We start from the raw sequence: 56,108 nt of genomic DNA on the forward strand, positions 1-56,108 counted from the left end.
CGCCGCACCTGCTGGTTCGACAACGCGAGCAGCAGCACGCCGCACACGACACCGAGGATCGCCTCGATACGGAACAACTGGGCGGCGACCGAACCGGCCGTCATCCGCTCCAGCGTCTTGAACAGCACGGGCGCGACCGCATACCCGATCGTCAGCAGGCTGCCGACCCACACGGCCGACAGCAGACGGAACACGCGATGCGGCATCACGTCGCCCCGCTTCAGATGTAGCTGACCGAGATGATTTCGTATTCGCGCACGCCGCTCGGCGCCTGCACGGCCGCGACGTCGCCTTCGGACTTGCCGATCAGCGCGCGCGCGATCGGCGAGCTGACCGAGATCAGGCCGTGATCGATATCGGCTTCGTCGTCACCGACGATCTGGTATTTGACGGTGTCGCCCGACTCGAGATCCTCGAGTTCGACCGTCGCGGCAAACACCACGCGGCCATCGGCATCGAGCACCGTGGGATCGATGATTTGCGCGGCGGACAGCTTCGATTCGAGTTCTGCGATGCGACCCTCGATGAAGCCCTGCTTTTCCTTCGCGGCATCGTATTCGGCGTTTTCGGACAGATCGCCCTGTGCGCGGGCCTCCGCGATCGCGTTGATCACGGCCGGCCGCTCGACGGACTTGAGGCGCTGCAATTCATCGCGCAGTTGCCCCGCGCCACGCTTTGTCAACGGAATGGTGCTCATAAACGGCTCAATCGCTAAAAACGGCTTTAAAAAAAATCACCGCGATTAAGCGCGTTTCCGATGAACCGGAAACACCGCTTAACCGCGGCACGTATTGCTTCGACAGGAAACTGACTGCTTAGTTTAGGCGAGCGTGAAGACCTTGTAAATCATAGACTTCCAGATCCTTCAGGTAGCGCAAGCCTTCGACGGCCGCGCGCGCGCCCGACATCGTCGTGTAGTACGTGACCTTGTGCGCCTGCGCGCTCATGCGGATCGAACGCGAATCGGCGATCGCCTGGCGCGTCTCGTCGACCGTCGTGAACACGAGTGCGATCTCGCCGTTCTTGATCATGTCGACGATGTGCGGACGGCCGTCCTTCACCTTGTTCACGACCTTCACCGGCACGCCGGCCGCTTCGATCGCGGCAGCCGTGCCCTTGGTCGCGACGATCGGGTAGCCGAGGTCGTGCAGCATGCGCGCGACTTCGACCGCCTTCGGCTTGTCGGCGTCCATCACGGTCAGCAGCACCGTGCCCGACTCCGGCAGGCGCGAACCGGCTGCGAGCTGCGACTTGAACAGCGCTTCGCCGAACGTCTGGCCGACGCCCATCACTTCGCCGGTCGAACGCATTTCAGGCCCGAGGACCGGATCGACGGTCGGGAACTTCACGAACGGGAACACCGCTTCCTTCACGCTGAAGTACGGCGGCTCGACTTCCTTCGTCACGCCCTGCTGCGCGAGCTTCTGGCCGACCATCGCGCGCGCCGCGATCTTCGCGAGCGGCAGGCTGGTCGCCTTCGACACGTACGGCACCGTGCGCGATGCGCGCGGATTCACTTCCAGCACGTAGATGATGTCCTGCTTCGAACCGTCCGCCTGCGGCACCTGCTGGATCGCGAACTGCACGTTCATCAGGCCGACCACGTTCAGCGCCTTCGCCATCGCGCCCGTCTGGCGCTTCAGCTCGGCCACGGTTTCCTTCGACAGCGAGTACGGCGGCAGCGAGCATGCCGAGTCGCCCGAGTGGACGCCTGCCTGCTCGATGTGCTCCATCACGCCGCCGATGAACACGGCTTCGCCGTCGCAGATGCAGTCGACGTCGCACTCGATCGCATCGTTCAGGAAGCGGTCGAGCAGCACCGGCGAATCGTTCGACACCTTCACGGCCTCGCGCATGTAGCGCTCGAGGTCGCGCGGCTCGTGGACGATTTCCATCGCGCGGCCGCCCAACACGTACGATGGGCGCACGACCAGCGGATAGCCGATTTCCTCGGCAAGCTTGAGCGCCTCGTCTTCGGCGCGCGCGGTGCGGTTCGGCGGCTGGCGCAGGCCGAGGTCCTGCAGCAGCTTCTGGAAGCGTTCGCGGTCTTCGGCGGCGTCGATCATGTCCGGCGACGTGCCGACGATCGGCACGCCGTGCGCCTCGAGGTCGAGCGCAAGCTTCAACGGCGTCTGGCCACCGTACTGGACGATCACGCCGACCGGTTTTTCCTTGTCGACGATCTCGAGCACGTCTTCGAGCGTCAGCGGCTCGAAGTACAGGCGGTCGGACGTGTCATAGTCGGTCGACACCGTTTCCGGGTTGCAGTTGACCATGATCGTTTCGTAGCCGTCCTCACGCATCGCGAGCGCCGCGTGCACGCAGCAGTAGTCGAACTCGATGCCCTGGCCGATCCGGTTCGGGCCGCCGCCCAGCACCATGATCTTCTTGTTGGTGGTCGGCTGCGCCTCGCACTCTTCCTCGTAGGTCGAGTACATGTAGGCCGTCTTGGTCGCGAACTCGGCCGCGCAGGTGTCGACGCGCTTGTAGACCGGGCGCACGTTCAGCTCGACGCGACGCTTGCGAACGTCTTCCGGCGTCGCGCCGAGCAGCTTCGCGAGGCGGCGGTCGGAGAAGCCGCTCTGCTTCACGTAGCGCAGTTCGTCGAACGTCAGCGACGCGAGCGTGCGGCCCGTAAGCGCCTTTTCCTTCAGGATGATCTGCTCGATCTGCTCGAGGAACCACGGGTCGATCGCGGTTTCGGCGAAAATTTCCTGGGCCGTCATGCCGATGCGGAATGCATCGCCGACATACCAGATGCGGTCCGGGCCCGGCTCGTGGATCTCGATCGCGATCTCGTCGCGATTGGTCGACTTCTCGTCGAGACCGTCGACGCCGACTTCGAGGCCGCGCAGCGCCTTCTGGAACGATTCCTGGAACGTGCGGCCGATCGCCATCACTTCGCCGACCGACTTCATCTGCGTCGTCAGGCGCGAATCGGCTTCACGGAACTTCTCGAACGCGAAGCGCGGGATCTTCGTGACGACGTAGTCGATCGTCGGCTCGAACGATGCCGGGGTCTGGCCGCCGGTGATTTCGTTCTTCAGCTCGTCGAGCGTGTAGCCGACCGCCAGCTTGGCGGCGACCTTCGCGATCGGGAAGCCGGTCGCCTTCGATGCGAGCGCCGACGAACGCGACACGCGCGGGTTCATTTCGATGACGACCATGCGGCCGTCCTTCGGGTTGATCGAGAACTGCACGTTCGAGCCGCCCGTGTCGACGCCGATCTCGCGCAGCACCGCGAGCGATGCGTTACGCAGGATCTGGTATTCCTTGTCGGTGAGCGTCTGCGCCGGCGCGACCGTGATCGAGTCGCCGGTGTGCACGCCCATCGGGTCGAGGTTTTCGATCGAGCAGACGATGATGCAGTTGTCGGCGCGGTCGCGCACGACTTCCATCTCGTATTCCTTCCAGCCGAGCAGCGATTCCTCGATCAGCAGTTCGCGCGTGGGCGACAGGTCGAGACCGCGCCTGCAGATTTCCTCGAACTCTTCGCGGTTGTACGCGATGCCGCCGCCCGAGCCGCCGAGCGTGAACGACGGACGGATCACGACCGGGTAGCCGCTGCCGCCGGTGCCCGCCATGATCTCGGCGTGCACCTTGGTCGCTTCTTCCATCGAATGCGCGATGCCCGACTTCGCGGAGCCGAGACCGATCTTGGTCATCGCTTCCTTGAACTTCTGGCGGTCTTCCGCCTTGTCGATCGCTTCCGGCGACGCGCCGATCAGCTCGACGCCGAACTTCTCGAGCACGCCGTGGTGATGCAGGTCGAGCGCGCAGTTCAGCGCGGTCTGGCCGCCCATCGTCGGCAGGATCGCGTCCGGGCGCTCCTTCTCGATGATGCGCGCGACGACTTCCCACGTGATCGGCTCGATGTAGGTCACGTCGGCCGTGTTGGGGTCGGTCATGATCGTCGCCGGGTTGCTGTTGACGAGAACGACCTTGTAGCCCTCCTCACGCAACGCCTTGCAAGCCTGCGCGCCCGAATAGTCGAACTCGCACGCCTGGCCGATGATGATCGGGCCGGCGCCGATGATGAGGATGCTCTTGATGTCTGTGCGTTTTGGCATGGCTTGTGAATTCAATAAGTAATCGTTGTCGTGGGTCGGCCGGCAGCGCTCAGCTCATGGTCGCGAGCGCGAGCTTCACCGAGAATCCGATGAACAGGCCGCCCACGCTGCTCGCCGCGCCTGCCGCGAGCTTGCGGCGACGGCGGAAGTGCTCGGCGAGCCGCGCCCCCGCGAAGATCAGCGTGCTCAGGTACAGGAAGCTCGCGCTTTGCGCGATCGCCCCGAGCACGACGAACGACAGCGCGGGATGCGGAAATGCCGGGTCGACGAACTGGATGAAGAACGAGATGAAGAACAGGATCGCCTTCGGATTCAGCAGGCTCACGATCAGCGCCTTGCGGAACGGCTGCTCACCGTCGACCGCCTGCGGCGCCTCGGCGGGCCCGCCCGCCGGCGTGCGCAGCTTGCGCCACGCGCTGCGCAGCATGCCGGTGCCGATGTAGAGCAGATACGCGGCGCCGCCGTACTTGACGACGGAAAACAGCAGCGGATTCGCCTTCAGCAGCGACGCGACGCCCGCGGCCGACAGCACCATCAGCACCGTGTCGCCGACGAACACGCCGCAGGCCGCCCGATAGCCGGCCTTCACGCCGCGCTGCGCCGCGAGCGACAGCACGTACATCGAGTTCGGCCCCGGCAGCAGGATGATGAAGATCACGCCGAACACGTAGGTCCAGATATCCGTGATGCCGAGTGCGTGGCCGAACATGATGCGAATCTCCCGTCCTTCGGTTGCGTCGGTTGCGTTAGGCGTTGCGCTGCTTCGCCGCGTCCATCAGCGCGGTGAAACGGTCGAACAGATAGCCGATGTCGTGCGGGCCCGGCGATGCTTCCGGGTGGCCCTGGAAGCAGAACGCCGGCTTGTCGGTCAGCTCGAAGCCCTGCAGCGTGCCGTCGAACAGCGACACGTGCGTCACGCGCGCGTTGGCCGGCAGCGAATCCGCGTCGACCGCGAAGCCGTGGTTCTGCGACGTGATCACGACACGGCCGTCGCCGAGATCCTTCACCGGATGGTTCGCGCCATGGTGGCCCGTCTTCATCTTCAGCGTCTTCGCGCCGACCGCGAGGCCCATGATCTGGTGACCGAGGCAGATGCCGAAGGTCGGCACGCCGCGCTCGATGAATTCCTTCGTGGCCGCGATCGCGTAATCGCACGGCTCAGGATCGCCGGGGCCGTTCGACAGGAAGATGCCGTCCGGATTGAGCGCGAGCGCATCGGCCGCGCTCGCCTGCGCGGGCAGCACCGTCACCTGGCAGCCGCGCTCCGCGAGCATGCGCAGGATGTTGTACTTGACGCCGAAATCGTAGGCGACGACGCGGTACTTCGGCGCTTCCTGCATGCCGTAGCCGCTGCCGAGGCGCCATTCCGTCTGCTTCCACTCGAACGGCTTGGTGGTCGACACGACCTTCGCGAGATCCATGCCCGCGAGGCCCGGGAACGAGCGCGCGAGCTCGATCGCCTTCGCCTCGTCATCCGAACCGGCCAGGATGCAGCCGTTCTGCGCGCCCTTGTCGCGCAGGATGCGGGTCAGCTTGCGGGTGTCGATGCCGGCGATCGCGACGACGCCTTCGTCGCGCAGGTAATCGCCGAGCGTGCGGTCCATGCGGAAGTTCGATGCGAGCGTGGGCAGATCGCGGATGATCAGGCCGGCGGCATGGACTTTCGTGGCTTCGACGTCTTCGGCGTTGACGCCGACGTTGCCGATATGCGGATAGGTGAGCGTAACGATCTGGCGCGCGTAGCTCGGATCAGTCAGGATTTCCTGATAGCCGGTGATCGCGGTATTGAACACGACTTCGCCGATCGTATGGCCTGCGGCCCCGATCGAATAACCACGAAAGACCGTGCCGTCGGCGAGTGCAAACAAGGCGGGAGAAAAAGACGGCAACACGGGAGGCTCCTTGGGGAACACCCTGCTGCCGACCTGTTTACCCTGCCGCGCGAGCGCCGCGCTGCGTGGGCGCGCGTAGTCGCTAGCTGGACGCGGCCTGCGTTGTCGAGACGCGAACCCGGCGCGTGGCGCACGAGGCTTCGCGGCATCGCCCGGCAGGCGGCGTGCGGCGGATGAACGGGATGAATGAGGTAGGCGCTAGGGTGCGAGGTTGATCAGCACAAACTTTCAAATTATAGCCCGAAAATGGCCCTATCTTCAATCGATATGGCCGTCCGATCATGCGCGCGCCGCCACCGGCAGCGCGGTACGGCACACGCGCCACGACGCACGCTCGACGTGCTGCGGCCCCGTTTCCGCAGCCGCCCACCCATCAGCGTACCGCCGGATCAGTGCGCTTGGCCAGCGCCGCGCGCGGGCCACACGTACCAGACCGCGCTCGCGAGCTGCAGCGCAAGCAGCACGCCCCATGCGGTGAAGTGCGCGGCCGCCGGATAACGGCCGTCGAGCGCGGGCCAGCGCGACAGCACCGCGCCGACACCGATCTGGAACGCAAAGATCAGCAGGAAGATCACCAGCGTGAGCGTCGTGTTCGCGCGGCCGATCAGGTGGACGGGAAAGTGCCCGGCCATCACCGCGTAGGTCAGGATGCCGACGCCGCCGAACATCCCGTATGCAGCCCACAGCACGGCCGGCGGCAACGGCATGCGCGCGACGATCGCGACCTGCGTCGCGACGAACAGCGCCATGCCGACGCCGCAGAATGCGTAGACGGACACGCCGCGCCGCTCGAGCACGCGCGCCGCGGCGCCGAAGCCGACGCAGCCGGCCATCATCGCGAAGCCGAGCACCGACACGAGGCGCGCGGCATGCGGCGCATCGAACCCCGCGACGTCGCGCAGGTACGGCCCGACCCACAGCGACTGCATCGCGTAGAACACGCCCTGCGTGACGACCGAGAACGACGAGATCTTCCAGAACGCGCGGCTGCTCAGGATGTGCCACGTGCCCTTGAACTGGCTGACGAGCCCGCCCTGGTGGCGCACCTGCTTCGCTTCGGGCGCGCCGAAGCCGATCGAGGCCGCGACGATCACCGTCAGCACCGCGAGGCCGAAACAGATCGCGCGCCAGTTCGTCCAGCCGAGCAGCCAGGTCAACGGCGAACCGACCGCGACGCCGCCGAAGCCGCCAACGGCCATCACGAGGCCGTTGACGAGCGGCAGCCGGCCGACCGGGAAATGCTGCGCGAGCGCCTTGAACGCCGCGCCGAGACACACCGACACGCCGACGCCGATCAGCAGCCGGCCGATCATCATCGTGCCGAGGCCGTGCGCGGTGCCGAACACGGCGGCACCGGCCGCCGCGAACAGCAGCATGCCGGCCGTCACTCGGCGCGGGCCGAAGTGGTCGAGCATCACGCCGGCCGGGATCTGCGCGCCCGCGAAGCCGAGGAAATAAAGACTGGTGAGCAGGCCGAGATCGGCGGCCGACAACCCGAGCTCATGCGTGACGAACGGCGCAAAGCCCAGATTGACGCCGCGAAACACATACGACACGAAATACCCGATCGAAAACAGCGCGAGCACCCTCACCTGCACCGACGACATCGCTTCCCCTCGTTATATGAAGACTGTCGAAGCGGCACCCCCGCGCCGCGCACAAACGAAAACGCCGTCACCTCGGTGACGGCGTTTCGTCGCAATTCGTCGGATGATAGCGCAATCGCGCGACCCGGACCGGCCACCCGCCGCGCAGCCGTGCTACTTCTTCTTGCCCTTGGCTGGCGCGGCCTTCGCGGATGCAGCTTTCGTCGATTTGGCGGATTTGGCCGCCGGCTTTGCCGCGCCGCGCTTCGCGCCGTGCGACTTGCCGCCCACCGCCAGGCTCGCGCGCTCGATATGCGCACCGCCGGCCGAAGTCGCGATGCGCTCCGGACCGGGTTCCGCCGGCACCGAGCGGCCGACCGGCACGTGCAGCACCAGCGCCTGACCCGGCATCGCGAGATCGCGGTGCGTGCGGTTCCACGCCTTGAGCTGGCCGACCGACACGCCGTAGCGGCCGGCGATCGCCGCCATCGACTGCTTGCGGCGCACGCGGATCAGCATCTTGCGCGTGTCGGGTACGTCCGGCTCCATCGCGAGCGCGCCGTTTTCGGCGACGTCGGCGCTGATGTCCTCGTCGTCGTCATCGCCGCGCGGCACGACGATCGTCGAGCCCGGCTTCAGGCGCATGCCGGCGGGAATCTTGTTGACCGACATCAGCGTATCGGCGTCGACGCCGATCTTCTCGGCGATCGCGGCCGGCCGCGCACGTTCGCTGACCGTATAGGTGGTCCACGTCGAAAGCTGGCCGTTGTATGCCTTCAGGTTCTTCTCGAACGCGGACGCGTTGTCGAACGGCAGCAGGATCTGCGGTTCGGTCGCGCCGAGGATCACCGGCTTCGAGAACGACGGGTTCAGCGAGCGGAATTCGTCGAGCGACAGGTTCGCGAGCTTCGCGGCGACTGCGACGTCGATGTCGCGCGACGTCGTGACCGTCACGAAATACGGGTGGTTCGGGATGTCCGGCAGCGTCAGGCCGTACTGCTTCGGGCTCGCGATGATGTTCTTCACCGCCTGCAGCTTCGGCACGTAGTTGCGCGTCTCGTTCGGCATCCGCAGGCTCTGGTAGTCGGTCGGCAGGCCGGCCGCCTGGTTGCGCGCGATCGCGCGCTGCACGTTGCCCTCGCCCCAGTTGTACGCGGCCAGCGCCAGATACCAGTCGCCGAACATGTCATGCAGGCGCGACAGGTAGTCGAGCGCGGCGCTCGTCGACGCGAGCACGTCGCGCCGCTCGTCCTGCCACATGTTGCGCTTCAGGTTGTACGTGCGGCCCGTACCGGGCATGAACTGCCACATGCCGGCCGCCTTCGCGACCGACAGCGCCTGCGGGTTGAATGCGGATTCGATGAACGGCAGCAGCGCGAGCTCGGTCGGCATGTGACGCGCCTCGAGTTCCTCGACGATGTGATACAGGTATTTCTGCGAGCGCTCGGTCATGCGCTGCACGTAATCGGGACGCTGCGTGTACCAGGTCGTCTGCATGTCGACGAGGTCGCTCTGCAGGTCGGGCATCTGGAAGCCGCGACGGATGCGCCCCCAGAGATCGGAGTCCGCACTGGTCAGGTCGCCGACGGATTGCTTGTCGACGTCGACAGTTTCTTTGGCGGTGGCTGATTTACGGAGGTAGTTGGACGTCGCCTGCGAATCGGCGGCGTTGTCGGCGACAGGAGCCTGGCTCGCACAAGCGGCGAGCAGCAGGACCACCATCGCACTCAATATAAGTCGCATGAAAATCTCGGCTTCCGACGGCTGGAAATTGCTGGCGATACTACGGAAGTGCGTGCTTCACGTCAATAAAAACACCGAAAACTCAGCGAAATCCTACATTTGGAGCAATTTTTACAGACACCGCTTGAGCTTTGGAGTCCTCCGGAAATCATCATTTGAACCGGTTTTTCCACTCCCGCATCAGCGTAAACGCCGCCAGACGATCCGGCACCGTTTCGTGAAGCTCGGCCTCGAGCGTCGCATGGATGGCGGCGCTGTCCGCGCGCATGAACGGGTTCACCGCGCGCTCGTGCGCGATCGTCGTCGGCAGCGTCGGCACGCCGCGCGCGCGCAGCACCTGCGCGTCGTCGCGCCACGCGGCAAGCGCCGCGTTGCCGGGCTCGCACGCGAGCGCAAAGCGGATGTTCGACAGCGTGTATTCGTGTGCGCAATGCACGCGCGTGTCGCCCGGCAGCGCCGCGAGCGCATCGAGCGATGCGAGCATCTGCGCGGGCGTGCCTTCGAACAGGCGGCCGCAGCCGCACGAGAACAGCGTGTCGCCGCAGAACACGTGCGGCACCGCGGCGCCCTGCCCGGCTGCCTGGAAATAGGCGATGTGACCGCGCGTATGACCGGGCACGTCGAGCACGTCGAACCCGACGGCCGGCGCGTCGAGCGTCACGCGATCGCCGCCCGAAAGCGGCCGCGTGACCACGCCGATCGCCTCGGCCGCTGGGCCGTAAACGGTGAGCGGCACATCGGCCGGTTGGCTATTGCGCAGCGCCTCGACACCGCCGACATGGTCGGCGTGATGGTGCGTGAGTAAAATAGCGGTCAACCGCCAGCCTCGTTCGGCAAGAACCCGGCGCACGGGCGCGGCTTCACCCGGATCGACGGCGATCGCATCGCGGCCGTCCGAGACGAGCCAGATATAGTTGTCTTCGAATGCCGGTACCGGCACGTACTCCAGCTCGTTCATGGGCGCGCAATCACCGTTATGCCTGATCGTCAAATTATAGACTGGCCCGCCTGGACCGACTCGCCTCCCGGCCGCTACGTGCTGGACTGGGAGCAGGCGCAGCTCGACCGGATCGTGTCCGACGTCTTCGGGTTCCACGCGCTGCAGCTCGGCCTGCCGCAGCTCGACGCGCTGCGCGAGAACCGCATGCCGTATCGCGGCCTCGTGCTCGATCCGGCGAGCGGCGCGAGCGCGCCGTACCAGTATCCGTGGGCGCGCGAAGCGCACGCGCCGGAGCACGCGCCCGCCGATCGCAGCACGACGTGGTGCGACCTGCTCGACCTGCCGTTCGAGTCGCAGAGCGTGGACCTGATCGTGATGCCGCACACGCTCGAATTCACATCCGACCCGCACCGCCTGCTGCGCGAGGCCGAGCGCGTGCTGATGCCGGAAGGCCAGCTCGTGATCACCGGCTTCAATTCGCTCAGCCTGTGGGGCATGCGGCAATCGTTCGGGCGCATGGCGAACCACCCGTTCGTGCCGGCCACGCGCGACCAGATCGCGTTCATCCGGCTCAAGGACTGGATCAAGCTGCTCGGTTTCGACCTCGAACGCGGCCGCTTCGGCTGCTACCGGCCGCCGCTCGTCACCGACAAGTGGCTGGCCCGCTACGGCTTCATGGAAGCCGCGGGCGACCGCTGGTGGCCGATCTTCGGCGCCGTCTACATGGTGACGGCCGTCAAGCGCGTGCGCGGCATGCGCCTGGTCGGCCAGATCAAGATGAAAAAACCCGTGCTCGCGCCAGGCCTGACGCCCGCGGCCTCCCCGACCACCCATCAAGAACATTCATGACAATCGATACCATCGACATCTATACCGACGGCGCCTGCAAGGGCAACCCCGGCCCCGGCGGCTGGGGCGCACTGATGCGCTACGGCGACCGCGAAAAGGAGCTGTTCGGCGGCGAGCCCAACACGACCAACAACCGCATGGAGCTGATGGGCGTGATCGCCGCGCTCGAGGCGCTGAAGCGGCCGTGCCAGGTGATCGTGCACACCGACTCGCAATACGTGCAGAAAGGCATCAGCGAGTGGATCCACGGCTGGAAGAAGAAAGGCTGGGTCACCGCGGCAAAGACGCCCGTGAAGAACGCCGACCTGTGGAAGCGGCTCGACGCGCTCGTCGCGCAGCACGAGGTCGAGTGGCGCTGGGTCAAGGGTCACGCGGGCCATCCCGAGAACGAGCGCGCGGACGCGCTCGCGAATCGCGGCGTCGAATCGCTCACGGCCTGAATGCCGGCCACTCCCCTGTTTCTTTTGCTTTTCCCGACATGCGCCAGATCATCCTCGATACCGAAACCACCGGCCTGAACGCCCGCACGGGCGACCGCCTCATCGAAATCGGCTGCGTCGAGCTGCTGAACCGGCGGCTCACCGGCAACAACCTGCACTTCTACGTGAACCCCGAGCGCGACAGCGATCCGGGCGCACTGGCCGTGCACGGCCTCACGACCGAATTCCTCAGCGACAAGCCGAAGTTCGCGGAAGTCGCCAGCCAGATCCTCGACTTCGTGAAGGACGCCGAGCTGATCATCCACAACGCACCGTTCGACCTTGGCTTCCTCGACGCCGAATTCGCGCGGCTCGACCTGCCGCCGTTCACCGAACATTGCGGCGGCGTGATCGATACGCTCGTGCAGGCCAAGCAGATGTTCCCCGGCAAGCGCAACTCGCTCGACGCGCTGTGCGACCGCTTCGGCATCAGCAACGCGCACCGGACGCTGCACGGCGCACTGCTCGACTCGGAGCTGCTCGCCGAGGTGTATCTCGCGATGACGCGCGGCCAGGACAGCCTCGTGATCGACATGCTCGACGACGCGGGCGCCGACGGCGGCGCGGCGAACGGCCAGCGCGTGTCGCTCGCCGCGCTCGACCTGGCCGTGGTGGCCGCGAGCGACGACGAGCTCGCCGCGCACCAGGCGCAGCTCGACGAGCTCGACAAATCGGTCAAGGGCGCATGCGTGTGGCGCAAGTCCGCGGACGCCGGCGCCGCCGAGACGGCCTGACGCACGCGGCACGCATTGCGGCCGCGCCTACGTGCGCGGCTACAGCGCGATGACCGCCATCCCGCCGAGCGCAAGCACCGCGCCGGCCACGTCCCAGCGGGTCAGCGCGACACCGTCGACCACCCGCAGCCAGACCAGCGCAACCGCGATATACACGCCGCCATACGCGGCATAGGTGCGCCCCGCAGCGCTCGGGTGCAGCGTCAGCAGCCACGCGAACAGCGCGAGCGACAGCGCGGCCGGCACCAGCAGCCAGGCCGGCCGGCTGCCCTTCAGTACGAGCCACGGCAGGTAACAGCCGACGATTTCGGCCAGCGCGGTGGCGGCGAACAGCGCCGCGATCCTCAGCAGTTCGGTCATCCGGTTCCTCGTGAATTCGCTCCCCGTCTCCGGGGGCTGCACGGCCCTGCCGCGCGCCGCCGATCATACCCGAGCAGGCCGCGCCGGACGCCCCGCCAGACGGGCGTCTCCCGGCAATTTGCACGATCATCCGTCATCGTGCTATCATGTCGCCTGTTTCAACATTCAATCTCTGTCTATTCGATTTCGCGAGAAGTCCGTCCGCGCGTTGCGGGCCGGCGCTTCAACCGAAATTGCACCCACAGGAAAGCCCGCCCGACAGGCCCGCTTTTCTCGTTTCGTTGCCCCATTTCGGGGCGCTTGCCGGAACGCCGGACCTCCGTCCGCACCGGCATCTGCCGCCAGCATCATGCGGCCCATTCTTCATGAGCGCACTGTCGCGACGGCCCATCGGGCCCGCGTCGAAGCAGCCCCTTACTGCCCTTTACCGCCCATTGTGCAGTAAGCGCTTAAAGGTCTGCCCCGACGCGCCGCACGCGACACCGCGCTTGCAGGCAAACCGTGTCGGACGGCCCGCCCGTTCCGGCGCAGTCAAAGGAGTGCATGACCTTGACCGCAACACACGTCAGCCCGACCGCTGCTTCTTCCTCCACTTCGTCCGGCGACGCCCCGCTCGCCGCGGACGACATAACCGTCGTCGACCAGAGCCTGCTCAAGCGCGCCGTCAGCGCGATGGCCATCGGCAATGCGATGGAATGGTTCGACTTCGGCGTGTACAGCTATATCGCCGTCACGCTCGGCAAGGTGTTCTTCCCGTCCAGCAGCCCGTCCGCGCAGCTGCTCGCGACCTTCGGCACGTTCGCGGCCGCGTTCCTCGTGCGTCCGCTCGGCGGCATGGTGTTCGGCCCGCTCGGCGACCGCATTGGCCGCCAGCGCGTGCTCGCCGCGACGATGATCATGATGGCCGTCGGCACCTTCGCGATCGGCCTGATCCCGAGCTACGCGTCGATCGGCATCATGGCGCCCGTGCTGCTGCTCGTCGCGCGCCTCGTGCAGGGTTTCTCGACCGGCGGCGAATACGGCGGCGCGGCCACCTTCATCGCCGAATTCTCGACCGACAAGCGCCGCGGCTTCATGGGCAGCTTCCTCGAGTTCGGCACGCTGATCGGTTATGTGATGGGTGCGGGCGTCGTCGCGCTGCTGACCGCATCGCTGTCGCAGGAAGCGCTGCTGTCGTGGGGCTGGCGCGTACCGTTCCTGATCGCCGGCCCGCTCGGCCTGATCGGCCTCTACATCCGGATGAAGCTCGAGGAAACGCCCGCGTTCAAGCGCCAGGCCGAAGAGCGCGAAGCGCAGGACAAGGCCGTGCCGAAGGCGCGCTTCCGCGAAACGCTGATGCGCAACTGGCGCGCGCTGCTGCTGTGCGTCGGCCTCGTGCTGATCTTCAACGTGACCGACTACATGGTGCTGTCGTACCTGCCGAGCTTCATGTCGTCGACGCTGCACTTCGACGAATCGCACAGCCTCGTGCTGGTGCTGCTCGTGATGGTGCTGATGATGCCGATGACGCTCTATGCCGGCCGCCTGTCCGACCGGATCGGCCGCAAGCCGGTGATGCTCGCCGGCTGTGTCGGGCTGCTCGTGCTGTCGATCCCGTCGATGATGCTGATCCACACGGGCACCACGGCGTCGGTGTTCGGCGGCCTGCTGATCCTCGGCGTGCTGCTGTCCTGCTTCACCGGCGTGATGCCGTCGGCGCTGCCGGCGCTGTTCCCGACCGAGATCCGCTACGGCGCGCTCGCGATCGGCTTCAACGTGTCGGTATCGCTGTTCGGCGGCACGACGCCGCTGATGACCGCGTGGCTCGTCGACGTGACGCACAACCTGATGATGCCCGCGTACTACATGATGGGCGCCGCCGTGATCGGCATCGTGTCGGTCGTCGCGCTCGCGGAAACCGCGCGCCAGCCGCTCAAGGGCTCGCCGCCGGCCGTCGCGACGCGCCGCGAAGCGCACCAGCTCGCGCGCCAGCTGCGCGAGGAGGACGACTCGGAGATGTACAGCGTCGTGTCGCCCGCACGCGCCTGAGCGTCGCCCATGAAAAAGCCCCGGCCGAAGCCGGGGCCCGATCGAATCCGATCCGCCCGACCGGCTTGCGCCGGCCGGGCTTTTTTTCATCCCTTGGCCGCGAGCGCCCTCATGCGTGCGCTTCGCCGTGACGGCAGAAGATCAGCGCACGCGAGCGAGACACCGCCGCCTGCGCGCCGCGTGCCGCGACGATCAGCCCGACCTGGCCGAGATTGAAATCGCGCTCGACCATCAACTGCGTCAGCGCGGCAAGCGGCAACACGACGGACGGGTGGTACAGGCTTGATTCGATCAGGGCTTTCATCATCGGCTCCATCTGGCAATGCGTGATTCGATGGAGTGGATTCTAGGGACCGGCCGCTTCCGGATAAACGGCGCGAATGCGAAGTCACTTGTCGGCCACCGAGAACAATCGGCGGCGGCTTGCCTGGCGGCGCCAGGCGGCCGGCCGGCAACGGCGTGGGGCGGCCTCGCGCCCCGCCGCCAAGGGCCGCCACGCCTAGACGAGCGGCGTTTCGACGAACGCCGGCAGCGCTTCCGCGCGCGCCGAATGCGCGGCGAGCGCCGGATAGCGGGCCGGATCGATCCGCGCGAGCACCGGGTAATCGGCCGCCATGAACTGCGTGAAGCGCCACGCCACCGCGACCGTCACGTCGGACTGCAGCAGGCGCGCGCCGCCGAACCAGCCGTTCGCGGCCACGACGAGCGGCTCCAGTTCGCCGTACGCGCCCTCGAGCTGGCTCAGCACGCGCTCGATCCACGGCGCGTGCTGCTTGTCGGACGGGCGCAGCGCCTGTTCGTAGACGATCTGCACGGTCTTCTCGGCCGCCGCCAGCGCGAAACCGACCGGCACGAGCGCGCGCAGCCGCGCGTCGGCGGCGTCGGGCAGCAGGCGCCGCTCCGGCGCGACCAGGTGATCGAGATAGTCGACGATCAGCGACGAATCGATCAGCGTCGCGCCATCGTCGGTTATGAGCGTCGGCGCCTTGACGACCGGGTTGACCGCCCTGAACTGCTCGAAATGACGGAACACCGAGATCGACTCGTGTTCGAACGGCAGGTCGAGCAGCTTCGCCGAAATGGCGACACGGCGCACGAACGGGGAATCCAGCATGCCGATCAGCTTCATCGCAAACGCTCCGCTTGAGGGGAATGGGACCGATGACTGTAGCAGCGTCGCGAGCCGCCGCCTAGCGTGCTCGCGCGCGCTTGCGCTTGATACGCATCCGCCGGCAGCGCACCAAGCCCCCGCTACCGGGCCACAGTGGCCATAATGCAGATTCACGCCTCTTCCGCCCCAAGGTCCGCCATGTGGTATGCCCTCGTCGAGCAGCAGCGGGAATGGATGCGCGCCTGGCGCGCGGCGACGCGGCACGCGTTCGATGCGTGGCCCGCGGCGACGCTGCCGCACGCCGCGTCGTCGTGTTATGACGACCTGTTCGAGCCGCTGATCGGGCAGCCGGCCCGGCCGCCGAGCTTCGACATCGAGCGCCCCGCCATCGGCGAGCGGATCGCCGCGCGCACGCCGTTCTGCGACCTGCGGCGCTTCACGCGTGCCGACGCGCAGCGCACGGTGCTGCTGTGCGCGCCGCTCGCCGGGCACGCGGCCGTGATCATGCGGGAAACCGTCGAGACGCTGCTCGCCGACGGCGACGTGTGCGTGACCGACTGGCGCAATGCGCGCGACGTGCCGCTCGCGGCGGGCCGCTTCGGGCTCGACGAGTATGTCGCGACGCTCGACGGCTTCGTCGACGGGCTCGCGCTCGACGATCGGCCGCTGCACGTCGTCGCCGTGTGCCAGGCGACCGTGCCCGCGCTCGGCGCGCTCGCGCTGCGCGCGGCCCGCGGCCTCGCGCCGCCCGCGAGCATCACGCTGATCGGCGGCCCGCTCGACGCGCGCCTGAATCCGAGCGCGCTCGGCACCGCGGCAGCCACCCGCTCGCTCGGCTGGTGCCGCCGCCACCTGATCGACATCGTGCCGCCCGGCTTCGCGGGGCACGGCCGCCAGGTGTTCCCGACCTATCTCCAGCAGGGCGAGATCGCGCTGATGTACCCGCAGCGTTTCATGTCGCTGGTCGAGGCGTACGCGCTGGCCGCGTCGCGCTTCGACATGACCGCGCTCGCCGGTGCGCGGCGCGCGCTGCTCGAGTACACGGCGCTGCTCGACATGCCGGCCGAGTATTTCCTCGACACGGTCGACATCGTGTTCCAGCGCATGTGCCTCGCGAACGGCACGTGGGATGTGGGCGGCCGGCGCGTCGAGCCGGCCGCGCTGCGCGGCGTCACGCTGCTGACCGTCGAAGGCCGCTGCGACGCGGTCACGGGCGCCGGCCAGACGCACGCGGCACTCGACATGTGCAGCGGCCTCACGGCCGACGAGCGCTATCGCATCGATATCGACGATTGCGATCACTACGGGCTGTTTACCGGCGTGCGCTGGCGCGGCAATGTCCATCCGATGCTGCAGCGCGTGTTCGCGCTGGCCGAGGCCGGCCGCCCTCGCCCGCGCTCGCGCCGGATCAGGCGGGCGTGATGCCGCGTTGCGTGCGGGCCGCGTCGAGCAACGTCCGCACCTCGTCGTCGCTCGTCTGCTCGAAGCGTGCGTAGAACTGGCTGATCCCGAAGAACGACAGCGGCTGCGATACCGTGACGAACGCGTCGGCCAGGTCGTCGAACGCATGCTGCGCGCCCGCCGGCGCGACCGGCGCAGCCGCCACGACGCGCGCCGGGTGCCGCTCGCGCAGCGCCTGCAGCGCGACACGCATCGACGCGCCGGTCGCAACGCCGTCGTCGACGACGATCGCGATGCGCCCGTCGACCGGCAGCGGCGGCGCGGCGCCGCGATACAGCGCTTCGCGGCGATGCAGTTCGGCCGTCTCGCGCACGATCACGTCGGCGAGCTGCGCGTCGGTCACGCCCATCGAACGGATCACGGAACGCTGCAGATGCATCGCGCCACCCGTTGCGATCGCGCCCATCGCGAGCTCGGGCTCGCACGGCACACCGAGCTTGCGCACGACCAGCACGTCGAGCGGCGCGCGCAGCGCGCAGGCGACCGGATACGCGACGGGCACGCCGCCGCGCGGCAACGCGAGCACGACGACGTCGCTACGCCCCGCGTAGTCGCTCAGCGCGCCGGCCAATTGGCGGCCCGCATCGGCGCGATCTGCAAAATACTCGGTCACGATCGGCTCCCTGCCGCTGCGCCGGATACGCGAAACCCGCGCCGACGCCTGTCAACGAGCATGGTTCATCGGCGGCGCCGATGCAAGGGGGGTCACACCGGCGTGCGCGGCGCCGAAGGAAAGGGTCAGAGGCCGCTGGCCTGCCGGTACAGCCGCCAGAACGACTGCGCGTAGGATTGCGCAAGCTCGGGCGCGCGCTGGAACACGTTCATTGTCTCGGCATGCGCGGCAGCGCCGTCGGACAGCGTCGTCAGCGCGACGCTGTCGTCGACGATCACGAAGCGCGGCGCGGGATCGCCGTGCCGCGAATCGATCGCCACGTCGATGCCCGCGGATTTCAGATAACCTGCGCCGCTGGTCTTGCCCGCGCGCGGCGAGCGCACCAGCACGACGCGCACCTCGATCCCTCGCGCACGGGCCGCGCGCAGCGCGCTCGCGACGGCGGGCGGCACATGCGTGTAGCCGGCCAGCAGCACGCGGCGCTGCGCCTGCTCGATCAGGTCGACGGTCGCGTCGGCTGCCGCGTTGTCATACGAAAAGTACGTGCCGACCGATGCGGCATCGGACGGAATCAGGCTGGCGTGGGCGCTCGCCGCGCAGCAAAGCGCGGCGAGAAGGAAGGCGGCTGGTCTCATGGCGGGCGCAATTGTAGCGATGCCAATTCGCGTGGCAAGCGCCGGCTGCAACGCTGCTGCGCCGACGCAACACACAGTGCGGAACGGGTGCCCGGCGGGTATGTTTCCGGCCGGTTTTCGGGGCGCCGGTCAGCCGGCCGCGACGCGCGCGAGCCAGCTCGTCACGCCGTCGACGGAACGGAAATCCGCGAGGCTGCGCGCCGGCAGCGCGGGATACGCGCCGCCTGCCATCTCGGCCAGCGCGCGCCCGGGGCCGAGTTCGAGAAACGCGGTCGCGCCGGCCTCCACGCAGGCAGCGAGACAGGCCGCCCACTCGACCGGCTCCGCGATCTGCCGCGCGAGCTTGTCGAGGCCCGCGTCGACGTCGAGCACCGATGCGCCGTCGATGCCCGAAAACAACCGCGTGCCGGGCAGCGGCCGGCGCACGCGCACCGCGGCAAGCGACGCGCGAAATACCGGCACGGCCGCCGCGAGCCGGCGCGTGTGCGACGCGATCCGCACACACACTGGCGCAACGCGCAGCGCACCGGCGCGCGCCGCATCGTCGGCCACCGCATCGACATCGGCCTGCCGCCCCGCGACCACGAAGGCGTCGCCGGGGTTCGCGATCGCGATCGCCGCGTCGCGACCGTCGCATAACTGCGCAAGCTCCTCGCGCGTCAGGCCGCGCACGAACGCCATCCGCTCGTCGCCGCCGCTCGCCGCATCCATCGCGCGTGCGCGCGCGTCGGCCAGGTCGAGCGCGTCGTGCGAATCGATCATCCCCGCGACGCTCCACGACGCGACCTCGCCGACGCTGTAGCCCGCGACGCAGCGCCGGCGCGGCCACGCCGCGTCGAGCAGCGCGGCCGCCGCAAGCGCCTGGACCGTGCAGAGGATCTGCGCGGCGCGATTCTCGCTCAGCGCGTCCGGGCCGGCCTGCCGGACCCACATGCGCGGATCGTCGCCGAGGAGCCGGCCGGCGTGCGCGAACCATGCATCGGCCTGCGGCGCCGCGCCCGTCAGGTCGAACATGTCGGCGCGCTGCGCGCCTTGTCCCGAACAGAGGATCGCCAGCGTCATCGCGCGCTCCCGTCGACTTCGAGCGCATCGACGAATACGCTCATCGCGAGCAGGTCGGCCGCGCCGCCCGGGCTCAGCCGGCGCGCAACGAACGCACGATGCGCGGCCGCCGCGCGCAGCCGCCAGTCGCGCGCGCGCACGCCGCCGCGGGCAACGAACGCGCGTGCGGTCGCCCGCGCGAAATCGAGGCCGGCCTGCCCGCCCCGGTGCAGCAGGTTCGTATCGTCGAGCGCGGCGATCAGCGCGAAACACGCGGCGACGCGCGCGGCTTCCGGGTCGTCCGGCAGGTCGCGCATCGCACGGCGCAGCGCGGGCAGCCCGATCGCGTATACGGTCGTGAAACCTTCGGCCGCCTCGCGACGCGCGCCGCCGACACCGTAGCGTCGGCTCGCGCGCTCGCCGTGGCTGTCCGGCAAGCGCGGGCCGCCGAGAATCTCGGTGCCCCAGCGGCGGGAGACAAACGCGCCGAGCGTCATTCCGCCCGGCACTGCCCCCGGCATCGCACGCCGGCCTGCGGCCGCGCACAGCAGCCCGAGCCCGAAGATCGCGCCGCGATGCGTATTGACGCCGCCGGTCGCGGCGAGCATCGCATGCTCGGCACGCAGACCGATCTTGCGCAGCACGGCCATGTCCGCATCGCGCGCGCCCGCGTCGGCGAGTTCCGCGAAATAAGGCCGCAGCACGGCGGCGCTGCGCGCGAACGTCGCGGCATCCATGTCCGAATGACTGCCGGTGTCGACGTGGCTGACGAGCCCCGGCTTCGGATAGGTGTCGATCTCGAGCACGAGGCTGCGCTCGGCCAGCTCGGCGATGCACTCCGCAGCGGACGGCGCCGGTACGCGGCAGGCGGCCCATGCGCTCATCGCGCATCTCCGGTGAAGGCGCCGGCAGGCATCAGTTCGACGGCGATCGCGGTCTTGACCGCGACTTCGGGCAGCCGCGCGTGCAGTTCGCGCCAGTTGACGCCCGCGCCGTCATCACGCAGCAGCTCGCCGTCGATGCGCATCGGCGCGCGCGCGTCGATCGCCGCGAGGCCGTCGAGCAGCGGTGCGAGCGACGCGGCATGCGGCAGCGGAAACACGATGTCGAGATCGGACGACTCGCTCAGGTAGCGCTCGCCCGTCAGTGCCTGCCACGCGAGGCTGCCGAACACGCGGCCCTGCACGCCGCAGCGTGCGCCGAGCGCATCGAGCTCGCGCAACGGCGCGTGCCATGCGTCGGGCGCGGCGCCGAGCACGTCGGCCAGCGCGGGCAGCGGGCCGACCGTCGCGAGCGCGTCGGCGGCAACCTTCAGCGCGATGCGCCGCTTGCCCGCGGCAGGCGGCAGCGGCAAGCCGAGCGGTACGCGGCCGGCATCGGCCTCGTCCGGCGACGCGCGGCGCACGATCAGCGGCCAGCCGTGTTCGGCCCAAGCGCGCACGAGCGGATCGGCCGCGAGCGCGGGATCGCGCGCGAATGCCGCGCCCCACCCCGCCGCCGTCAGCGTGACGAGCGTGTGGCGGCGCAGCGGCATCTCAGCGTGCGGCACGCGCGAGTTCCTCGACACGCCGCGCGACGTCGGCCGCGACCGGCCGGCCGCGCGCCGCGCGCCGGTCGATGCGGTCGGCCGGCTTGCCGAGCCATTCGCCGACCTGCGCATCGAGCGCGCGGGACGGATCGAGCACGGCATCGACAGCGCCCATCTTCACGAGATTGTCGAGCCCGGGCGCGAACACGGCCGTCGAGCGCGCCATCTCCTTCAGCACGTCGATCGGCAGCTTGGTCACGCGCGACATCGACGGCAGGTCCATCACCTCCGGCTCGGCGCCCGGCACCGCGAGCAGCGTGCGCGTCGCGAGCGCGGTCGCGATGAATGCGCCCGCGGCCGTATGGCCGTACAGCACGCCGATCGTCCGGTGCCCGGCGAGATCCGCGTGCATCAGGCACTTCGCGAGATGCGACAGCCCTTCGTTCAGGCCGAGCAGCTCGTCGCGCTTGCTCATCCGCTGGCTGTCGCTGTCGACGAGCACGAGGATCGGCGTGTCGCCGCCGCGCGCGATCGTGTCGAGCACGCGCGATGCAAGCGTCAGCGCCTCGTCGATGCCGAACGGCAAACGGTCGGCGACACCGATCACGTCGACGCGCGTGCCGGCCAGTTCCGCGTGGCCCGTCAGCAGGCCGCCGGTGCGCGCGATCGAATGGCCTTCGGGAAACAGCGAGTTCAGGACTTCATCGAGCGTCATGCGGGCTCTCCTGCAATTGATCCGCGAGCGTCGCGAATGTGTCGTCCGGCATGCCCGGAATCGCTTCCGGCGCGTCTGCACCGAGCGCACGCCATACGTCGAGCGCATCCTTGCATGCGCCGAACCGTTCGACACGCGCTTCGAGGCGCGCCTGTTCGGCACGCAGCATCGCCGCATCGAACTTCGGCGCACGGCCGATCAGGTCGAGCGCCGCCGCGCGGAACGCATCGGGCGTATCGGCGACATAACGGTCGGCACCGCCGATCAGCCGCCGGTGTTTGCCGCCCATCGTGCGCCAGATCAGCGCGCGGTCCTTCGCGTCGAATTCCTCGACGCCGCGATTCGTCTCGATCACTTCGGGGCCCGACACGCTGATGCGGCCCTGCTCCGACACCGCGAGCGCCGAACAGCACGCGGCGAGCAACCCGCCGCCGCCGTAGCAGCCCGCGCGCCCGCCGATCAGCCCGATCACCGGCACGCCGGCCGCGCGCGCGTCGACGAGCGCACGCATGATCTCGGCAATCGCCAGCTCGCCCGCGTTCGCTTCCTGCAGCCGCACGCCACCCGTATCGAACAGGATCAGCACCGGCTTGCCGACTTCGCGCGCGGCGCGCAGCAAGCCGGTGAGCTTCGCGCCGTGCACTTCGCCGAACGCACCGCCCATGAAGCGGCCTTCCTGCGCGGCGACGAATACCGCCTGGCCGTCGAGCCGGCCGTGGCCGACCACCATCCCGTCGTCGAACTGCTGCGGCAGGTCGAACAGCGGCAGGTGCGGGCTCGTCACACGTTCGGCCGGCCCGAGGAATTCGCTGAAGCTGCCCGCGTCGAGCAGCCCGTCGATGCGCTGCCGCGCCGACGCTTCGTACCAGCTCGCGCCGTTCGCGACGAACGCGGGCGCATCGTGGATCACGTCGGTCATCATGCGTCCCCCTCGATCGCGCGCACGGCCTGCGCGAGCCGCAGCGACACCATGTCGGGCCGCGCGCCGCCGTCGTTGATCGACAGCTTCAGGCCGCCCGGCGTGCGCCGCTCGACGAAATCCGATACGACGGCCTGCCACACCGCGCCGAAGCCGACGGCCGCGGTGCGGATGTCGATCTCGCATTCGTTGCCCGGCAGCACGCGCTCGACGAGCACTTCGAGATTGCCGGACGCGACCACGCCGACGAGCGCCGCGGCCAGTTCGCCCTTCGCGCGCCCGCGCGCGGTGAAGCGATAGTTCAACTGTTCCATGCCCTCTTCCTCACCAGTTGCGGAACCGGGCCGGCGGCGCATAGAGCCCGCCCGACCAGTGCACGAGATCCTTGATCGAGCGCGCGGCGAGCCAGCGGCGGTCGGCGTCGAGCGGATCGATGCCGAGGTCCTCCGGGCGGCGGATCACGCCGCGCTCGCGCAGCCGCTCGACCATCTTCCGGTCGCGGCCGCGGCCGACCTCCGTATAGCCGGCGACGCCGCGGATCGCGTGCTCGCGCTCTTCCTTGTCGCGGCACATCAGCAGGTTCGCGATCCCTTCCTCGGTGACGATGTGCGTGACGTCGTCGCCGTAGACCATGATCGGCGCGAGATCGAGCTGCAGCTTGTCGGCGAGCTTCAGCGCATCGAGCTTCTCGACGAACATCGGCACGTTCTTGTCGCCGAAGGTCTCGCCGATCTGCACGACGAGCTTGCGGCCGCGCCGCAGCGCCGCCGGCGTGTCGGGGTCGGCTTCCGCGCCGGCCTTCAGCCACGGCTCGCTCGGATGGCGCCGCCCGCGCGCGTCGCTGCCCATGTTCGGCGCGCCGCCGAAGCCGGCGATCCGCTCGGCCGTGACCGTCGACGAATGGCCGGACAAATCGATCTGCAGCGTCGAGCCGATGAACATGTCGCACGCATAGAGGCCGGCCGTCTGGCAGAACGCGCGGTTCGAGCGCAGCGACCCGTCGGGGCCCGTGAACCACACGTCGGAGCGCGCGCGGATGTAGTCGTCCATCCCGACCTCGGAGCCGAAGCAGTGGACCTGCTCGACCCAGCCCGATTCGATCGCCGGAATCAGCGTCGGGTGCGGATTGAGCGCCCAGTGCGTGCAGACCTTGCCCTTCAATCCGAGCTTCGCGCCGTAGGTCGGCAGCAGCAGCTCGATCGCGGCGGTGTTGAAGCCGATCCCGTGGTTCAGGCGCTTGATGCCGTACGGCTCGTAGATGCCCTTGATCGCGAGCATCGCGGTGAGAATCTGCGTTTCGGTGATCGCGGCCGGATCGCGTGTGAACAGCGGCTCGACGTAGAACGGCCGGCCGGCCTCGACGACGAAATGCACGCGGTCGCCGGGGATGTCGACGCGCGGCACCTTGTCGACGATGCGGTCGACCTGCGCGATCACGACGCCGTCCTTGAACGCGGTGGCCTCGACGACGGTCGGCGTGTCCTCGGTGTTCGGGCCCGTGTACAGGTTGCCGTCGCGATCGGCGCTGACCGCGGCGATCAGCGCGACGTGCGGCGTGAGGTCGATGAAGTAGCGCGCGAACAGCTCGAGATAGGTGTGCACCGCGCCGAGCGCGATCTTGCCGCCGAACAGCAGCTTCGCGATCCGCTGCGACTGCGGGCCCGAATACGCGAAGTCGAGACGCTTCGCGATGCCGCGCTCGAACACGTCGAGATGCTCGGGCAGCACGACGCCCGACTGCACCATGTGCAGGTCGTGCAACTTCGCGCTGTCGACGTCGGCGAGCGCCGTCGCGAGCAGGTCGGCCTGCTTCTGGTTGTCGCCCTCGAGGCACACGCGGTCGCCGGGCCGCAGCACCGCTTCGAGCAACGCCACGGTGTCGCGCGCATCGACCCGCTTGCCTTGCGCGTAAGCCGCGCCGGCCGCGAGGCGTGCATCGCGCGCCTGCCGCGCGTGATTCCATCCCGTCATGAACAGTTCTCCCGCTTCGATGGTTCAGCGGCATTCTAAGCCTGGCGCCGCCGCCGATTGATGATGTAGACGAATGCGACTCAGAGGACGCCGCGATGGATTTGGCCCACGCACGGGTCGCATCGCATGGCCCTAGCCGCCGACCAGCGCGCGCGTCGTGAAGAACAGCACCGACGGGCCGAGCAGGCAGCCGACGCCCGTATGAAACGTCGCAACGAGCGCGCCGTACGGAACGAGCCGGCGGTCGGTCGCGGCGAGCCCCGCGCTCACGCCGCTGACGGTGCCCGCGAGACCGCCGAAGATCATCGCGGAACGCGGCGTCTTCAGGCCCATGAAGTTGGCCGCGACCGGCGTGCCGACCATCACGATGATCGCCTTCACGAGCCCCGTCGCGATGCTGAGTGCGATCACGTCGGAGCTCGCACCGATCGCCGCGCCCGTGACGGGCCCGACGATGTAGGTGACGGCGCCCGCGCCGATCGTCGTCATGCTGACCGCGTCGGTATAGCCGAACGCGCGCGCGATGCACGCGCCGACGATGAACGGCAGCACGGTGCCGAGCAGCAATGACACGACGCCGACGAGCCCGGCCTTGCGCGCCTCGGTCGGCTGCACTTCGAACGCGGTCGCGACGATCGCGAAATCGCGCAGCATCGCGCCGCCCATCAGGCCGACGCCCGCGAACAGCGGCACGTCGGCGAGCCCCTTCTCGCCGCCGGTGAACGCGCCGCCGACATACGCGAGCGCGAGACCGATCACGATCGCGATCGCGGAGCCGTGCACGCGGCCGAACGTGAGCTTGCGCGACGCGATCGACGACAGCCACATGATCAGGCCGACCAGCGCGAACGACGCGACGAGCCCGTTATGGGCGACGACTTTTTCGAGCATCTGCAGCATGGCGGCCTCCGTTATTGTTCTTCGAATTGCGGCACGCCCGCGAAGGCCGTGTCGTCGCGCCCCATGCGCACCAGTACCGCAATGCAGCATGTGCAGATCGCGACCGCGCCGACGGCGGCCAGCAGCGCGACCGGGCCGCCCTTCAGCGCGGCGACGACGTTCTGGTTCGCGGCCATCGCGACGACGACCGGGATATACATCGCGCCCCAAAAGCCGACGCCGGCCTCGGTCTCCTTCGGCAGCCAGCCGCGCCGGTGCAGCCACAGGCGCAGGCAGATCAGCAGCAGCATCGCGATGCCGACCCCGCCGACGTTGGTTTTCACGCCGATGGCCGTGCCCAGCAGGTCGCCGAGGAACAGTCCGGCCAGGTGGCAGAACGCCAGCAGCGCGGTTCCGTAGATGATCATGAGTCGTCTCCAGTCTCTTCGTGACGGGCGCCTGACGCGTGCAGAAAGCGGGCCCGCACGTCGATCCCGTGCGCGGACTGTCTCCTGCGGCGGTGCGCCGCGGCCCGGCGGCTCGTCGTGCGGGCGCGTTCTCGGGCGGTCGATGGGATGATGCGGTTTCGGGCCGGACGCCGGATGCCGTAGACTGACCGATGCAGCCTCCGGCACGACGCGGGCCACGCGTCCGGTTCGTCCCGTTTCACGGGCCGCACCGGGGCGTGATCCGATACTAGCGCCGCAATATCCGGCCATTTATGAAGTTGTCGAAACCGATTCAGTGGATTTAGCAATGCGCCCGTTACCGCCCGAACTGCTGCGCAGCTTCGTCGCCGTCGCCCAGTCCGGCAGCTTCACCGCCGCGTCCGAGCGCGTGAACCTGTCGCAGTCGACCGTCAGCCAGCACATCCGCCGCCTCGAGGAGCTGCTCGACCGGCCGCTGTTCGAGCGCGACACACGCAACGTGCACCTGTCGCAGCACGGCGACGCGCTGTTCCGCTACGCGGTGCGCATCCTCGAACTGATGGACGAAGCCGTCACGTCGGTGTGCGGCCCGCCGCTGTCGGGCAAGGTGCGGCTCGCGATGTCGGAGGATTTCGCGTCGACGCACCTGACGTCCGCGCTCGCGAGCTTCGTGCAGCGCAATCCGGAAGTCGAGCTCGCGATCTCGACCGGGCTGTCGGGCGACCTGTTCGACGCGCTCGACGAAGGCCGGCACGATCTCGTGTTCGCGAAGCGCATCGCGGGCAGCCGGCGCGGCCGCGTGATCCGCAGCGAGCCGCTGTACTGGTGCACCGGCCCCGATTCGCGGATCACCGGCCACGAGGCCGTGCTGCCGCTCGCACTGCATCCGGAGCCGAGCGTGTCGCGGCGCCGCGTGCTCGAAACGCTCGACGCGATCGGCCGGCCCTACCGGATCGCGGTGGTGAGCAGCAGTATCGCGGTGCTGCGCGCGGCCGCGAGCGCGGGGCTCGGTGTCAGCGCGTTCGCCGGCTACGTGATCCCGGCCGGGCTCGCGCGGCTCGACGCGGGGCTGCCCGAACTCGGCGAACTCGAATATGTGATCGACCGGCCGGCGGCCGCGTCGCGCTCGACGCTCGCGCTCGAAGCCACGCTGATCGCGGCGGCCGCGGAGTTGTAGCAGCAACAGCAGCGACGGCGGGCGACGCGCATGCGCGGCCCACCCGCAACTGACAGCCTTGCCCGGAACGCGTCATCGTCCGCGCAGCACCCGCTCGCGACAATGGGGCCCATCGGAACGCACGGCAAGCCGCCGTGCGCATCCGGTGTCCCGTCCCCTTGATCGGAGCACACCATGAACGTCTTGCGATTCGTCGTCGCGACCGCCGCAGCCACGCTGCTTTCCCCCGCCTTTGCCCAGACCGATGCCGCCGCGCCCGAACCGGGCCTGACACGCGCGGAAGTCATCGCCCAGCTCAAGCAGGCCTATCTCGACGGCGAACTGCCGACGAACGACGGCAACTATCCGCCGAGCGCCGCGACGCGCGCGCGCAACCGCGAACTCGTGCAGGCTGCGAGCCCCTCGTGGCTTGCCCAGACGCCGCAGGCACCGCAAACGGCGGCGCAGCAGTAGCCGAGCAAGGCCTAACCGATCGCGGCCCGACCGAAACGCGCCGCTGCGACGCGGTCAGGGCAAGAAGCTGCGGCGGCGCGCGTCGATCAGCTCGACGAGCAGCCGGTCGCGCTCGGCCGCCAGCTCCTGCATCGAATGCTCGCCCTGGATCGCGCGCAATTCGTCGGTCAGCTTGCGATCGACGTCCGGATCGAACGAAGGCGTGCCGAGGTCGCCCCACCAGCTCGCGATCGGCCCCGACAGGTGTTCGAGGAAGTGCGCGATCCCGCCCGCGCCGCCGCCGAGGTGATAGGTCAGGCACTGCCCCATCAGCCCCCAGCGCAAGCCGGGGCCCCATGCGACGGCCTTGTCCGCATCGGCCACGCTCACGACGCCTTCGCCGACGAGGTGATACACCTCGCGGAACAGCGCGGCCGCGAGCCGGTTCGCGACGTGGCCGGTCATCTCCTTGTTGAGGACGATCGTCTGCTTGCCGAGCGCATCGTAGAAATCCTTCACGCGCGCGATCACGTCCTTGTCGGTCGCGTCGCCGCCGACCAGCTCGACAAGCGGAATCAAATGCGGCGGGTTGAACGGATGCGCGATCAGGCAGCGTTCCGGATGCTTCGCGCACGCGGTCTGGATGTCCGACATCTTCAGGCCCGACGAACTCGACGCGATCGGCACGTGCGCGGGCAGCACGTCGTCCATCTGCCGGTACAGCGCGCGCTTCAGGTCGAGCCGTTCCGGGCCGTTCTCCTGCACGAAATCGACACCGTCGAGCGCGCGCACGAGATCGGCGTCGAACGACAGCCGCACGGAAAGTTCGGCGGCCCGGTCGCCGAGAAACGCCGCCAGCGCGTCACGCAAACGCGCGTCGGCTTGCGGCGCCGGATCGGTCGCGACGACGTCGAAGCCCTGCGTCAGATAGAAAGATGCCCAGCTCGCGCCGATCACGCCGGCGCCGACGATCGCGATGCGTCGAATGTCCATGGTTGTCCCGTCTCGTTGGTCTGCCGATATCGCGGCGATTGTCGCATCGAATCGTACGGGCACGCGTTGACGCAAGTTGCAGGTTCCCTCTTGAAATGCGCTGCGGCAGCCACTAATTACGCGTTGCCGGGCGGTGCTCCACGCAAGCGCACTGCCCCGTTTCGACCCAGTGGAGCCACCCGTCGCGCCCGCCGCAGGCGTCGCGCCGTCGCGTCTCCCGCGTTCCCTGTTCCGGAGGATCATCATGAGCGGTATCCATAACGGCCACGACCTGTTCGACGAATTCGCCCGCGTGCAGCGGCAGGTCGCGAACCTGTTCGGCGAGCTCCCGCCCGGCATCCGCGCGGTGCGGCCGGGCGCATTTCCCGCGCTCAACGTCGGCGCCACCGACGATGCGATCGAGATCGTCGCGTTCGCGCCCGGCATGGCCGCGGCCGACTTCGACGTGTCGATCGACAAGGACCTGCTGACGATCAGCGGCGAGCGCAAACCGGCGCCGCGCGGCGAAGGCGACGACGTGCGCACGTATGCGCAGGAGCGCTTTCACGGCACGTTCCGCCGCGTCGTCGAGCTGCCGCAGAATGCGGACGCCGACAACGTCAGCGCGCGTTACGAAAACGGCTGCCTGCTGATTCGCATCGGCCGGCGCGAGGCATCGAAGCCGCGCGCGATCATCGTTCAGTAATATTCAGGATACCGACATGAATACGAACCCGACCCTGGCCGAACGCCACACCGCCACTGCCCACCCGGCTGCCGCGGAAGCCGCGCGCCGGCCCGCGATCACGCCGGCCGTCGACATCGTCGAGAACAACCTCGGCGTCACGCTGCGGGCCGACCTGCCCGGCGTGCCGCGCGAGAACCTCGACGTGAAGGTGCACGACAACACGCTGACGATCGAAGCCGATACGCACATCGACACGCCGGCCGACCTGCGCGTGCGGCACGCCGAAATCCGCGCGCCGCGCTATGCGCGCACGTTCGTGCTGAGCCCCGATCTCGACACATCGAGGATCGACGCGAACCTGCGCGACGGCGTGCTGACACTGACGATTCCGCGCCGCGAGGAAGCGCGCCCGCGCCGCATCGACGTGACAGCCGGCAACGCGTAAGCGTTGGCGCGCCGCAGCGCGACGTGTTGCGACGCGCATGAAAAACCCCGCCGGGCGCGATGCCGGGCGGGGCTTTCTTGCATCGGGCGACGCGCGTGCGTGCGCGCCGTATCCGGATTCAATCGAAATCGAACAGGTCGAACATCGATTTGCGGCGGCGCTGGCCGTCGTGCCGGTGGCGGTCGTCGTGCGAACGATTGTCGCGTCCCCAGTTGTCGCGATCGCGCGGCGCATGGGTGTGGGCATGGGTGTCCCGCGACGCAGCCGGCTCGTCGCGGCGCGCCGGCGCATCGCCGCTCTCGCGCGCGATCAGCTTGTCGAGTTCGCCGCGATCGAGCCACACGCCGCGGCACGTCGGGCAGTAGTCGATCTCGATCGACTGGCGCTCGGCCATCAGCAGGTCGGGCGTCTTGCAGACAGGGCATTTCATCGCGTTTCTCCTTTTGGTGCGAATTCCTGACGAATTCCGTATGAAGGCGCGCGAGCCGGCCGTCGCGGCGGCCGGCGTCACGCGTGATCGCTCAGCGGCCGTCCACCCGTGCCGCGCGCTTCGCCTTCGCGCGCCGCGCCAGCATGTTCATGCCCTCGACGAAAGCCGAGAACGCCATCGCCGCGTAGATGTAACCCTTCGGCACGTGCGAACCGAAGCCTTCGGCGATCAGCGTCATGCCGATCACGACCAGGAACGACAGCGCGAGCATCACGATGGTCGGATTGCGGTCGATGAAGCGTGCGAGCGGCTGCGCGGCGAACAGCATGACGGCCACGGCGACGATCACCGCGACGAACATGATCGGGACGTGCTCGGTCATGCCGATCGCGGTCACGATGCTGTCGATCGAGAACACGATGTCGAGCATCACGATCTGGCCGATCGCGGCCCACATCGTCAGGCCGGCCGCGCCGCCGGAACCGCCGTCGCCGTCACCGTCGTGCGACACGTGGTGATGGATCTCGGTGGTCGCCTTCCACACGAGGAACAGGCCGCCCGACAGCAGGATCATGTCGCGCCACGAGAACGCGTGGTCGAAGAGCGTGAACACGGGTTCGGTGAGGCTCGCGATCCACGCGACGCTGCCGAGCAGCGCGAGGCGCATCACCAGCGCGAGTGCGATGCCGAGGCGCTGCGTGCGGGCGCGCTGCGCTTCGGGCAGCTTGTTGCTGAGGATCGAGATGAAGATCAGGTTGTCGATGCCGAGCACGACTTCCATCACGACGAGCGTCAGGAGCGCGGCCCAGACGGCGGGGTCGGCGGCAAGCGTCAGCAGGTAGTCCATGAAATGGGCCGATACGAAAGTGGAAAGCCCGATGATATGCCGCCCCGGACTTCGTAAAAATCAGAGAGAATCTGATTTTAAGTTCGGTTTTTCCGAAGTCTCGATCCGATGCTCAATTTCCGACATCTGTACTATTTCTGGGTCGTCGTGAAGGAAGGCGGCTTCGCGCGCGCGGCCGGGCGGCTCGACATGGCCGTGCAGACGATCAGCGCGCAAGTGCGCGAGCTCGAGAAATCGCTCGGGCACCAGTTGTTGCGCCCGGCCGGGCGCGGCGTCGCGATGACCGACGCGGGCCAGGCCGCGTATGCACGCGCGGAGGTCATCTTCGAGATGGGGCGACTGATTCCCGACGAAGTGCGCGCGGCGGCCAGCCAGCCGACCGTGCGGCTCGCGGTCGGCCTCGCGGACGGCATCTCGAAGCTCGCAGCGCACGCGATCCTCGCACCGGTGCTCGATACGCCCACGCTGCGGCTGCTGTGCCACGAGGGCGAGCACGATGCGCTGCTCGCGGAACTCGCGCTGCATCATCTCGATCTCGTGCTGGCCGGCCAGGGCGCGCCGTCGGGGTCGAACCTGCGCGTGACGAGCGAGCGGCTCGTCGCATCGCCGGTCGACTGGTATGGCCCCGCGGCACTCGTCACGCCGGCCGCGCGGCAACGCTTTCCGCAGTGCATGGCCGACCTGCCCGTGCTGCTGCCGACCGCGCATTCGGCGCTGCGCGCGCGCCTCGACCGGTGGCTCGAAGGCGAACGGATCGTGCCGCGCGTGGCCGGGGAATTCGAGGACAGCGCGCTGATGGCCGTGTTCGCGGCGCGCGGCCTCGGCGTGTTCCCACTGAGCGAGCTCGGCGCGAACGACGCATCGCTGCTGCGCGGCCTCAGGCGGCTCGGGCGCGCGGGCGACGTGACCGAGGAGATCCACGCGATCCGCTCGCGGCGCGGCGAACATCATCCGCTGACGTCGCAATTGCTGGCTGCCGCGCGGCCGTCGCCGGCAGGCTAGCGCCGGTCCGCGCTCGTTCCCGCCCTTAACGGCTCGCCGAAACTGTCATCGGCGGAAACAGCCCCTGAAGCAAACGAGACATCAAACGAAACTATAATGACGCCCCGGCCATCCGAGATTGCCACGCGCCCATTTCCGGCCCCGCCCTTGCGCGACGGCCGCCATCCGGTTGCCGCGCGACGCGCGCAACCCGGCGCGGCAGCTCGCCGAGCCTTCTGAAAGACGCCATGCACAACCGATTTCGCCTGTTTTCCGTTTCGTGCGCGCTCGCGGCCGCGACCGTGCTGGCGGCGTGCTCGACGCCGCCCAAGCCGATCTACCAGCAGGAACAGTTCGACGCGGCGACCAGCCCGTATGCGCATACGTTCCACTCGAAATCCGACGCGGCCTGCGAGGCCGCGCGGCGTGCGCTGTTGAGCCAGGGTTATGTGGTGTCGTCGTCGCGCAACGACGCGGTCGACGGCAGCAAGAATTTCCAGCCGAACAACGACATGCACGTCGTGATCGAGTTTCACGTCGTGTGCGCGGATGCGAACGCGGACGGCTCGTCGAGCATCGCGTACGTGAACGCGGTGCAGGACCGCTACACGCTGAAGAAGTCGAATACGTCGGCCAGCGTCGGCCTCAGCGTGTTCGGCTCGCTGTCGCTGCCGATCGGATCGAGCGACGATGCGCTCGTGAAGACCGCGAGCGAGACGATTCCGGCCGGCGTGTTCTACGAGCGCTTCTTCAATCTCGTCGACCATTTCCTGAAGATCGACCCGGCCCGCCGCGACCGCGCCACCGTGAAGGCCGCCGAGAAGGAACCCGTCACGCCGCTGCCCGAACCCGCGCCGACGCCGCAGGGTGAACCGATGAAGATGACGACGCCGGTCGTGCCGACGCCGCCCGCGGCGCCGGTGCCGCTTTCGGTGCCGGGTGTCGCGCCCGGGTCGAGCACGAACGCCGTGCCGGCCGGGGCGTCGGCCGTTGTCGCGCCGGCTGCGATGCGCGCTGCCGCGCCGGTGGCGGCGTCCGGTTCGGTGGCGGCATCGGCTTCCGCACCCGCGTCAGCTTCCGGTTCGGTGCATGCGTCGACTTCCGCACCGGCTTCAGCGCCTGCACCCGCTTCCGGCACGGCGTCGCCGCCTGCCAGCGCGGCATCGACGCCCGCCGTTGCGGCGCCGGCCGCCGCCAACCCGGCATCGACCGTGCCGGCGCCTCGGGCCGCAACATCCGCATCGGTATCGTCATCCGCGCCGTCGAGCGCGTCGCATACACCGGCGGACAAAACGCCCGCCCCCGCCGCAGCGGACCCCGTCGCGTCATCCGCGCCGTCCGGCGCGAGCGCACCGGCCGCGAACTGACCGGCTGTCCGACTAGCTGTCCGACTAGCCGTCCGACTGGCCGTCCGACTGGCCGTCCGTATCGTCGCGCCCGGCCGCATCCGGCGCAGCGCGACGATACGCATCCCCTTCCCCTTCATCCGCCGCAGGAATTTCCGCGCGCCCGTTAGCTGCCTGCCGGCAGCGTTTCCGCCATTGACATAACGGGAACGCGACGCCGGCGCTACGACATCCGAATCCGGGTATGACACGTTTCGTGGCAACTGCATAGGCGATGCCCGCGGTCGCCGAAATCGACGCTCGTCCTTCCTTCGCCCGACCAACCCGCGTGCCGGCTTCCCCGCTTATCGCAACGTCGCGCGCAGCGTCTGCAGATGCTCGACGGTGGCCGTTACGCCGCCGCAGACGATCACGGCGATGTCCGACGCCGACGCAAGCACCGGCACCGGCCGCTCGAGCGCGGCCAGCGCGGCGCCGCACGCGGGCTCGACGACGATCCGGTGTTCGTCCAGGAACCGCAGCGACGCGGCCACCGCTTCCGCATCGGACACGACGACGGGATGGATCTCGTGCCGCGTCGCCCATTCGACCGCAGCGTCGCACGGCCGCTTCGCGCCGAGCGACGTTGCGATGCTCGCGATCGCCGGCAATTCGACCGGGCGCCCTTGCGCGACCGAGCGCGCATAACAGTCGGCGCCTTCCGTTTCGGCCGCGACGACCGGCACGTCGTGCCAGCCGTTGCGCGCCAGCCCTTCGAGCACGCCGCACAGCAGCCCGCCGCCGCCGACCGCGAGCACGACCGCATCGGGCTTCGGGCCGACGGCCGCCATCTCGTCGATCATCGTCGCGTGCCCCTGCCACAGCACGCTGTCGTCGAACGGATGCACGAACGCGTCGTGCTCGCCGAGCGCCGACTGCGCGAACGCGTTCGCCTCGGCCCAGCTCGCGCCGTGCACGACCAGTTCCGCGCCCTCGACGCGGATCAGCTCGCGTGCGCGGGCCGACGCGCTTTCCGGCACGACGACCAGCACCGGCACGCCGAGTTCGCGGCCGCAGTACGCGACCGCGATGCCCGCGTTGCCGCCCGACGACGACACGAAGCGCCGCGCGCCGGCCGCGTGCCGCGCTTCGCAGACGGCGCCGATGCCGCGCAGCTTGAACGAGCCCGACGGCTGCAGCGCGTCGAGCTTCAGCCGGATGGTCCTGCCGAGCCGGCGGGATGCGATTTGCGAGCGGATATAAGGGGTCGGGATATGAAGCGGCATGAGGCGGGACACGATCGGAACGGAGGGAACACACGCGACTCGCGAACGAGTGCGGCAACGACGGTCATCGTACGGTACGCCCGCCATGCTTTCCAATACCATCGAATGGCGTTTGCTATGCTTCACAGGCATATCAACGAACCGGAACGGGCTCCGCATGCGCCAGATCGAACTGCGTCACCTGCGTTACTTCGTGGCCGTCGCGCAAGCCGGCAGCGTGATGGCCGGCGCCCGCGCGGCCGGCATCGTCCAGCCCGCGCTGTCGCGGCAGATCCGCGAACTCGAGGACGCAATCGGCACGCCGCTGCTGATCCGCCGCGCCACCGGCGTCACGCTGACCGCGGCCGGCGCGAGCTTCCTTCGGGATGCGACCGGCCTGCTCGCAACGCTGCAGGACAGCCGCGAACGCGCGCTGCGCAGCGCGGCCGGCCAGCTCGGCGAACTGCGGCTCGGTGCACTGCCGAACTGCCTGCCGCTGCCCGTCGTCGCGAACGTGCTCAAGGCGTTTCGCGACGCGTGCCCCGACGTGAAGCTGTCGATCGCGCCGATGCTGTCGGCCGAACAGGCGAGCGCGCTGGTGCGCGGCCAGCTCGACGGCGGAATCATGGCGTGGCGTCGCGACGAGGCGCCGCACCTGTCGGGCGTGCGGCTGCTGAGCGACCGCTTCGTGCTCGCGATGCCCGCGCCACCCGGCGGCCGCTTCAACGCGCCGCGCACGCTGGCCGACGTCGCGAACGAGCCGTTCGTCTGGTTCGACGCGCAGCGCTCCGCCGCGCACCACCGGTTCCTGATGGCACAGTGCCGGCAGGCCGGCTTCACACCGCGCATCGCGCAGGTCGGCAGCGACATCCCGACGCTGATCGGCCTCGTCGCGGCCGGGATGGGCTGCGCGTTCGTGCCGGAAAGCGCATCGCCGACCTGCCCGCGCACGGTCCGGCTCGTCGCGCTCGACGAGCTCGCGAGCCGCTTCGACATCGAGTTCGTGTTCGACGGCGCGGCAGCGGTACCGTCGCCCGTCGTCGCACGGTTTCTCGCGGCCGTGCGCGAGGCGGCCGGCGAACCGGATTGACCGGGCGCCGCGCGTCGGATACCGGGCGCGCGCGGCAAGCGATCGAGCGACGCGATTCGCGCCACCGGCTGGCGAACGGATTCCGCCCTCCGTCGAATCGACGTTTTGGCCGGTGCAACGCGCCAGGCAGCGTCATCGAGCCCGCCCGCGAACGATCCTTCAAAACGGTGATGACGGACGTCCCGGCACCCGCATTTTTAAATTGACACCAAAAACGGCCGTTTAACGCCATTTCGAATTGTCACGTGCCGAAATATACTTCGCGCGCATCCAGTCCTCGTGCCAATGAGAGGATGCGTTTCCGCCCCGGTCACGGTCCCCCTGTGGCCGGGGCTTTTTTGCCTGCGCGCCGCGCCGGCAAAGGGTTTTCGGCCGCGACGCGACGCCCGCGCCGAGTAGTTGTCGTCCGCGCATGAAGGCCCCGTTCGATCCTCCGGTCACACACCGCTGCGCAGTCGCCGGCCGGCTCCCGGCTCGCCGCGCGCGACGAGCGTCGATCCGTCGCAAGCCGCCACCGGATCGCGATCCGCCGGCCGGAGGCCACGCCCTTCGCATGACGAAAAGCCTTTCGCAACACGCATCTTCGTTCGCCCGCCCCGCCGGCGCGCCGCCCGCGGGCCTCGCGCGCACGCCGGACGTGCTCCGCATTGTTGACATGGAATCAAGATAATTTCGTCCGCATGCGGCTTTTTCCGCAAAAGTAATGCAGGCACACTTCGCACTGTCCTAGACAGCCCCGTGCTGTTGTCCCTCGATTACAGGAGCCCATCGCGTGAACGCCACGACTTCACCTCCTTCCCGCCCGGGCGGCAGCGCCGCGCTGCCGCTGCTGGCGCTCGCCGCCGGCGCGTTCGGCATCGGCACGACCGAGTTCTCGCCGATGGGCCTGCTGCCCGTGATCGCCGACGGCGTGCACGTGTCAATCCCGCAGGCCGGCATGCTGATCAGCGCGTATGCGATCGGCGTGATGGTCGGCGCACCGCTGATGACCTTGCTGCTCGCGCGCTGGTCGCGCCGCTCGGCACTGATCGCGCTGATGTCGATCTTCACGATCGGCAACCTGCTGTCGGCGCTCGCGCCGGGCTACACGACGCTGCTGCTCGCCCGCCTCGTGACGAGCCTCAACCACGGCGCGTTCTTCGGGCTCGGCTCGGTGGTCGCGGCCAGCCTCGTGCCGCGCGACAAGCAGGCCAGCGCGGTCGCGACGATGTTCATGGGTCTCACGATCGCGAACGTCGGCGGCGTGCCGGCCGCGACCTGGCTCGGCCAGATCATCGGCTGGCGCATGTCGTTCGCGGCGACCGCAGGCCTCGGCCTGATCGCGATCGCCGGCCTGTTCGCCGCGCTGCCGAAGGGTGAAGCCGGCAAGATGCCCGACCTGCGCGCCGAACTGTCGGTGCTGACGCGCCCGGTCGTGCTCGGTGCGCTCGGGACGACGGTGCTCGGCGCCGGTGCGATGTTCACGCTCTACACGTATGTCGCGCCGACGCTCGAACACCTGACCGGTGCGACGCCCGGCTTCGTGACCGCGATGCTCGTGCTGATCGGCGTCGGCTTCTCGATCGGCAACATCGCGGGCGGCCGGCTGGCCGACCGCTCGCTCGACGGCACGCTGGTCGGTTTCCTGCTGCTGCTGATCGCGACGATGGCCGCGTTCCCGCTGCTCGCCAGCACGCATGCCGGCGCCGCCGTCACGCTGCTCGTGTGGGGTATCGCGACGTTCGCAGTCGTGCCGCCGCTGCAGATGCGCGTGATGCGTGCGGCGCACGAAGCGCCGGGCCTCGCGTCGGCCGTCAACATCGGCGCGTTCAACCTCGGCAACGCGGTCGGCGCGGCAGCCGGCGGCGCGGCAATCTCGGCCGGCTTCGGCTATGCGGCGGTGCCGCTCGTCGGCGGGCTGATCGCGGCGGCCGGACTCGCGCTCGTCGTGCTGCAGATGGCGCAGCGCCGCAGCGCACCGGCCGCCGCGAATTCGTAATCGCGCCCCGTCTCGCGCCGGCACCCGGCGCGGGCGGGCGGCGCACGCGCTCCGGCGCCGCTGCGTCAGCGCGCGCCGGCAAACCCGCCGAAGAACGCACGCGCATTCGCGTCGAGGCTGTCGAGGTGATAACCGCCCTCCTGCACGATCACCGTCGGTAACCCGAGCGCACCGATCGCGCCGCCGAGCCGCCCGAAACCGTCGGTCGTGACGGCGACCTGCGATTGCGGATCGTCCTTGTAGATGTCGAAGCCGAGCGCGAGCACGAGCGCATCGGGCTGGAACCGCGCGAGCGCGCGCAACGCGTCGTCGAGCCGCTCGAAGAACACCGACTCCGGCGCGCCGTGCGGCATCGGCAGGTTGAGGTTGAAGCCGTCGCCCGCCCCCGCGCCCGTCTCTTCCTCGTAGCCGGCGACGACCGGATAAAAGTTGGTCGGGTCGCCATGGATCGATACGTACAGCACGTCGTCGCGGCCGTAGAAGATCTCCTGCACGCCTTGCCCGTGATGCATGTCGGTGTCGAGGATCGCGACCCGGCGATGGCGGCCGAGCAACGACTGCGCGGCGATCGCCGCATTGTTCAGGTAGCAGAAGCCGCCGGCCGCGTCGCGGCGCGCATGATGGCCGGGCGGCCGGCACAGTGCGTAGGCCTCGCGCGCGCCGTCGTTGACGTCGGCCGCGGCCGCGAGCGCGCCCTGCGCCGACCAGTACGCGGCGCGCCACGTGTTCGCACCGACCGGGCAACTGCCGTCGGCAAGGTAGCGCGCGGCTTTCGCGAGTATGCCGCGCAGCGGGTTCGGATCGCGCACGAACACGTTCGACATCACTTCGTCGCCCCAGTCGTCGGGCATCTGCTTCCAGTCGCGGTGCGCGTCCTCGAGAAAGCGCAGGTAGTTCATGTCGTGCACGGCCGCGATCGGCGCGGTGCCGCGGTCGGCCGGCTCGCACACGTCGAAGTCGAGCGAGCGCACCGCCGTGACAAGCCGCGCCGCGCGCTCGGGCACCTCCTGCGGTTCGCGCATCTGCCCGCGCGACAGGTAGCTGCGCGGATGGTGCAGCAGTTGTTCGGGATGGAAATAGGTTTTCATCGTTCGTCCTCGTCGGTTCGCCGCGTCATGCATCGTGCGCGGTGGTTGCCGTTTCGACGCGCGCCGCGATGCCGGCGCGCGCCAGCACCGCATGCAGCAGCACGTTCGTGCCGCGCGTCACGTCGTCGGGCAATGCATCCTCGGCTTCGTTGTGCGACAGGCCATCGACGCACGGGATGAACACCATCGCGGTCGGGAAGCGGCGCGCGAGCAGGATCGCATCGTGGCCGGCGCCGCTGACGATCCGCTCGTTCGTGTAACCGAACGCGGCGGCCGCCTGCGCGACCAGCTCGACGCAGTCGCGATCGAACGGCGTCGCCGGGCTGCGCCAGCAGGTATCGATCGCGACCTGCACGCCGCGCGCGGCGGCGATGCGCATGCAAGCATCGCGCAGGTCGCGCTCCATCGCATCGACTTCGGCATCGTCGTGATGGCGCAGGTCGACCGTGAACGTCACGTCGCCGGCGATGGTGTTGCGCGACGCGTTGCGGATGCCGACCTGCCCGATCGTCGCGAGCCCGCGCGGCGCGTAGCCGGCGACGATCCGTTCGAGTTCGAGCGCGATCTGCGCGCTCGCGAAATATGCGTCCTTGCGATACGGCATCGGCGTCGTGCCCGCGTGCGCGGCGACGCCCGTTACCGTCACGTCGAGCCAGCGGATCGCCTGCCCGCCCGTGACGATGCCGATCGTCGTGCCGTTCGCCTCGAGCACGGGCCCCTGCTCGATATGCGCTTCGAAATACGCATCGACCGCGCCGCCCGTCGCGCGCGTGCCGCGATAGCCGCATGCGTCCAGCGCGGCGCCGAGCGTGACGCCATCGGCGTCCTGCTTCGCCAGTGCGTCGGCGAGCGGCAACGCGCCCGTGAACACCGCCGAGCCGAGCATCGCCGGCGCGAAGCGCGCGCCTTCCTCGTTGGTCCACGACACGATCTCCAGCGGCTTGTCGGTCGCGATGCCCGCGTCGTTCAGCGTGCGCACGAGTTCGAGCGCGGCGAGCACGCCGTACACGCCGTCGAAGCGGCCGCCTTCGGGCTGCGTGTCGAGATGGCTGCCGATCAGCACCGGTGCGGCCTGCACATCGGTGCCGTCGCGCCGCGCAAACAGGTTGCCGGCTTCATCGACGCTCACCGTCATCCCCGCGTCGCGGCACCATTGCGCGAACAGGTCGCGCCCACGGCGGTCGTCGTCGGTGAGCGCGAGGCGCCGCACGCCGCCGCGCGGCGTCGCGCCGACGCGCGCCATGTCAATCAGGCTCTGCCACAGACGCGCGCCGTCGATTTCCAACAGGTCTTTCATTTGCACTCCGGATGAATTCGTTCTTATAGGCTCAGTGCGAGCCGAGCGCTTCGGCCGCGGCCGGCTGCGCCGCCCGGCGCGCGTCGAGCGCGACGATGCAGAGCAGCGAAATGCCGGCGAGACACGTGTAGAACACCGCGAGCGGCCACCATTGGCCGACGAAGCGATGCGCGAGCCACGTGCCGACGAGCGGCGTCAGGCCGCCCGCGATCGCGCCGCAGATCTGGTATGCGAGCGAGATCGCCGAATAGCGCACATGCGCGGGAAACACTTCGCTGACGAAGCCCGCGATCACCGAATAGAAACCGGCCATGCACACGACCGCAAGCGCGATGCCCGCGACGAGCGACGCGGACGTGCCGCCCTGCACGAGCATGAACATCGGATACGGCGACAGCATCGCGAGCAGCGCCGCGAGCTTCAGGAAGCGCGCGCCGCCGATCCGCTCGGCGATCCATGCGGCGATCGGCTGCGCGACGAACTGAATGATCGCGACCGCGAACAGGCTGTCGAGGATCAGCGAACGCGATACGCCGACGTACTGCGTCGTGTACGCGATCATGAACGTGTTCGTGAAATAGACGCCCGCGATCCCGATCGTGTTCGCGCCGATGCAAAGCAGCACGAGCCCCGACGCGGAACGGAACACTTCGGCGACCGGCAGCTTCACCGTGCGGTTCGCTTCCTTCATGCGAGCGAATTCCGGCGACTCGTTCACGCCGAGCCGGATCAGGAGGCCGACCACCAGCAGCACCGCGCTCGCGAGAAACGGCAGGCGCCAGCCCCATGCGAGGAAGTCGGCCTTGTCCATCGACGTGACCGCGCGGAACGCGATCAGCGACAGGATCAGCCCGGCCGGGCTGCCGAGCTGCGCGAACGACGCGAAGAACGTGCGGCGCCCCTGCGGCGCGTGCTCGCCCGCCATCAGCACCGCGCCGCCCCATTCGCCGCCGACCGCGATCCCCTGCACCACGCGCAGCACGACGAGCAGCACCGGCGCGAGCATGCCGACCTTCGAATAGTCGGGCAGCAGCCCGACGCAGACGGTCGCGATGCCCATCATCATCAGCGTCGTCATCAGCGCCTTCTTGCGGCCGATGCGGTCGCCGAGATGGCCGAAGATGACACCGCCGAGCGGCCGCGCGAAGAAGCCGACCGCGAACGTCGCGAACGACGCCATCGTGCTGACGAACGGGTCGTGCGACGGGAAATAGAGTTCGCCGAACACGAGCGCGGCGGCGGTCGCGTAGATGTAGAAGTCGTACCACTCGATCATCGTGCCGATGAACGCGGCCGTCGCGGCGCGCGCTGGCTGGCGGGCGGAAGGAAGGGACTGGGTCATGCGGGCTCCTGATGCGCGCCGCGTTGCGGGCGACACGCAATATCGTGGTGACGGCCGTCTGTGGCGGCCTCGCGCCGCACGCTGCGGCGCCCCTCCTTTATCGGCGACCGCAAATCATTAGTCAAATTTCAAGTTATTATTCGCCGTATAAATTCAACTAATGTCCGACCCGACGCCTCGCCCGGAGACCCGATGCGCCCCGACCTCGCCCCGTTCCTGAACGACCGTCTCGACTGGAACCTGCTGCGCACCTACCTGGTGATCATCCAGGAGCGCAGCGTGAGCCGCGCGGCCGCGCGCCTGCACGTGACGCAGCCGGCCGTGAGCCAGGCATTGCGGCGGCTCGAGGACGCGCTCGAGCGCCGGCTGATCGAGCGGCGTGGCGCGCACTTCGCGCCGACGCCGGCCGGCGAAGCCGTGTACCGGATCGCAAGCGACATCTACGGCGGCATCTCACGCCTCGAAACGGAAATCGACGACAGCACGGCCGACCTGACCGGTTCGATCCGGCTGCTGACGGTGAGCCGCATCGAATCGCCCGTCTACGACGAGTTCCTCGCCGACTTCCATCGCGCGTATCCGCGCATCGACCTGCAGATCGAAGTGATGCGCTCGTCCGACATTCTTTCGTCGCTGCTGCAGAAAACGGCCACAGCCGGGCTCGGCCTGTGCCGCACGCCGCACGACAAGCTGGAGATGCGCTGCTTCCTGCGCCAGCGTTATGCGATCTACTGCGGCCGCCATCACCGGCTGTTCGGGCAGACGCAACTGCGGATGGACGATCTGCTTGCGGAGAATTTCGTGTCGTTCACCAGCGACCAGATCGGCGACAGCCTGTCGCCGCTCACCGTGTTCCGCGACCAGAAGGGCTTCACGGGGCGCATCGTCGCGTCGTCGCCGAGCCTCGAGGAAGTGCGGCGGCTGATCTTCGCGGGCTACGGGATCGGCTGCCTGCCCGAGCACATCGTGCGCGACGACATCGCGCAGCAGCGGCTGTGGCGGCTGCCGCCCGACGACGGGCTCGTCGACGTCGACGTGTTCCTGCTGTGGCATCGCGACCGCAAGATGAACGCGGCCGAGCACGCGTTTCTCGACGCGATGGAGCGTTGCATGCAGCGCTATTCGCTCGCGGAGCGGCTGGGGAAGTAGCGGCGCGAACTCGCGCGGAGAAAGCGCCGAACGCACACGGCCCGGCGCGTCGACGACGTCAGAAGCGATGCACGATGCCGAGCTGCACGCCGCGCGCATTCGCGCCCGGATACGCGAGCGGCAGGCCGGGGTTCGCCGCGCCCGCGAGCGTGTAGCCGGCCTGGTTGCGGTTGCGCAGGTACGACAGCGCGCCGTAGAAGCTCGTGCGCTTCGACAGGTCGTACTCGTACATCAGCCCGAGCTGATCCGCGTTGTTGCCCTGCGACGACTGGTCGTGCAGATACGCATAACCGAGCGCGACATAGTTCGCCGGGTTGAGCTGGTATTTGACCGACAGCCCATACACGCGCGAGTCGATCCCGAGGTCGGCCCACTTCACTGCGGAAAAACCGCCGTACACGGTCGCCTTGCCGATCGCGTACGACGCGCCGGCCATGATCGTGCGATCGGTCGTGGTCGCCGTCGCGTTCTTCAGCCACTGGCCCGCGACGAACGCCGCGAACGGCCCGTGTTCGTAGGTCAGGTCGAACTGCTGGCTGGAGCCTGCCGAGCGCACGCCGCCCGCATCGCCGAACCCGAAGTACAGCCCGCCCTGGAAGCCGGCGATTTCCGGGCTCTGGTACGACAGCGTATTGCTGGTGCGAAACGCGAACACGGTCAGGTTGTCCATGCCGGACGCCTGCGTGACGCCGCCGAACGCATCCTGCCCGCCCTGGTCGTTGAACAGCGGCGAATTCTGCCGGCCCGCGCGCACCTTGCCCCACTGCCCCGCGACGCCGACCCACGCCTGCCGGTTGAACATGCTGCCCGAACTCGCCAGCGTGCCGTCGTTCGGGCTGAAGCCGTTTTCCAGCGCGAACTCGATTTTCTGCCCGCCGCCGATATCCTCGCCGCCCTTCAGCCCGAACCGGCTGCCCCACTGGCCGCCCGAGCCGATCGCCGCCGTATAGCCGTTGCCGGTATTCACGTATTGCGCGAATTCGTCGATCACGCCGTACAGCGTGACGCCGTCCTGCGCGAGCGCGGCGCCCGAGCCTGCGAGGCAGGCGGCCGCCACCGTCATGCGAAGACCGGCGTGCACCGGCCGTGCCCGGGAATCGCTGCCGCGGGCTTTCATTCGTTTAGTCATACTATTCAATGGAAAGAGAATGAAACGACGCCGGGCGCGACGATAACGCCGCACCGGCATCGCGGGAAAGGGAATGTGCAGGAGAGCCCGGCGCAGACAGCGCCCGGCATGACGTACCGCTCAGGCCGGCAACCAGCCGGCCCGATGCGCGAGACGTGTCGTCAGTGGTGAACTTCGCCGCGTTCGAGCGGCAGGATCAGGCGTTCGGGGATGCTGCGACGCGACGCCCGCGCACCGATGTAATACAGCACGGCCGGCACGATCAGGCCGAGGATCCACGAGATGTCGGTGCCGCCGAGCGCGTCGACGAGCGGACCCGTGTAGATGTGCGTCGACATGAACGGCAACTGCACGAGGATGCCGACCACGTAGATCGTGATCGCCATCGCGTTCCAGCGGCCGTAGCGGCCATCCGGATCGGACAACGCCGGCACGTCGTAGCGCGAGCGCGTGAAGCAGTAGTAGTCGACCAGGTTGATCGCGCTCCACGGCGTGAAGAACGCGAGCAGGAACAGGATGAACGCGGTGAATTCCTTCAGGAACGAATGGCGGCCCGCGAGCGCGATCAGCGTCGACACGCAGATCATGCCGAAGATGTACACGAGGCGGCTCTTCGACGATACCGCGCCCTTGCCGCGAAAGCCGCTGACGATCGTCGCCATCGACATGAAGCTGCCGTACGCGTTGAGCGCCGTCACCGTCACCTTGCCGAACGCGATGCTGAAGTACAGCAGCGCGGCCACGGCGCCCGTCGAGCCGAGACCGACGATATACGCGACCTCATGGTGCGCGAACTGGCTGCCGGCCAGCGCGGCCGCGAATACGCCGAACACCATCGCCGCCTGCGCGCCGATCACCGAGCCCAGGCCGACCGCGAGAAACGTCGCGACCGACGACGTCGAGCGCGGCAGGTAGCGCGAATAGTCGGCGACGTACGGGCCGAACGCGATCTGCCACGATGCCGACAGCGACATCGACAGCAGGAAGCTCGCGAGCGAGAAATGCCTGTTCGCGAGCAACGCGCCGACGTCGTGGTTCGCGAACAGCTGCGAGAACATGTAGACGAACGCGACGATGCCGACCACGCTCGCGATCCGGCCGACGAAGTGGATCGCGCGATAGCCGAACACGGTCAGCACGACGATCACGGCCGCGAACAGCAGGATGCCGGCCGCGTCGTCGACGTGCAGCAGCTGCGCGACGGCCTGCCCGGCCAGTACCGAGCCGCTTGCGGAAAAGCCGATATACATCAGGCACACGAGCACGATCGGGATCATCGCGCCGTACACACCGAACTGCACGCGGCTCGAGATCATCTGCGGCAACCCGAGCTGCGGCCCTTGCGCGCCGTGCAGCGCCATCACCGCGCCGCCGACGAGCTGGCCCAGCAGCAGCGCGACCAGCGACCAGAACACGTCGCCGCCGAGCACGACGGCGAGCGCGCCCGTGACGATGGCGGTGATCTGCATGTTCGCCGACAGCCACAGCGTGAACTGGCTCAGCAGTCCGCCGTGGCGTTCGGCATCGGGAATGAAGTCGATCGAGCGAACCTCGATCAGGCCGCCGGCTTTTCCACTGGAATTCGTTGACACGGGGGAAATCTCCAAAATACTCAGGATCGCAAATGGTTTGAAAGAGACAGGCAACGTGCGAGCCGCCCTTTCGGCTCTTCGGATGCGGGGCGCCGTGGATCGCCGGCATGCGCCACGCACGCACGGTTTGCACGCTGGCGCGCAAGCGGCACGACGTGTGCCGACATTGCCAGCGGATGATCTTGTATATACAACTTGCGAGATATCGGTGATTACCCGGAATCGGCAAATTTTGGAAATTGTCCGAATGATCGGGACGCGTCCGACCGGTTTGATTGCAAGTCGGACGTCGGAAAAATGAAAGGTCAGGCGCTCGCGGGCGGTGCCTGATCGGGCGCGGCCGTCATGTCGCCTGCCGGGAGCAGGTTCAGCATGCGCCGCGCGGCTTCGCTGCCGCGCGCGTGCAGCCATTCGTCGTAGTCGTCGCGCCGCAGGATCACGACGCCCCGCTTCTCGTCGCCGGGCCGATGCATCCGCGCGAACACCGGATGATCGTCGGCATTCACCGTGAGCATCGCCATGCCGATGCATTCGCGGCCGTCGTCGCTTTCGTAGCGCCGCCAGATGCCGGCCACACAGTACGGTTGCCAGCCGTCGACGCCGATCCGCTGCCACACGTTGCGGCCGGTTTCGTAACATGGCTCGCAGATCCACCGCGCCGGAATCAGGCAGCGCTGGCCGTTGCGCCACGCACTACCGTAGAGCCGCGACGAACCGACCGTTTCCGCGCGAGCGTTCATCGTATCGAGCTTCTTTCTTTTCGGGCCGTTCTCGTCGAGCCGCTCGGGCTGCATGAATTTCGGCCAGAAGCCGAACACGGCCGCCACGACCGCGAGGCCGTCGCCGGCGGCGCGCGCGATCGGCGCCGCGTAGTCGGGATACACGTCGGGTGCCCACGGGTCGCGGCGGTACAGATCGCCGATGCCGATCTTCAGCTCGCTGATGCCCGGGTCTTCACCGGGGGCGCGGTAGTGGGTGCACACGGTTCGGAGGACGATGGAAGCAATGTCTCCATCGTAGGTCAGCGCGCGTGCCGCGAGCGCGCTATCGCTTTGTATGACGAAACAGTTTTACGAATCGACCATGCGCCGGGATTCGGCCGGCGCATCCCGTCATGCGCGCGCGCCGCTTCAGACGAGCCGATCCGATGCGACGACCTGCACCCCCGGCCGCGCATCGATTGCGGCGTCGACCAGCGCGCGCGCAATCCGTGACGCGGGATTCACGCGCCACTTCGCCGGCAACACGGGTCGGGCGATGTTCAACGCGAACACCAGCAGCCGCTCGCCGAGCCTGAATTCGTCGCGGCTGCCGCCGATCAGGCCCGGCCGCACATAAGTGAGCGATGCGAATCCGACGCCGGCGAGCGCCTGTTCGACCTCGCCCTTGACGCGGTTGTAGAAGATGCGCGACGCCGGATCCGCGCCGAGTGCCGAATTCAGGACGTAGGCCGGCGTGCCGTGCCGGTGGGCGAGCCGCGCGACCGCGAGCGGATAGTCGTGATCGACGCGCCGGAATGCCGCCTGCGAGCCGGCGGCGCGCATCGTCGTGCCGAGCGTGCAGATCACCGCATCGGCCTGCCACCAGTCGGCCGCATCGGGCAGATGATCGAAGTCGACCTCCAGCGCGCGCATCTTCGGATGCGGCGACAACGGCCGGCGCGCGAGGACGACCACGCGATCGACACGCGCATCGGCAAGCGCGACTTCGAGGACGTGGCGCCCGACGAGTCCGGTCGCGCCGACGAGCAGCAGTTTCATGTCCGGTTCTTCCGTGTGGAGCCTGCGTTGGCGGGCCGGGAGCGGCCCGGTTTCCGGCTACCGACATGATGGGCGACCAACGTGGCGCCGACAACCTTCCCACATCTCGAAAAATTACCAGCCGAACTCATTGCATAGCTCGAATCGGCCGCGTCATGCTGCGGGCTTCGGACCGGTCCATGTGTCAAGTCTTCGCCCTTTGCCGGGCGGCCGATTCGGATCGGCTTCGGCGCAGGAACCGGCGCAGGCTCGCAGCAAACGGCACGACAACCGGAAGGCCGCCGATACGCGCGCTGCGCACCCGCGGCTCCGTTCGACGGTCACACGTCAAACATGCAATGCGTGCCCCAGCGCTCGCAATGCCGCTTCCTGCAACGCTTCGCCCAGCGTCGGATGCGCGTGGATCGTGCCGCCGATGTCCTCCAGCCGCGCGCCCATCTCCAGCGACTGCGAGAACGCCGCGGCCAGCTCCGACACGCCGCGCCCGACGGCCTGCCAGCCGACGATCAGGTGGTTGTCGCGTCGCGCGACGACGCGCACGAAGCCGTCGGTTGCCTGCAGCGTCATCGCGCGCCCGTTCGCCGCGAACGGGAACGACGCGCTCAGACAATCGACGCCGGCCGCGCGCGCGTCGTCCGGCGACCAGCCGGCCGTCACGATCTCGGGATCGGTGAAGCACACGGCCGGGATCGACGCCGGCATGAAGTTGCGGCGCCGGCCGGCGATCAGCTCGGCCACCATCTCGCCCTGCGCCATCGCGCGATGCGCGAGCATCGGTTCGCCGGCGACGTCGCCGATCGCCCACACGTTGCGCATCGACGTCCGGCATTCGTCGTCGATCCGCAGCGCACGGCCGTTGCGATCGAGCGGCAGCGCTTCGAGCCCGAAGCCGTCGACGCGCGGCCGGCGGCCGACCGCAACCAGCACACGATCGGCCGGCAGCGTCCGTTCGGCGCCATCGGCCGCCTGCACGCGCACCGCGCCGTCCTCCGCGAGCCCGAGCACCTTGTGGCCGAGCCACAGCCCGACGCCGAGCCGCGCGAGCGAATCGGCAACCGGCCTCGCGAGTTCGGCATCGTACGCGGGCAACACGCGTTCCGCCGCTTCGACGACGCTGACGTCGACACCGAGCTTGCGATAGACGATCCCGAGTTCGAGCCCGATATACCCGGCTCCGACGACGACCAGCCGCTTCGGCAACGTCGCGGGCGACAGCACCTCGGTGGACGACACGACATGCCCGCCGAACGGCATCGACGGCAGTTCGACCGGTTCGGAGCCGGTCGCGAGCAACAGGTGTTCGCATCCGATGTGCACCGTGTGGCCGCCGGCGACGACTTCGACGGTCTTGCCGTCGATCACGCGTGCGTCGCCGTGCAGCACGCGCACGCCGTTCTTCTTGAGCAGCGCGCCGACGCCGCGCGTCAGCCGGTCGACGATGCCGTCCTTCCACGCGACGCTTTGCGCGATGTCGATCTCGGGCGTGCGCACGCGGATCCCGAGCGCCCCTTCGCCGGCCTGGCCGCGGGCCTGTTCGAATGCGTCGGCCACGTGGATCAGCGCCTTCGACGGAATGCAGCCGATGTTCAGGCAGGTACCGCCGAGCCGGTCGCGCTCGACCAGCACGGTCGGAATGCCGAGCTGGCCGGCGCGGATCGCGGCGACGTAGCCGCCCGGGCCGCCGCCGATCACGAGCAGCGTGGTGTGTTCGTTTTTCATCGGCGTCACTCCACGAACAGCAGTGCCGGGCGCTCGAGCACCCCGCGCACGGCCTGGATGAATTCGGCCGCGTCCGCGCCGTCGACGACGCGATGGTCGAACGACGACGACAGGTTCATCATCTTGCGCGCGACGACCGCGCCGTCGCGGATCATCGGCCGCTCGACGATCCGGTTCACGCCGACGATGCCGACTTCGGGATGATTGATCACCGGCGTCGACATGATGCCGCCGAGCGCGCCGAGGCTCGAGATCGTGATCGTCGAGCCGCTCAACTCGTCGCGCTGCGCGCGGTTCGCGCGCACCGCGTCGGCGAGCCGCGCGATTTCTGCGGAGATCGACCATACGTCACGCGCTTCCGCATGACGCAGCACCGGCACGGTGAGACCGCCTTCCGTCTGCGTCGCGACGCCCATGTGCACCGCGCCGTAGCGCGTGACGACGCCCGCTTCGTCGTCGAAGCGCGCGTTGATCTGCGGGAAGTCGCGCAGCGCGATCACCATCGCGCGGATCAGCAGCGGCAGCGGCGTGAGCCGGCCGCGCGTATCGCCGTAGCGGCGGTTCAGGTCCGCGCGCAACGATTCGAGCTCGGTGACGTCGATTTCCTCGACATAGCTGAAGTGCGGAATGCGACGCTTCGCTTCCTGCATCTTGCGCGCGATCGCGCGCCGCAGGCCGATCACCGGCACGTCGGTTTCGTCGTTGCGTTCTTCGTAGCCGTGCGCTTGCGACGCGCGCGCCGCACCGCCGCTCGTCTTCGCGTATGCATCGAGATCCGCGTGCAGGATCCGCCCTGCTTCGCCCGTGCCGTGCACATAGCGCAACTCGATGCCCATGTCCCACGCGCGCTGACGCACGGCCGGCGACGCGAGCGGCCGTTCGCCCGGCGCGAGCGCCGCGCGCGGCTGCGCCGCAGGTTCGGCACGCTCCGCACGACGCGGCTCCGCGGGGGCGCGGTTCGCCGCACGATCCGGCGCCGCAGGGGCCGCAGGCGCTTCTGCCGGCGCGTCGGCCACGGGCGCCGACTTCGCAGCCACTGCGGCCTGAACCGGCGCCGCTTCGGCCTTCGCGTCGCGCGCTGGCGCACCCTGCTTCAGGTTGCCATCGCCTTCGACCTCGAGCCGAATCAGCTCGCTGCCGACCGCCATCATCTCGCCGATCCTGCCGCCGAGCTCGAGCACCTTGCCCGACACCGGCGACGGAATCTCGACCGCCGCCTTGTCGGTCATCACGTCGGCGAGCGGCTGGTCTTCGTTGATCGTCTGTCCGACTTCCACGTGCCAGGCCACCAGCTCGACCTCTGCGATCCCTTCGCCGATGTCCGGCATCTTGATGACATGAATCCCCATCTCACGCCTCCATCACGCGTCGCAACGCTTCACCGACCCGGGCCGGGCCCGGAAAGTACGCCCATTCCTGCGCATGCGGATACGGCGTGTCCCAGCCCGTCGTGCGCTCGATCGGCGCCTCGAGGTGGTAGAAGCAGTGTTCCTGCACCAGCGACACGAGTTCCGCGCCATAACCGCAGGTGCGTGTCGCCTCGTGCACCACGACGCAGCGCCCGGTCTTGCGCACCGACGCGACGATCGTGTCGAGGTCGAGCGGCCACAGCGTGCGCAGGTCGATCACCTCCGCGTCGATGCCCGTCTCCTCGGCCGCGGCGAGCGACACGTGTACCGTCGTGCCGTACGTCAGCACCGTCACGTCGTTGCCGGGCCGCACCACGGCGGCCGTATCGAGCGGCACCGTGTAGTAGCCCTCGGGCACCGCGCTCGCCGGGTGCTTGAGCCACGACGTGACGGGCCGTTCGTGATGGCCGTCGAACGGCCCGTTGTACAGTCGTTTCGGTTCGAGGAAGATCACCGGATCGTCGTTCTCGATCGACGCGATCAGCAGCCCTTTCGCGTCGTACGGATTCGACGGCATCACCGTGCGCAGCCCGCACACCTGCGTGAACATCGCCTCCGGGCTCTGGCTGTGCGTCTGGCCGCCGTAGATGCCGCCGCCGCACGGCATCCGGATCGTCATCGGCGCGGTGAACTGGCCGGCCGAGCGATAGCGCAGCCGCGCGCCTTCCGACACGATCTGGTCGGATGCCGGGTAGAAATAGTCGGCGAACTGGATCTCGCACACCGGGCGCAGCCCGTACGCGCCCATCCCCACCGCCACGCCGACGATCCCGCTTTCCGAGATCGGTGTATCGAACACGCGCGACTTGCCGTATTTGTTCTGCAGTCCTTCGGTGCAGCGGAACACGCCGCCGAAATAGCCGACGTCCTGCCCGAACACGACCACGTCGCCGTCGCGCCCGAGCATCACGTCCATCGCCGAGCGCAGCGCCTGGATCATCGTCATCGGCTGCGTCGCCGTGCCGGTCTCGAGTTGCGCCATGGTCACACTCCCAGTTCCTGGCGCTGACGGCGCAGATGCGCGGGCAGCTCCTTGTACACGTCATCGAACATCGAGGCCGGCGACGGAATCCGGTCGTCGGCCAGCGTCCCGTATTTCTCCGCTTCCTTCTGCGCGGCGATCACCTCGGCCTCGAGCTCGGCGGTCAGCGCGTCGTGCGCGCTGTCGGACCAGATGCCCTTGACGATCAGGTGGCGCTTGAAACGGGCGATCGGATCGCCGAGCGGGAAATGCGACCAGTCGTCGCTCGGCCGGTACTTGGTCGGGTCGTCCGACGTCGAATGCGCGCCCGCGCGGTAGGTCACCCACTCGATCAGCGTCGGGCCGAGATTGCGGCGCGCGCGTTCGGCCGCCCAGCTCGACGCCGCGTAGATCGCGAGGAAGTCGTTGCCGTCGACGCGCAGCGACGCGATCCCGCAGCCGACGCCGCGCCCCGCGAACGTCGTGCCTTCGCCGCCCGCGATCGCCTGGAACGTCGAGATCGCCCACTGGTTGTTGACGACGTTCAGCACGACCGGCGCGCGGTACACGTGCGCGAACGTGAGCGCGGTGTGGAAGTCGGCTTCGGCGGTCGCGCCGTCGCCGATCCACGCGGACGCGATCTTCGTGTCGCCCTTGATCGCCGACGCCATCCCCCAGCCGACCGCCTGGATGAACTGCGTCGCGAGATTGCCGGAAATCGAGAAAAAGCCCGCGTCGCGATCCGAGTACATCACGGGGAGCTGGCGCCCTTTCAGCGGGTCGCCTTCGTTCGACATGAGCTGGCAGATCATCCGCTCGAGCGGCACGTCGCGCGCGATCAGGATGCTCTGCTGCCGGTAGGTCGGGAAGCACATGTCGCCGTCGCGCAGCGCCATCGCGTGCGCGGTGCCGATCGCCTCTTCGCCGAGGCTCAGCATGTAGAACGAGATTTTCTTCTGGCGCTGCGCGATCATCATGCGCGCGTCGAAAATGCGGGTCTTGAGCATCGCGCGCAGCCCGGCGATCAGGCGCGCATCGTCGAGGTCCGGCGCCCACGGGCCGAGGGCTTTGCCGCTGTCGTCGAGCACGCGCACGAGGCTGCGGGCGAGATTGGCGGTGTCCGCCGGGGCAACGTCGATCGGCGGGCGGCGGACCGCGCCGGCCGGCGATAGATGCAGATAGGAAAAGTCCGTCTTGCAGCCCGGGCGCCCGGTGGGCTCCGGCACATGCAGACGCAATGGCTCTGACAGGCTCATCGTGTCGTCTCCACGCTCGATTGTGTCTCACGCTGATAGGCGCGCGCGGCCGGTTGCCGGCCTGCGCGCGGGTTGGCGCGCGGATAAGCGCGCCAACCTTGGAAATCTATGCAATGCCGCGCCGGCCGTCGATGACCAACCCGCTCGATCGCGGTGAGCATATTTGCCATGATAGGCGCGGGATGGCGGGATGGCGGGATGGCGTGCCTGTCGCGGCTGGCGGTCGCGGGTTGCCGTGTTCGTGCTAACCGGGATTGACAAGAATTCACCGATGCCTCTCCGATCTATGCAGATACCGGGATCGGGTGCGCAGGACGGCGCCGTCATTGCGCCCTGAAACTGGCGATTGCGAAGATCAGATGGAATGTCGATCGCGGGCGATGTCTGTCGATCCTGTCTCTGTATTACCCCGGGCATCGTCACGTGTCGGGTGGGCTGCGCGCGCTGATCGATACGTTCCGTATTCCGCCTCCCGGTGCCGATCGAGGTTGATTGGCCGGAGCGAGGGGGCTAACGACTCACGGCCGGTGGGTAGTGGCGGTTCGTATGCGCCATCGCGGCCGTACGACGCCGCACCCGGTCCGCATGGCGCGCCGAATCCGTTCGGTCCGTCGGTGTCGCAACCAGAGACGCGCACGTTCTATGACAACGGCGCGGGCACGCATTGCACGGCTACCGGCGGCGGGGACATCGCAGTCGTCATGCAATATCGCCTGGTGACGCGATGGGGCGGTTGGTAGCAGCAGCCCTACCCGGCGCGCTGCGCGACTTCGCGCAGCGCGGCCGCATCTCGCGGCGTTGCCTTTTACAACTGCGTGATGATCAGCCGGCCAGGCTCAATATCGATTCGCGCCTTTCGGCCCGGGACAAAACACGCATCGCTGATCAGCCACATTCCACCGATCTTCATGTACGGGTAGAACTTCTCCGGCTTGAGGTAGGTTTTCGGCGTACCCCACATTTCCTGGATCGTTACGAAACGTTCCGTCTTCGGTGGTCGTGCTTTATGATTCGCCTTAGCCATGGGCAACTCCTGCTTAGTTGGCTGTGGTTAGCGGGTCGTGAGTGTTCCTAGCACTTGCGGCCCGCGCTCGTTTACCTCGACGTTTTGATGGTTCGGATTCCTCCTTGGTTGGTGGTTCGATGGAAACGGGGAGCGACGTATGGATCAGGACGTGCGACATATCCATCCGCGCGCGCGATCATCATCGGCTGGACATTGCCTATTAGACAGTGTTCGTTGCTTGAGCGCACGTTAGCCGTTCGTTATAGGCAGACAATGAGGTCAATGCTCACGACCATTGCGAGAACTGATGGCAAACGTCGATCTGTCACAGGAAGCGATTGATCAGAACTTGACGATTCGAAACAGTTCGATTGGATCGGACAAACTGGATGAGTTCGTCTCGATATGGATACGACTTCTGCTCAATCTTTGTTGTCGTTCGGGGGCACCGGAAATTGCTTGTGGATGACGTCCGGTTTCATCAATTCGTTGCATCGACGGGTTGAATCGAATTCACGCGTCAAGCGCTCCGTGAGAATCTCGTCTTCTTGCGCGCCAGTTTCTTCAAAATGTATCGCCTCTGCACGCAGCTCTCCCAATCGGCTACCAAGTCTTACACGCCGTTCCCAATGCCCGCTTGGATCGAGTTCGAGCAACCAGTTGCGCAGCGTAAGAACCCGTCGTTTGACATCATGCGGCAGGCTCCCCAATCGCTCGCCTGCATCCGCGAACGATAGTGGTTGCGAGAGTAGCGGAATCAATACGTCTTGTTTTGCAAGGTAACGGCGGTTCTCAAACGGTGTACCGATCAACCGCGAATAGATGCGCGTGCAAGCCTTGCAGCGAAACAGGGGGCGACGCCGCCCACTAACCAACTTGCTCGAACCGTTCGTGACAATCTCGGACCCGCCGCATCGCGGGCATGGCGGCTTAGGGTCGTGGTCGGACGACAGCAGCAGGTCCAGTTGCGCGCTCAGGAACGCCGTCAGCTCCGTATCTTCTTCCGCGTGGCGATAGTGTGGTTCAACCGAATTTTGGCCCGATCGCTGAGTCATGATCTAGAACTGTTTCCATCAATTGCAAATGTTCAACTCGCCGGCACCGAATCTTCGCAGAGTGGCGCAGACTTCACGTCGACCGACTCGGTTCGAACACGATTGTCTTCGAGAATTACCCTCCGAACATTGAGCCGGAAAAAGCCGGTTGAATTGCTTGCGAACAATTCGTAATCTCTACCGGCTTGGGGGATGAACGTGCCGGCATCATGTTCGGGAATGTTTGCATGTATCCCCGTGAGCCTGTGGATCGAAATCGTTAGCGGCTGACCTGCTTTGATCACGTATTCGTCGTAGTAGCGGTAAGCATCTTCGGGAACCGGCATTCCGATTGTCGTATTGGCGAGATTCAACAGACGTGGCTTTGATACCCAAGTACCGCTATAACCGAAGCGAAGGGGACGCGCCTTGGTTTCACATGTCGAGTTGAAGAACAGTTTCGTGGTCACGCCGAAATACACACGAATGCGTGCGTCGTTGACAGGATCGTAGGCGACGCTCTGCGTGTTGTGCGATGCGCAGCCTGCGAACAGGACGCAAAGACTGATCACCGATAACGTGTTTCGAAGCATGACCGATTCCCTATACGACGATCTTAGAATTGCGAGGTGAGCTGGAATCCCACCGTGACGCGAGCGGTTGGGAAGCCGGACGGTTTGTAGACCGGTGTGCCCGCAAACAAGTCATAACCATATGACCCGAAGCGCGTACCGATACTACCCTTGACGCCGATCACTGCGCCGGCCAATTGCGTACCGACGAGCAAGACCGGTTGCGGCCCCCACACGCGGCCGTAGTCCAGCCCCGCGTAGATTGCCTGACCTGTTTGGCCGATCGGCATTTGCAGCTCGTTACGCCAGTACAGGCCACGCGCTGCCGCCAACATCGTTTCGCCGTCGAAGCCGCGCACCGTGTACCGGCTGCCGATGGTCAAGTCATCGATGTAGTACAGCGTGTTACCCGTGTACTGACCGTGAATACTCGTCACGTAGCGGAATGGCTGCTTGGCGATCGCGAACGGCACCGACAGATTCGCATCCAGCACCGCCATTCTGTAGCGGTAAGTTGGGCCGCCGCCTGCCGCGAGTATGTCGTCCCGCGCGCCGAGGCCGCCAACGCCCTGACGATAGGCCAGCGTGCCGTCGAACTGCGCCCCGTCGAAGTAGTGACGATCGGTCAGGCCGAATTCGATCATCGTGTTGTTGCGACGCTGCTGCGTGATTTCCGTGTCTTCGATGAAGCTTTCGCCGAAGCGACGCGACAGGCGGACGTACCCGCCGAACACATCGTTCTGACTGCGCAGCAGCACGCGCGCCAGTTTGAAATCCAGCGTCTTCGAATTGCCGCTCGCGACGAACGTCTGGTTTACGCCGGCAATTTGTTGATAGTAGGTGTTCGTGTACGCCGCAATCGTAGCGGTCCAGTAGCCCCACGGAATCGAATAGAAGCCATTCCAACCGTGCGACCCAAGGCGCTTGTCGCCGAATTCGAGGTCTTGACTGACGCCGACGTTAAACACGTCGCTCAGGCCCAACGGGTTATCGATGCCAATCGACAGATTGCCCTGCAGTTTGCCTGTCGCGCGCGTGCCCGAATTGTCGATCGATGCGACGACGGTCCACGGCTTGCCACGCTTCACGTCCAGCACCACATCGCTTTCGCCCGGCTGGTCAGCGGGGACGATTTGCATCGACACGTCCTGACTGGTGACGCGCTTCATTTGCTCCAGACCT

General features: G+C 67.9%; 55 protein-coding genes and 1 pseudogene (2 of these 56 cut by a window edge). 15 read left to right on the forward strand and 41 right to left on the reverse strand.

Annotation, left to right across the window (positions count from 1 at the left end; genetic code table 11):
• The 8 genes from GD429_RS00505 to gloB form a co-directional block, all read right to left on the reverse strand.
• A protein-coding gene (locus GD429_RS00505) for a DUF4149 domain-containing protein (RefSeq protein ID WP_152855494.1) crosses the window boundary here: on the reverse strand, positions 1-206 show its 5' portion. 253 nt of this gene lie to the left of the window's left edge; 206 of the gene's 459 nt are visible here — the first part of the coding sequence; its start codon is at positions 204-206; the stop codon falls past the left edge of the window.
• Between the two features lie 14 nt (positions 207-220).
• Complete coding sequence (gene greA / locus GD429_RS00510) at positions 221-697, reverse strand: transcription elongation factor GreA (RefSeq protein ID WP_152855218.1); 477 nt, start codon at positions 695-697, stop codon at positions 221-223.
• Between the two features lie 118 nt (positions 698-815).
• Complete coding sequence (gene carB / locus GD429_RS00515) at positions 816-4,070, reverse strand: carbamoyl-phosphate synthase large subunit (protein ID WP_152855219.1); 3,255 nt, start codon at positions 4,068-4,070, stop codon at positions 816-818.
• A 49-nt stretch (positions 4,071-4,119) separates the two neighbouring features.
• Entirely contained in the window at positions 4,120-4,779 is a 660-nt protein-coding gene (leuE, locus tag GD429_RS00520) for a leucine efflux protein LeuE (protein WP_152855220.1), read from the reverse strand.
• 37 nt (positions 4,780-4,816) lie between these two features.
• Complete coding sequence (gene carA / locus GD429_RS00525; protein ID WP_321574305.1) at positions 4,817-5,962, reverse strand: glutamine-hydrolyzing carbamoyl-phosphate synthase small subunit; 1,146 nt, start codon at positions 5,960-5,962, stop codon at positions 4,817-4,819.
• Between the two features lie 389 nt (positions 5,963-6,351).
• Positions 6,352-7,569, reverse strand: a complete 1,218-nt coding sequence (locus tag GD429_RS00535) for an MFS transporter (RefSeq protein ID WP_152855221.1) — start codon at positions 7,567-7,569, stop codon at positions 6,352-6,354.
• A gap of 153 nt (positions 7,570-7,722) precedes the next feature.
• The gene (locus tag GD429_RS00540; protein ID WP_152855222.1) at positions 7,723-9,291 is read right to left on the reverse strand and encodes a transglycosylase SLT domain-containing protein; all 1,569 of its coding nucleotides are present in this window, start codon (positions 9,289-9,291) and stop codon (positions 7,723-7,725) included.
• Between the two features lie 151 nt (positions 9,292-9,442).
• Positions 9,443-10,249, reverse strand: a complete 807-nt coding sequence (gene gloB / locus GD429_RS00545) for a hydroxyacylglutathione hydrolase (protein WP_152855223.1) — start codon at positions 10,247-10,249, stop codon at positions 9,443-9,445.
• Between the two features lie 18 nt (positions 10,250-10,267).
• Between gloB and GD429_RS00550 the strand changes: the two genes are divergently transcribed.
• The 3 genes from GD429_RS00550 to dnaQ are packed head-to-tail and all read left to right on the forward strand — an operon-like array spanning position 10,268 to position 12,293.
• On the forward strand, positions 10,268-11,080 hold the full coding sequence (locus GD429_RS00550; RefSeq protein WP_152855224.1) for a class I SAM-dependent methyltransferase: 813 nt from the start codon (positions 10,268-10,270) through the stop codon (positions 11,078-11,080).
• Positions 11,077-11,520 carry a ribonuclease HI gene (gene rnhA / locus GD429_RS00555; RefSeq protein ID WP_072435875.1) on the forward strand — a complete coding sequence of 148 codons (444 nt, stop codon included), beginning with the start codon at positions 11,077-11,079 and terminating at the stop codon, positions 11,518-11,520. Before GD429_RS00550 ends, rnhA begins: the two co-directional genes overlap by 4 nt.
• Before the next feature lie 38 nt (positions 11,521-11,558).
• Complete coding sequence (dnaQ, locus tag GD429_RS00560; RefSeq protein WP_152855225.1) at positions 11,559-12,293, forward strand: DNA polymerase III subunit epsilon; 735 nt, start codon at positions 11,559-11,561, stop codon at positions 12,291-12,293.
• A gap of 39 nt (positions 12,294-12,332) precedes the next feature.
• On the opposite strand, the gene GD429_RS00565 is transcribed toward dnaQ, so the two are convergent.
• Positions 12,333-12,653 (reverse strand): YnfA family protein, encoded by a 321-nt coding sequence (locus GD429_RS00565; RefSeq protein ID WP_152855226.1) that lies wholly within the window; start codon positions 12,651-12,653, stop codon positions 12,333-12,335.
• A 543-nt stretch (positions 12,654-13,196) separates the two neighbouring features.
• Between GD429_RS00565 and proP the strand changes: the two genes are divergently transcribed.
• Positions 13,197-14,681 carry a glycine betaine/L-proline transporter ProP gene (proP, locus tag GD429_RS00575; protein ID WP_152855227.1) on the forward strand — a complete coding sequence of 495 codons (1,485 nt, stop codon included), beginning with the start codon at positions 13,197-13,199 and terminating at the stop codon, positions 14,679-14,681.
• A gap of 109 nt (positions 14,682-14,790) precedes the next feature.
• On the opposite strand, the gene GD429_RS00580 is transcribed toward proP, so the two are convergent.
• Both GD429_RS00580 and GD429_RS00585 read right to left on the reverse strand, forming a co-directional pair.
• Complete coding sequence (locus GD429_RS00580) at positions 14,791-14,988, reverse strand: hypothetical protein (protein ID WP_111017951.1); 198 nt, start codon at positions 14,986-14,988, stop codon at positions 14,791-14,793.
• A 192-nt stretch (positions 14,989-15,180) separates the two neighbouring features.
• The gene (locus GD429_RS00585; RefSeq protein WP_152855228.1) at positions 15,181-15,810 is read right to left on the reverse strand and encodes a glutathione S-transferase family protein; all 630 of its coding nucleotides are present in this window, start codon (positions 15,808-15,810) and stop codon (positions 15,181-15,183) included.
• A 180-nt stretch (positions 15,811-15,990) separates the two neighbouring features.
• Between GD429_RS00585 and GD429_RS00590 the strand changes: the two genes are divergently transcribed.
• Positions 15,991-17,214 carry a polyhydroxyalkanoate depolymerase gene (locus GD429_RS00590; protein WP_152855229.1) on the forward strand — a complete coding sequence of 408 codons (1,224 nt, stop codon included), beginning with the start codon at positions 15,991-15,993 and terminating at the stop codon, positions 17,212-17,214.
• On the opposite strand, the gene GD429_RS00595 is transcribed toward GD429_RS00590, so the two are convergent.
• The 11 genes from GD429_RS00595 to madL all read right to left on the reverse strand — a co-directional run bounded on the left by GD429_RS00595 (position 17,201) and on the right by madL (position 25,982).
• A complete protein-coding gene (locus GD429_RS00595; protein ID WP_321574306.1) occupies positions 17,201-17,866 on the reverse strand; it encodes a phosphoribosyltransferase in 666 nt (221 codons plus the stop codon). The genes GD429_RS00590 and GD429_RS00595 overlap by 14 nt on opposite strands.
• Positions 17,867-17,991: 125 nt before the next feature.
• Positions 17,992-18,513 carry a phospholipase D-like domain-containing protein gene (locus GD429_RS00600; RefSeq protein WP_174419086.1) on the reverse strand — a complete coding sequence of 174 codons (522 nt, stop codon included), beginning with the start codon at positions 18,511-18,513 and terminating at the stop codon, positions 17,992-17,994.
• A 117-nt stretch (positions 18,514-18,630) separates the two neighbouring features.
• Positions 18,631-19,563, reverse strand: a complete 933-nt coding sequence (gene mdcH, locus GD429_RS00605; protein WP_152855231.1) for a malonate decarboxylase subunit epsilon — start codon at positions 19,561-19,563, stop codon at positions 18,631-18,633.
• Positions 19,560-20,426, reverse strand: coding sequence for a triphosphoribosyl-dephospho-CoA synthase MdcB (gene mdcB / locus GD429_RS00610; RefSeq protein ID WP_152855232.1), 867 nt, complete (start codon positions 20,424-20,426; stop codon positions 19,560-19,562). Before mdcB ends, mdcH begins: the two co-directional genes overlap by 4 nt.
• A complete protein-coding gene (gene mdcG, locus GD429_RS00615; RefSeq protein ID WP_321574309.1) occupies positions 20,423-21,091 on the reverse strand; it encodes a malonate decarboxylase holo-[acyl-carrier-protein] synthase in 669 nt (222 codons plus the stop codon). Before mdcG ends, mdcB begins: the two co-directional genes overlap by 4 nt.
• Entirely contained in the window at positions 21,078-21,785 is a 708-nt protein-coding gene (mdcE, locus tag GD429_RS00620) for a biotin-independent malonate decarboxylase subunit gamma (protein WP_152855233.1), read from the reverse strand. Before mdcE ends, mdcG begins: the two co-directional genes overlap by 14 nt.
• Positions 21,772-22,707, reverse strand: coding sequence for a biotin-independent malonate decarboxylase subunit beta (locus GD429_RS00625; protein WP_152855234.1), 936 nt, complete (start codon positions 22,705-22,707; stop codon positions 21,772-21,774). The genes mdcE and GD429_RS00625 overlap by 14 nt, the downstream gene beginning before the upstream one ends.
• On the reverse strand, positions 22,704-23,018 hold the full coding sequence (gene mdcC / locus GD429_RS00630; protein ID WP_152855235.1) for a malonate decarboxylase acyl carrier protein: 315 nt from the start codon (positions 23,016-23,018) through the stop codon (positions 22,704-22,706). The genes GD429_RS00625 and mdcC overlap by 4 nt, the downstream gene beginning before the upstream one ends.
• Before the next feature lie 10 nt (positions 23,019-23,028).
• Entirely contained in the window at positions 23,029-24,675 is a 1,647-nt protein-coding gene (gene mdcA / locus GD429_RS00635) for a malonate decarboxylase subunit alpha (protein WP_152855236.1), read from the reverse strand.
• Positions 24,676-24,807: 132 nt separating this feature from the next.
• Positions 24,808-25,575: a malonate transporter subunit MadM gene (gene madM / locus GD429_RS00640; protein WP_034183254.1), complete on the reverse strand. Its 768-nt coding sequence runs from the start codon at positions 25,573-25,575 to the stop codon at positions 24,808-24,810.
• An 11-nt stretch (positions 25,576-25,586) separates the two neighbouring features.
• Complete coding sequence (gene madL, locus GD429_RS00645; protein WP_152855237.1) at positions 25,587-25,982, reverse strand: malonate transporter subunit MadL; 396 nt, start codon at positions 25,980-25,982, stop codon at positions 25,587-25,589.
• A gap of 328 nt (positions 25,983-26,310) precedes the next feature.
• On the opposite strand from madL, the gene GD429_RS00650 reads away from it, so the two are divergent.
• Positions 26,311-27,159, forward strand: coding sequence for a LysR substrate-binding domain-containing protein (locus tag GD429_RS00650; protein WP_072435890.1), 849 nt, complete (start codon positions 26,311-26,313; stop codon positions 27,157-27,159).
• A gap of 174 nt (positions 27,160-27,333) precedes the next feature.
• The gene (locus GD429_RS00655) at positions 27,334-27,612 is read left to right on the forward strand and encodes a DUF4148 domain-containing protein (RefSeq protein WP_152855238.1); all 279 of its coding nucleotides are present in this window, start codon (positions 27,334-27,336) and stop codon (positions 27,610-27,612) included.
• A 54-nt stretch (positions 27,613-27,666) separates the two neighbouring features.
• Here GD429_RS00655 and GD429_RS00660 read toward each other — a convergent pair whose 3' ends face one another.
• A complete protein-coding gene (locus GD429_RS00660; protein ID WP_152855239.1) occupies positions 27,667-28,584 on the reverse strand; it encodes a 3-hydroxyacyl-CoA dehydrogenase NAD-binding domain-containing protein in 918 nt (305 codons plus the stop codon).
• Positions 28,585-28,828: 244 nt separating this feature from the next.
• On the opposite strand from GD429_RS00660, the gene GD429_RS00665 reads away from it, so the two are divergent.
• Both GD429_RS00665 and GD429_RS00670 read left to right on the forward strand, forming a co-directional pair.
• Positions 28,829-29,269 carry an Hsp20/alpha crystallin family protein gene (locus tag GD429_RS00665; RefSeq protein WP_152855240.1) on the forward strand — a complete coding sequence of 147 codons (441 nt, stop codon included), beginning with the start codon at positions 28,829-28,831 and terminating at the stop codon, positions 29,267-29,269.
• A gap of 16 nt (positions 29,270-29,285) precedes the next feature.
• The gene (locus GD429_RS00670) at positions 29,286-29,696 is read left to right on the forward strand and encodes an Hsp20/alpha crystallin family protein (protein WP_152855241.1); all 411 of its coding nucleotides are present in this window, start codon (positions 29,286-29,288) and stop codon (positions 29,694-29,696) included.
• Positions 29,697-29,814: 118 nt separating this feature from the next.
• Here GD429_RS00670 and GD429_RS00675 read toward each other — a convergent pair whose 3' ends face one another.
• Together GD429_RS00675 and GD429_RS00680 are read right to left on the reverse strand one after the other, a co-directional pair.
• Entirely contained in the window at positions 29,815-30,126 is a 312-nt protein-coding gene (locus tag GD429_RS00675; RefSeq protein ID WP_152855242.1) for a zf-TFIIB domain-containing protein, read from the reverse strand.
• Positions 30,127-30,217: 91 nt separating this feature from the next.
• Positions 30,218-30,973: a TerC family protein gene (locus GD429_RS00680; protein WP_152855243.1), complete on the reverse strand. Its 756-nt coding sequence runs from the start codon at positions 30,971-30,973 to the stop codon at positions 30,218-30,220.
• Between the two features lie 108 nt (positions 30,974-31,081).
• Here GD429_RS00680 and GD429_RS00685 point away from each other — a divergent pair, with 108 nt between their 5' ends.
• Together GD429_RS00685 and GD429_RS00690 are read left to right on the forward strand one after the other, a co-directional pair.
• Positions 31,082-31,975: a LysR family transcriptional regulator gene (locus tag GD429_RS00685; protein WP_152855244.1), complete on the forward strand. Its 894-nt coding sequence runs from the start codon at positions 31,082-31,084 to the stop codon at positions 31,973-31,975.
• A gap of 227 nt (positions 31,976-32,202) precedes the next feature.
• Positions 32,203-33,321, forward strand: coding sequence for a DUF2242 domain-containing protein (locus tag GD429_RS00690; RefSeq protein WP_152855245.1), 1,119 nt, complete (start codon positions 32,203-32,205; stop codon positions 33,319-33,321).
• Between the two features lie 323 nt (positions 33,322-33,644).
• Here GD429_RS00690 and GD429_RS00695 read toward each other — a convergent pair whose 3' ends face one another.
• Positions 33,645-34,565, reverse strand: coding sequence for a pyridoxal-phosphate dependent enzyme (locus GD429_RS00695; protein WP_152855246.1), 921 nt, complete (start codon positions 34,563-34,565; stop codon positions 33,645-33,647).
• A 157-nt stretch (positions 34,566-34,722) separates the two neighbouring features.
• On the opposite strand from GD429_RS00695, the gene GD429_RS00700 reads away from it, so the two are divergent.
• Together GD429_RS00700 and GD429_RS00705 are read left to right on the forward strand one after the other, a co-directional pair.
• The gene (locus GD429_RS00700) at positions 34,723-35,634 is read left to right on the forward strand and encodes a LysR family transcriptional regulator (protein ID WP_152855247.1); all 912 of its coding nucleotides are present in this window, start codon (positions 34,723-34,725) and stop codon (positions 35,632-35,634) included.
• A gap of 772 nt (positions 35,635-36,406) precedes the next feature.
• Positions 36,407-37,612, forward strand: a complete 1,206-nt coding sequence (locus GD429_RS00705) for an MFS transporter (RefSeq protein ID WP_321574314.1) — start codon at positions 36,407-36,409, stop codon at positions 37,610-37,612.
• A 65-nt stretch (positions 37,613-37,677) separates the two neighbouring features.
• On the opposite strand, the gene GD429_RS00710 is transcribed toward GD429_RS00705, so the two are convergent.
• The 3 genes from GD429_RS00710 to GD429_RS00720 are packed head-to-tail and all read right to left on the reverse strand — an operon-like array spanning position 37,678 to position 41,339.
• Positions 37,678-38,700, reverse strand: coding sequence for a histone deacetylase family protein (locus GD429_RS00710; RefSeq protein ID WP_152855248.1), 1,023 nt, complete (start codon positions 38,698-38,700; stop codon positions 37,678-37,680).
• 25 nt (positions 38,701-38,725) lie between these two features.
• Positions 38,726-39,997: a Zn-dependent hydrolase gene (locus tag GD429_RS00715; RefSeq protein ID WP_152855249.1), complete on the reverse strand. Its 1,272-nt coding sequence runs from the start codon at positions 39,995-39,997 to the stop codon at positions 38,726-38,728.
• Positions 39,998-40,028: 31 nt separating this feature from the next.
• Positions 40,029-41,339, reverse strand: a complete 1,311-nt coding sequence (locus GD429_RS00720) for an MFS transporter (protein WP_152855250.1) — start codon at positions 41,337-41,339, stop codon at positions 40,029-40,031.
• Positions 41,340-41,531: 192 nt separating this feature from the next.
• On the opposite strand from GD429_RS00720, the gene GD429_RS00725 reads away from it, so the two are divergent.
• Positions 41,532-42,488 carry a LysR family transcriptional regulator gene (locus tag GD429_RS00725; protein WP_034183237.1) on the forward strand — a complete coding sequence of 319 codons (957 nt, stop codon included), beginning with the start codon at positions 41,532-41,534 and terminating at the stop codon, positions 42,486-42,488.
• A 58-nt stretch (positions 42,489-42,546) separates the two neighbouring features.
• Here GD429_RS00725 and GD429_RS00730 read toward each other — a convergent pair whose 3' ends face one another.
• The 8 genes from GD429_RS00730 to GD429_RS00770 form a co-directional block, all read right to left on the reverse strand.
• A complete protein-coding gene (locus tag GD429_RS00730) occupies positions 42,547-43,617 on the reverse strand; it encodes a porin (protein ID WP_152855251.1) in 1,071 nt (356 codons plus the stop codon).
• Positions 43,618-43,778: 161 nt separating this feature from the next.
• On the reverse strand, positions 43,779-45,209 hold the full coding sequence (locus GD429_RS00735; RefSeq protein WP_258282114.1) for a purine-cytosine permease family protein: 1,431 nt from the start codon (positions 45,207-45,209) through the stop codon (positions 43,779-43,781).
• 305 nt (positions 45,210-45,514) lie between these two features.
• Positions 45,515-46,192, reverse strand: coding sequence for an SOS response-associated peptidase family protein (locus tag GD429_RS00745; RefSeq protein WP_321574315.1), 678 nt, complete (start codon positions 46,190-46,192; stop codon positions 45,515-45,517).
• A 147-nt stretch (positions 46,193-46,339) separates the two neighbouring features.
• Positions 46,340-46,969 (reverse strand): NAD(P)H-binding protein, encoded by a 630-nt coding sequence (locus GD429_RS00750; RefSeq protein WP_152855253.1) that lies wholly within the window; start codon positions 46,967-46,969, stop codon positions 46,340-46,342.
• A 327-nt stretch (positions 46,970-47,296) separates the two neighbouring features.
• Complete coding sequence (gene lpdA, locus GD429_RS00755; protein WP_152855254.1) at positions 47,297-48,688, reverse strand: dihydrolipoyl dehydrogenase; 1,392 nt, start codon at positions 48,686-48,688, stop codon at positions 47,297-47,299.
• Positions 48,689-48,693: 5 nt separating this feature from the next.
• Positions 48,694-50,037, reverse strand: coding sequence for a dihydrolipoamide acetyltransferase family protein (locus GD429_RS00760; protein WP_152855255.1), 1,344 nt, complete (start codon positions 50,035-50,037; stop codon positions 48,694-48,696).
• Position 50,038: 1 nt separating this feature from the next.
• Positions 50,039-51,079, reverse strand: coding sequence for an alpha-ketoacid dehydrogenase subunit beta (locus GD429_RS00765; RefSeq protein ID WP_152855256.1), 1,041 nt, complete (start codon positions 51,077-51,079; stop codon positions 50,039-50,041).
• 2 nt (positions 51,080-51,081) lie between these two features.
• Entirely contained in the window at positions 51,082-52,314 is a 1,233-nt protein-coding gene (locus tag GD429_RS00770; protein WP_152855257.1) for a 3-methyl-2-oxobutanoate dehydrogenase (2-methylpropanoyl-transferring) subunit alpha, read from the reverse strand.
• Between the two features lie 530 nt (positions 52,315-52,844).
• Between GD429_RS00770 and GD429_RS41970 the strand changes: the two are divergent.
• Positions 52,845-53,034: pseudogene (locus tag GD429_RS41970) on the forward strand (hypothetical protein); the annotation flags it as partial.
• Positions 53,035-53,119: 85 nt separating this feature from the next.
• Here the strand turns inward: GD429_RS41970 and GD429_RS00780 are convergent.
• From GD429_RS00780 to GD429_RS00795, 4 genes are all read right to left on the reverse strand, one after another.
• Complete coding sequence (locus tag GD429_RS00780) at positions 53,120-53,338, reverse strand: hypothetical protein (protein WP_152855258.1); 219 nt, start codon at positions 53,336-53,338, stop codon at positions 53,120-53,122.
• Between the two features lie 404 nt (positions 53,339-53,742).
• The gene (locus tag GD429_RS00785; RefSeq protein ID WP_152855259.1) at positions 53,743-54,375 is read right to left on the reverse strand and encodes a DUF746 domain-containing protein; all 633 of its coding nucleotides are present in this window, start codon (positions 54,373-54,375) and stop codon (positions 53,743-53,745) included.
• 32 nt (positions 54,376-54,407) lie between these two features.
• Entirely contained in the window at positions 54,408-54,947 is a 540-nt protein-coding gene (locus tag GD429_RS00790; protein ID WP_152855260.1) for a hypothetical protein, read from the reverse strand.
• A 23-nt stretch (positions 54,948-54,970) separates the two neighbouring features.
• Positions 54,971-56,108, reverse strand: partial view of a ShlB/FhaC/HecB family hemolysin secretion/activation protein gene (locus tag GD429_RS00795; protein WP_152855261.1) — the 3' portion only. 623 nt of this gene lie beyond the right edge of the window; the window shows 1,138 of its 1,761 coding nt (coding positions 624-1,761); its start codon lies beyond the right edge, outside the window; it ends in the stop codon at positions 54,971-54,973.

The sequence above is a fragment of the Burkholderia sp. BE17 genome (assembly GCF_009362305.1).
Lineage (GTDB): Bacteria > Pseudomonadota > Gammaproteobacteria > Burkholderiales > Burkholderiaceae > Burkholderia > Burkholderia pyrrocinia_C.

Bases quoted from the DNA above. Each gene is read 5' to 3' on its own strand.
- greA (WP_152855218.1), bottom strand. From the start codon at position 697: ATGAGCACCATTCCGTTGACAAAGCGTGGCGCGGGGCAACTGCGCGAT.
- carB (WP_152855219.1), bottom strand. From the start codon at position 4,070: ATGCCAAAACGCACAGACATCAAGAGCATCCTCATCATCGGCGCCGGC.
- leuE (WP_152855220.1), bottom strand. From the start codon at position 4,779: ATGTTCGGCCACGCACTCGGCATCACGGATATCTGGACCTACGTGTTC.
- GD429_RS00535 (WP_152855221.1), bottom strand. From the start codon at position 7,569: ATGTCGTCGGTGCAGGTGAGGGTGCTCGCGCTGTTTTCGATCGGGTAT.
- GD429_RS00540 (WP_152855222.1), bottom strand. From the start codon at position 9,291: ATGCGACTTATATTGAGTGCGATGGTGGTCCTGCTGCTCGCCGCTTGT.
- gloB (WP_152855223.1), bottom strand. From the start codon at position 10,249: ATGAACGAGCTGGAGTACGTGCCGGTACCGGCATTCGAAGACAACTAT.
- GD429_RS00550 (WP_152855224.1), top strand. From the start codon at position 10,268: ATGCCTGATCGTCAAATTATAGACTGGCCCGCCTGGACCGACTCGCCT.
- rnhA (WP_072435875.1), top strand. From the start codon at position 11,077: ATGACAATCGATACCATCGACATCTATACCGACGGCGCCTGCAAGGGC.
- dnaQ (WP_152855225.1), top strand. From the start codon at position 11,559: ATGCGCCAGATCATCCTCGATACCGAAACCACCGGCCTGAACGCCCGC.
- GD429_RS00565 (WP_152855226.1), bottom strand. From the start codon at position 12,653: ATGACCGAACTGCTGAGGATCGCGGCGCTGTTCGCCGCCACCGCGCTG.
- proP (WP_152855227.1), top strand. From the start codon at position 13,197: ATGACCTTGACCGCAACACACGTCAGCCCGACCGCTGCTTCTTCCTCC.
- GD429_RS00580 (WP_111017951.1), bottom strand. From the start codon at position 14,988: ATGATGAAAGCCCTGATCGAATCAAGCCTGTACCACCCGTCCGTCGTG.
- GD429_RS00585 (WP_152855228.1), bottom strand. From the start codon at position 15,810: ATGAAGCTGATCGGCATGCTGGATTCCCCGTTCGTGCGCCGTGTCGCC.
- GD429_RS00590 (WP_152855229.1), top strand. From the start codon at position 15,991: ATGTGGTATGCCCTCGTCGAGCAGCAGCGGGAATGGATGCGCGCCTGG.
- mdcH (WP_152855231.1), bottom strand. From the start codon at position 19,563: ATGACGCTGGCGATCCTCTGTTCGGGACAAGGCGCGCAGCGCGCCGAC.
- mdcB (WP_152855232.1), bottom strand. From the start codon at position 20,426: ATGAGCGCATGGGCCGCCTGCCGCGTACCGGCGCCGTCCGCTGCGGAG.
- mdcE (WP_152855233.1), bottom strand. From the start codon at position 21,785: ATGACGCTCGATGAAGTCCTGAACTCGCTGTTTCCCGAAGGCCATTCG.
- GD429_RS00625 (WP_152855234.1), bottom strand. From the start codon at position 22,707: ATGATGACCGACGTGATCCACGATGCGCCCGCGTTCGTCGCGAACGGC.
- mdcC (WP_152855235.1), bottom strand. From the start codon at position 23,018: ATGGAACAGTTGAACTATCGCTTCACCGCGCGCGGGCGCGCGAAGGGC.
- mdcA (WP_152855236.1), bottom strand. From the start codon at position 24,675: ATGACGGGATGGAATCACGCGCGGCAGGCGCGCGATGCACGCCTCGCG.
- madM (WP_034183254.1), bottom strand. From the start codon at position 25,575: ATGCTGCAGATGCTCGAAAAAGTCGTCGCCCATAACGGGCTCGTCGCG.
- madL (WP_152855237.1), bottom strand. From the start codon at position 25,982: ATGATCATCTACGGAACCGCGCTGCTGGCGTTCTGCCACCTGGCCGGA.
- GD429_RS00650 (WP_072435890.1), top strand. From the start codon at position 26,311: ATGCGCCCGTTACCGCCCGAACTGCTGCGCAGCTTCGTCGCCGTCGCC.
- GD429_RS00655 (WP_152855238.1), top strand. From the start codon at position 27,334: ATGAACGTCTTGCGATTCGTCGTCGCGACCGCCGCAGCCACGCTGCTT.
- GD429_RS00660 (WP_152855239.1), bottom strand. From the start codon at position 28,584: ATGGACATTCGACGCATCGCGATCGTCGGCGCCGGCGTGATCGGCGCG.
- GD429_RS00665 (WP_152855240.1), top strand. From the start codon at position 28,829: ATGAGCGGTATCCATAACGGCCACGACCTGTTCGACGAATTCGCCCGC.
- GD429_RS00670 (WP_152855241.1), top strand. From the start codon at position 29,286: ATGAATACGAACCCGACCCTGGCCGAACGCCACACCGCCACTGCCCAC.
- GD429_RS00675 (WP_152855242.1), bottom strand. From the start codon at position 30,126: ATGAAATGCCCTGTCTGCAAGACGCCCGACCTGCTGATGGCCGAGCGC.
- GD429_RS00680 (WP_152855243.1), bottom strand. From the start codon at position 30,973: ATGGACTACCTGCTGACGCTTGCCGCCGACCCCGCCGTCTGGGCCGCG.
- GD429_RS00685 (WP_152855244.1), top strand. From the start codon at position 31,082: ATGCTCAATTTCCGACATCTGTACTATTTCTGGGTCGTCGTGAAGGAA.
- GD429_RS00690 (WP_152855245.1), top strand. From the start codon at position 32,203: ATGCACAACCGATTTCGCCTGTTTTCCGTTTCGTGCGCGCTCGCGGCC.
- GD429_RS00695 (WP_152855246.1), bottom strand. From the start codon at position 34,565: ATGCCGCTTCATATCCCGACCCCTTATATCCGCTCGCAAATCGCATCC.
- GD429_RS00700 (WP_152855247.1), top strand. From the start codon at position 34,723: ATGCGCCAGATCGAACTGCGTCACCTGCGTTACTTCGTGGCCGTCGCG.
- GD429_RS00710 (WP_152855248.1), bottom strand. From the start codon at position 38,700: ATGAAAACCTATTTCCATCCCGAACAACTGCTGCACCATCCGCGCAGC.
- GD429_RS00715 (WP_152855249.1), bottom strand. From the start codon at position 39,997: ATGAAAGACCTGTTGGAAATCGACGGCGCGCGTCTGTGGCAGAGCCTG.
- GD429_RS00720 (WP_152855250.1), bottom strand. From the start codon at position 41,339: ATGACCCAGTCCCTTCCTTCCGCCCGCCAGCCAGCGCGCGCCGCGACG.
- GD429_RS00725 (WP_034183237.1), top strand. From the start codon at position 41,532: ATGCGCCCCGACCTCGCCCCGTTCCTGAACGACCGTCTCGACTGGAAC.
- GD429_RS00730 (WP_152855251.1), bottom strand. From the start codon at position 43,617: ATGACTAAACGAATGAAAGCCCGCGGCAGCGATTCCCGGGCACGGCCG.
- GD429_RS00750 (WP_152855253.1), bottom strand. From the start codon at position 46,969: ATGAAACTGCTGCTCGTCGGCGCGACCGGACTCGTCGGGCGCCACGTC.
- lpdA (WP_152855254.1), bottom strand. From the start codon at position 48,688: ATGAAAAACGAACACACCACGCTGCTCGTGATCGGCGGCGGCCCGGGC.
- GD429_RS00760 (WP_152855255.1), bottom strand. From the start codon at position 50,037: ATGGGGATTCATGTCATCAAGATGCCGGACATCGGCGAAGGGATCGCA.
- GD429_RS00765 (WP_152855256.1), bottom strand. From the start codon at position 51,079: ATGGCGCAACTCGAGACCGGCACGGCGACGCAGCCGATGACGATGATC.
- GD429_RS00770 (WP_152855257.1), bottom strand. From the start codon at position 52,314: ATGAGCCTGTCAGAGCCATTGCGTCTGCATGTGCCGGAGCCCACCGGG.
- GD429_RS00780 (WP_152855258.1), bottom strand. From the start codon at position 53,338: ATGGCTAAGGCGAATCATAAAGCACGACCACCGAAGACGGAACGTTTC.
- GD429_RS00785 (WP_152855259.1), bottom strand. From the start codon at position 54,375: ATGACTCAGCGATCGGGCCAAAATTCGGTTGAACCACACTATCGCCAC.
- GD429_RS00790 (WP_152855260.1), bottom strand. From the start codon at position 54,947: ATGCTTCGAAACACGTTATCGGTGATCAGTCTTTGCGTCCTGTTCGCA.